62 protein-coding genes, 5 tRNA genes and 1 pseudogene (2 of these 68 only partly in view) are annotated in these 55,846 nt (G+C 61.6%); 57 read left to right on the top strand and 11 right to left on the bottom strand.

Annotated features, from left to right (window positions below; genetic code table 11):
* Together B1526_RS03490 and B1526_RS09210 are read left to right on the top strand one after the other, a co-directional pair.
* Window positions 1-596, top strand: the final stretch of a protein-coding gene (locus tag B1526_RS03490; protein ID WP_095614726.1) for a helicase. Its footprint begins 3,031 nt before the window's first position; the window shows 596 of its 3,627 coding nt (coding positions 3,032-3,627); the start codon falls outside the window, past its left edge; the stop codon is at window positions 594-596.
* Window positions 597-724: 128 nt separating this feature from the next.
* Window positions 725-874, top strand: coding sequence for a BAG family molecular chaperone regulator 5 (locus tag B1526_RS09210; protein ID WP_201260121.1), 150 nt, complete (start codon window positions 725-727; stop codon window positions 872-874).
* A 3-nt stretch (window positions 875-877) separates the two neighbouring features.
* On the opposite strand, the gene B1526_RS03480 is transcribed toward B1526_RS09210, so the two are convergent.
* The 3 genes from B1526_RS03480 to B1526_RS03470 form a co-directional block, all read right to left on the bottom strand.
* Window positions 878-1,609 carry an SAF domain-containing protein gene (locus B1526_RS03480; protein ID WP_095614669.1) on the bottom strand — a complete coding sequence of 244 codons (732 nt, stop codon included), beginning with the start codon at window positions 1,607-1,609 and terminating at the stop codon, window positions 878-880.
* 200 nt (window positions 1,610-1,809) lie between these two features.
* The gene (locus B1526_RS03475) at window positions 1,810-1,995 is read right to left on the bottom strand and encodes an FmdB family zinc ribbon protein (protein ID WP_026644654.1); all 186 of its coding nucleotides are present in this window, start codon (window positions 1,993-1,995) and stop codon (window positions 1,810-1,812) included.
* Window positions 1,996-2,242: 247 nt separating this feature from the next.
* Window positions 2,243-2,878 carry a 5-formyltetrahydrofolate cyclo-ligase gene (locus tag B1526_RS03470; protein WP_157908688.1) on the bottom strand — a complete coding sequence of 212 codons (636 nt, stop codon included), beginning with the start codon at window positions 2,876-2,878 and terminating at the stop codon, window positions 2,243-2,245.
* A 102-nt stretch (window positions 2,879-2,980) separates the two neighbouring features.
* Between B1526_RS03470 and B1526_RS03465 the strand changes: the two genes are divergently transcribed.
* The 11 genes from B1526_RS03465 to dapC all read left to right on the top strand — a co-directional run bounded on the left by B1526_RS03465 (window position 2,981) and on the right by dapC (window position 11,468).
* The gene (locus B1526_RS03465) at window positions 2,981-3,664 is read left to right on the top strand and encodes a GNAT family N-acetyltransferase (RefSeq protein WP_095614667.1); all 684 of its coding nucleotides are present in this window, start codon (window positions 2,981-2,983) and stop codon (window positions 3,662-3,664) included.
* Between the two features lie 111 nt (window positions 3,665-3,775).
* Complete coding sequence (locus tag B1526_RS03460) at window positions 3,776-4,936, top strand: hypothetical protein (RefSeq protein WP_235607005.1); 1,161 nt, start codon at window positions 3,776-3,778, stop codon at window positions 4,934-4,936.
* Window positions 4,937-5,197: 261 nt separating this feature from the next.
* The gene (gene groES / locus B1526_RS03455; protein ID WP_095614665.1) at window positions 5,198-5,491 is read left to right on the top strand and encodes a co-chaperone GroES; all 294 of its coding nucleotides are present in this window, start codon (window positions 5,198-5,200) and stop codon (window positions 5,489-5,491) included.
* 507 nt (window positions 5,492-5,998) lie between these two features.
* Window positions 5,999-6,080, top strand: a tRNA-Tyr gene (locus B1526_RS03450).
* Window position 6,081: 1 nt separating this feature from the next.
* Window positions 6,082-6,153: transfer RNA gene (locus tag B1526_RS03445), tRNA-Thr, on the top strand.
* A gap of 4 nt (window positions 6,154-6,157) precedes the next feature.
* Window positions 6,158-6,231, top strand: a tRNA-Met gene (locus B1526_RS03440).
* A gap of 54 nt (window positions 6,232-6,285) precedes the next feature.
* Window positions 6,286-6,456, top strand: a complete 171-nt coding sequence (rpmG, locus tag B1526_RS03435) for a 50S ribosomal protein L33 (protein ID WP_022858912.1) — start codon at window positions 6,286-6,288, stop codon at window positions 6,454-6,456.
* Between the two features lie 121 nt (window positions 6,457-6,577).
* Entirely contained in the window at window positions 6,578-7,828 is a 1,251-nt protein-coding gene (locus B1526_RS03430; protein ID WP_095614664.1) for an FAD-binding protein, read from the top strand.
* Between the two features lie 255 nt (window positions 7,829-8,083).
* The gene (locus B1526_RS03425) at window positions 8,084-9,676 is read left to right on the top strand and encodes an amino acid permease (RefSeq protein ID WP_095614663.1); all 1,593 of its coding nucleotides are present in this window, start codon (window positions 8,084-8,086) and stop codon (window positions 9,674-9,676) included.
* A 79-nt stretch (window positions 9,677-9,755) separates the two neighbouring features.
* Complete coding sequence (gene fdxA, locus B1526_RS03420; RefSeq protein ID WP_095614662.1) at window positions 9,756-10,079, top strand: ferredoxin; 324 nt, start codon at window positions 9,756-9,758, stop codon at window positions 10,077-10,079.
* A gap of 225 nt (window positions 10,080-10,304) precedes the next feature.
* A complete protein-coding gene (gene dapC / locus B1526_RS03415; RefSeq protein WP_095614661.1) occupies window positions 10,305-11,468 on the top strand; it encodes a succinyldiaminopimelate transaminase in 1,164 nt (387 codons plus the stop codon).
* A 9-nt stretch (window positions 11,469-11,477) separates the two neighbouring features.
* Here dapC and dinB read toward each other — a convergent pair whose 3' ends face one another.
* Window positions 11,478-12,752, bottom strand: coding sequence for a DNA polymerase IV (gene dinB / locus B1526_RS03410; protein WP_095614660.1), 1,275 nt, complete (start codon window positions 12,750-12,752; stop codon window positions 11,478-11,480).
* Window positions 12,753-13,380: 628 nt separating this feature from the next.
* On the opposite strand from dinB, the gene B1526_RS03405 reads away from it, so the two are divergent.
* From B1526_RS03405 to rpsI, 9 genes are all read left to right on the top strand, one after another.
* Window positions 13,381-13,470, top strand: a tRNA-Ser gene (locus B1526_RS03405).
* 937 nt (window positions 13,471-14,407) lie between these two features.
* Window positions 14,408-15,421, top strand: a complete 1,014-nt coding sequence (locus B1526_RS03400) for a D-2-hydroxyacid dehydrogenase family protein (protein WP_095614659.1) — start codon at window positions 14,408-14,410, stop codon at window positions 15,419-15,421.
* A complete protein-coding gene (locus tag B1526_RS03395) occupies window positions 15,418-16,062 on the top strand; it encodes an IMPACT family protein (RefSeq protein ID WP_095614658.1) in 645 nt (214 codons plus the stop codon). The genes B1526_RS03400 and B1526_RS03395 overlap by 4 nt, the downstream gene beginning before the upstream one ends.
* A gap of 178 nt (window positions 16,063-16,240) precedes the next feature.
* Window positions 16,241-16,909 (top strand): AbrB family transcriptional regulator, encoded by a 669-nt coding sequence (locus tag B1526_RS03390; RefSeq protein WP_407640989.1) that lies wholly within the window; start codon window positions 16,241-16,243, stop codon window positions 16,907-16,909.
* Window positions 16,910-17,002: 93 nt separating this feature from the next.
* Window positions 17,003-19,171 (top strand): 4-alpha-glucanotransferase, encoded by a 2,169-nt coding sequence (malQ, locus tag B1526_RS03385; protein WP_095614656.1) that lies wholly within the window; start codon window positions 17,003-17,005, stop codon window positions 19,169-19,171.
* Between the two features lie 763 nt (window positions 19,172-19,934).
* Window positions 19,935-21,368, top strand: coding sequence for a Sau3AI family type II restriction endonuclease (locus B1526_RS03375; protein WP_095614654.1), 1,434 nt, complete (start codon window positions 19,935-19,937; stop codon window positions 21,366-21,368).
* A gap of 196 nt (window positions 21,369-21,564) precedes the next feature.
* A complete protein-coding gene (gene dcm, locus B1526_RS03370; protein ID WP_095614653.1) occupies window positions 21,565-22,827 on the top strand; it encodes a DNA (cytosine-5-)-methyltransferase in 1,263 nt (420 codons plus the stop codon).
* Window positions 22,828-23,098: 271 nt separating this feature from the next.
* Window positions 23,099-23,548 (top strand): 50S ribosomal protein L13, encoded by a 450-nt coding sequence (rplM, locus tag B1526_RS03365; protein WP_095614652.1) that lies wholly within the window; start codon window positions 23,099-23,101, stop codon window positions 23,546-23,548.
* Window positions 23,549-23,568: 20 nt separating this feature from the next.
* On the top strand, window positions 23,569-24,063 hold the full coding sequence (gene rpsI, locus B1526_RS03360) for a 30S ribosomal protein S9 (protein WP_024540977.1): 495 nt from the start codon (window positions 23,569-23,571) through the stop codon (window positions 24,061-24,063).
* 399 nt (window positions 24,064-24,462) lie between these two features.
* On the opposite strand, the gene B1526_RS03350 is transcribed toward rpsI, so the two are convergent.
* Both B1526_RS03350 and B1526_RS03345 read right to left on the bottom strand, forming a co-directional pair.
* Window positions 24,463-24,750 carry a hypothetical protein gene (locus B1526_RS03350; RefSeq protein ID WP_051198366.1) on the bottom strand — a complete coding sequence of 96 codons (288 nt, stop codon included), beginning with the start codon at window positions 24,748-24,750 and terminating at the stop codon, window positions 24,463-24,465.
* Entirely contained in the window at window positions 24,747-25,421 is a 675-nt protein-coding gene (locus tag B1526_RS03345) for a hypothetical protein (protein ID WP_051198364.1), read from the bottom strand. The genes B1526_RS03350 and B1526_RS03345 overlap by 4 nt, the downstream gene beginning before the upstream one ends.
* 546 nt (window positions 25,422-25,967) lie before the next feature.
* Between B1526_RS03345 and B1526_RS03340 the strand changes: the two genes are divergently transcribed.
* Entirely contained in the window at window positions 25,968-27,077 is a 1,110-nt protein-coding gene (locus B1526_RS03340) for an amidase domain-containing protein (RefSeq protein WP_157775095.1), read from the top strand.
* Window positions 27,078-27,212: 135 nt separating this feature from the next.
* On the top strand, window positions 27,213-27,704 hold the full coding sequence (locus tag B1526_RS08965; RefSeq protein ID WP_133064567.1) for a hypothetical protein: 492 nt from the start codon (window positions 27,213-27,215) through the stop codon (window positions 27,702-27,704).
* A gap of 10 nt (window positions 27,705-27,714) precedes the next feature.
* On the opposite strand, the pseudogene glgX reads toward B1526_RS08965, so the two are convergent.
* Window positions 27,715-30,383: pseudogene (gene glgX, locus B1526_RS03335) on the bottom strand (glycogen debranching protein GlgX).
* A 77-nt stretch (window positions 30,384-30,460) separates the two neighbouring features.
* A complete protein-coding gene (locus B1526_RS03330) occupies window positions 30,461-31,573 on the bottom strand; it encodes an ROK family transcriptional regulator (protein ID WP_095614650.1) in 1,113 nt (370 codons plus the stop codon).
* A 492-nt stretch (window positions 31,574-32,065) separates the two neighbouring features.
* Here B1526_RS03330 and adhE point away from each other — a divergent pair, with 492 nt between their 5' ends.
* Window positions 32,066-34,795 carry a bifunctional acetaldehyde-CoA/alcohol dehydrogenase gene (gene adhE, locus B1526_RS03325; RefSeq protein WP_095614724.1) on the top strand — a complete coding sequence of 910 codons (2,730 nt, stop codon included), beginning with the start codon at window positions 32,066-32,068 and terminating at the stop codon, window positions 34,793-34,795.
* A 167-nt stretch (window positions 34,796-34,962) separates the two neighbouring features.
* Here the strand turns inward: adhE and B1526_RS03320 are convergent, their stop codons facing one another.
* Window positions 34,963-35,811, bottom strand: a complete 849-nt coding sequence (locus B1526_RS03320) for a YwiC-like family protein (protein ID WP_095614649.1) — start codon at window positions 35,809-35,811, stop codon at window positions 34,963-34,965.
* A 312-nt stretch (window positions 35,812-36,123) separates the two neighbouring features.
* On the opposite strand from B1526_RS03320, the gene rpsJ reads away from it, so the two are divergent.
* The 30 genes from rpsJ to B1526_RS03170 all read left to right on the top strand — a co-directional run bounded on the left by rpsJ (window position 36,124) and on the right by B1526_RS03170 (window position 52,613).
* Window positions 36,124-36,432 (top strand): 30S ribosomal protein S10, encoded by a 309-nt coding sequence (gene rpsJ, locus B1526_RS03315; RefSeq protein WP_004268570.1) that lies wholly within the window; start codon window positions 36,124-36,126, stop codon window positions 36,430-36,432.
* A 17-nt stretch (window positions 36,433-36,449) separates the two neighbouring features.
* Window positions 36,450-37,097 carry a 50S ribosomal protein L3 gene (rplC, locus tag B1526_RS03310; protein WP_095614648.1) on the top strand — a complete coding sequence of 216 codons (648 nt, stop codon included), beginning with the start codon at window positions 36,450-36,452 and terminating at the stop codon, window positions 37,095-37,097.
* 6 nt (window positions 37,098-37,103) lie between these two features.
* Window positions 37,104-37,763, top strand: a complete 660-nt coding sequence (rplD, locus tag B1526_RS03305; RefSeq protein WP_095614647.1) for a 50S ribosomal protein L4 — start codon at window positions 37,104-37,106, stop codon at window positions 37,761-37,763.
* A gap of 5 nt (window positions 37,764-37,768) precedes the next feature.
* On the top strand, window positions 37,769-38,065 hold the full coding sequence (rplW, locus tag B1526_RS03300) for a 50S ribosomal protein L23 (RefSeq protein WP_095614646.1): 297 nt from the start codon (window positions 37,769-37,771) through the stop codon (window positions 38,063-38,065).
* Window positions 38,066-38,101: 36 nt separating this feature from the next.
* Entirely contained in the window at window positions 38,102-38,932 is an 831-nt protein-coding gene (gene rplB, locus B1526_RS03295) for a 50S ribosomal protein L2 (RefSeq protein WP_095614645.1), read from the top strand.
* A gap of 15 nt (window positions 38,933-38,947) precedes the next feature.
* Window positions 38,948-39,226, top strand: coding sequence for a 30S ribosomal protein S19 (gene rpsS / locus B1526_RS03290; RefSeq protein WP_022858217.1), 279 nt, complete (start codon window positions 38,948-38,950; stop codon window positions 39,224-39,226).
* A 20-nt stretch (window positions 39,227-39,246) separates the two neighbouring features.
* Window positions 39,247-39,606 (top strand): 50S ribosomal protein L22, encoded by a 360-nt coding sequence (gene rplV / locus B1526_RS03285; RefSeq protein ID WP_095614644.1) that lies wholly within the window; start codon window positions 39,247-39,249, stop codon window positions 39,604-39,606.
* A gap of 2 nt (window positions 39,607-39,608) precedes the next feature.
* Window positions 39,609-40,445 carry a 30S ribosomal protein S3 gene (gene rpsC, locus B1526_RS03280; RefSeq protein ID WP_095614643.1) on the top strand — a complete coding sequence of 279 codons (837 nt, stop codon included), beginning with the start codon at window positions 39,609-39,611 and terminating at the stop codon, window positions 40,443-40,445.
* Between the two features lie 7 nt (window positions 40,446-40,452).
* Complete coding sequence (gene rplP / locus B1526_RS03275; RefSeq protein ID WP_004268585.1) at window positions 40,453-40,872, top strand: 50S ribosomal protein L16; 420 nt, start codon at window positions 40,453-40,455, stop codon at window positions 40,870-40,872.
* The gene (rpmC, locus tag B1526_RS03270) at window positions 40,872-41,129 is read left to right on the top strand and encodes a 50S ribosomal protein L29 (protein WP_095614642.1); all 258 of its coding nucleotides are present in this window, start codon (window positions 40,872-40,874) and stop codon (window positions 41,127-41,129) included. The genes rplP and rpmC overlap by 1 nt, the downstream gene beginning before the upstream one ends.
* Window positions 41,129-41,389 (top strand): 30S ribosomal protein S17, encoded by a 261-nt coding sequence (rpsQ, locus tag B1526_RS03265; protein WP_095614641.1) that lies wholly within the window; start codon window positions 41,129-41,131, stop codon window positions 41,387-41,389. The genes rpmC and rpsQ overlap by 1 nt, the downstream gene beginning before the upstream one ends.
* 93 nt (window positions 41,390-41,482) lie before the next feature.
* Entirely contained in the window at window positions 41,483-41,851 is a 369-nt protein-coding gene (gene rplN / locus B1526_RS03260) for a 50S ribosomal protein L14 (RefSeq protein WP_095614640.1), read from the top strand.
* Window positions 41,852-41,853: 2 nt separating this feature from the next.
* Window positions 41,854-42,189, top strand: coding sequence for a 50S ribosomal protein L24 (gene rplX, locus B1526_RS03255; protein WP_024540965.1), 336 nt, complete (start codon window positions 41,854-41,856; stop codon window positions 42,187-42,189).
* On the top strand, window positions 42,186-42,770 hold the full coding sequence (rplE, locus tag B1526_RS03250; protein WP_095614639.1) for a 50S ribosomal protein L5: 585 nt from the start codon (window positions 42,186-42,188) through the stop codon (window positions 42,768-42,770). Before rplX ends, rplE begins: the two co-directional genes overlap by 4 nt.
* Window position 42,771: 1 nt before the next feature.
* Complete coding sequence (locus B1526_RS03245; RefSeq protein ID WP_004268593.1) at window positions 42,772-42,957, top strand: type Z 30S ribosomal protein S14; 186 nt, start codon at window positions 42,772-42,774, stop codon at window positions 42,955-42,957.
* 85 nt (window positions 42,958-43,042) lie between these two features.
* Window positions 43,043-43,441 (top strand): 30S ribosomal protein S8, encoded by a 399-nt coding sequence (gene rpsH, locus B1526_RS03240; RefSeq protein WP_095614638.1) that lies wholly within the window; start codon window positions 43,043-43,045, stop codon window positions 43,439-43,441.
* Window positions 43,442-43,458: 17 nt separating this feature from the next.
* Window positions 43,459-43,998 (top strand): 50S ribosomal protein L6, encoded by a 540-nt coding sequence (gene rplF, locus B1526_RS03235; RefSeq protein ID WP_095614637.1) that lies wholly within the window; start codon window positions 43,459-43,461, stop codon window positions 43,996-43,998.
* Between the two features lies 1 nt (window position 43,999).
* Complete coding sequence (gene rplR / locus B1526_RS03230) at window positions 44,000-44,371, top strand: 50S ribosomal protein L18 (RefSeq protein WP_095614636.1); 372 nt, start codon at window positions 44,000-44,002, stop codon at window positions 44,369-44,371.
* Window positions 44,368-45,087, top strand: a complete 720-nt coding sequence (gene rpsE, locus B1526_RS03225) for a 30S ribosomal protein S5 (protein ID WP_095614635.1) — start codon at window positions 44,368-44,370, stop codon at window positions 45,085-45,087. The genes rplR and rpsE overlap by 4 nt, the downstream gene beginning before the upstream one ends.
* A complete protein-coding gene (gene rpmD / locus B1526_RS03220) occupies window positions 45,087-45,269 on the top strand; it encodes a 50S ribosomal protein L30 (RefSeq protein ID WP_024540959.1) in 183 nt (60 codons plus the stop codon). Before rpsE ends, rpmD begins: the two co-directional genes overlap by 1 nt.
* Before the next feature lie 2 nt (window positions 45,270-45,271).
* Entirely contained in the window at window positions 45,272-45,727 is a 456-nt protein-coding gene (gene rplO / locus B1526_RS03215; RefSeq protein WP_095614723.1) for a 50S ribosomal protein L15, read from the top strand.
* A gap of 453 nt (window positions 45,728-46,180) precedes the next feature.
* Window positions 46,181-47,512 (top strand): preprotein translocase subunit SecY, encoded by a 1,332-nt coding sequence (gene secY, locus B1526_RS03210; RefSeq protein WP_095614634.1) that lies wholly within the window; start codon window positions 46,181-46,183, stop codon window positions 47,510-47,512.
* Between the two features lie 138 nt (window positions 47,513-47,650).
* A complete protein-coding gene (locus B1526_RS03205; RefSeq protein WP_095614633.1) occupies window positions 47,651-48,229 on the top strand; it encodes an adenylate kinase in 579 nt (192 codons plus the stop codon).
* A 265-nt stretch (window positions 48,230-48,494) separates the two neighbouring features.
* Entirely contained in the window at window positions 48,495-48,713 is a 219-nt protein-coding gene (gene infA, locus B1526_RS03200) for a translation initiation factor IF-1 (RefSeq protein ID WP_004268611.1), read from the top strand.
* Window positions 48,714-48,738: 25 nt separating this feature from the next.
* Window positions 48,739-48,852: a 50S ribosomal protein L36 gene (gene rpmJ, locus B1526_RS03195; RefSeq protein ID WP_003814578.1), complete on the top strand. Its 114-nt coding sequence runs from the start codon at window positions 48,739-48,741 to the stop codon at window positions 48,850-48,852.
* Window positions 48,853-48,982: 130 nt separating this feature from the next.
* Entirely contained in the window at window positions 48,983-49,360 is a 378-nt protein-coding gene (gene rpsM, locus B1526_RS03190; protein ID WP_024540955.1) for a 30S ribosomal protein S13, read from the top strand.
* An 84-nt stretch (window positions 49,361-49,444) separates the two neighbouring features.
* A complete protein-coding gene (gene rpsK, locus B1526_RS03185) occupies window positions 49,445-49,843 on the top strand; it encodes a 30S ribosomal protein S11 (protein ID WP_024540954.1) in 399 nt (132 codons plus the stop codon).
* Between the two features lie 76 nt (window positions 49,844-49,919).
* A complete protein-coding gene (locus tag B1526_RS03180) occupies window positions 49,920-50,915 on the top strand; it encodes a DNA-directed RNA polymerase subunit alpha (RefSeq protein WP_095614632.1) in 996 nt (331 codons plus the stop codon).
* Between the two features lie 90 nt (window positions 50,916-51,005).
* Window positions 51,006-51,485 (top strand): 50S ribosomal protein L17, encoded by a 480-nt coding sequence (gene rplQ, locus B1526_RS03175; RefSeq protein WP_095614631.1) that lies wholly within the window; start codon window positions 51,006-51,008, stop codon window positions 51,483-51,485.
* A gap of 273 nt (window positions 51,486-51,758) precedes the next feature.
* Complete coding sequence (locus B1526_RS03170; protein WP_407640988.1) at window positions 51,759-52,613, top strand: tRNA pseudouridine synthase A; 855 nt, start codon at window positions 51,759-51,761, stop codon at window positions 52,611-52,613.
* A gap of 143 nt (window positions 52,614-52,756) precedes the next feature.
* Here B1526_RS03170 and B1526_RS03165 read toward each other — a convergent pair.
* A tRNA-Ser gene (locus B1526_RS03165) sits at window positions 52,757-52,845 on the bottom strand.
* A 188-nt stretch (window positions 52,846-53,033) separates the two neighbouring features.
* Window positions 53,034-53,933 (bottom strand): hypothetical protein, encoded by a 900-nt coding sequence (locus B1526_RS03160; RefSeq protein WP_095614630.1) that lies wholly within the window; start codon window positions 53,931-53,933, stop codon window positions 53,034-53,036.
* A 73-nt stretch (window positions 53,934-54,006) separates the two neighbouring features.
* Between B1526_RS03160 and nusA the strand changes: the two genes are divergently transcribed.
* Together nusA and infB are read left to right on the top strand one after the other, a co-directional pair.
* Window positions 54,007-55,089, top strand: coding sequence for a transcription termination factor NusA (gene nusA / locus B1526_RS03155; protein WP_095614629.1), 1,083 nt, complete (start codon window positions 54,007-54,009; stop codon window positions 55,087-55,089).
* 207 nt (window positions 55,090-55,296) lie between these two features.
* A protein-coding gene (gene infB / locus B1526_RS03150) for a translation initiation factor IF-2 (protein WP_095614628.1) crosses the window boundary here: on the top strand, window positions 55,297-55,846 show its start. Its footprint extends 2,252 nt past the window's final position; the window shows 550 of its 2,802 coding nt (coding positions 1-550); it begins with the start codon at window positions 55,297-55,299; its stop codon lies off the right edge, out of view.

Here is a 55,846-nt window from a genome sequence, read left to right as displayed (position 1 = left end):
TCCTTTCGATGAGCTATGCGAAGACGTCCCATGGCAGGCTCCTCCAACAGTTCGGCGCGCTCGAAAACGACGGTGGCAAAGGGATGCTGCTCGACGCGCTCGCGCTCGCCGACCACAATATCGACATCATCAGCGCGTTCGGCGCCGATGACCTTGAGGACGACCGCCTGCACCACGCGGGTCCGAAGATGCTCAAGACGCTGTTGCTGTGGGCGCAGCGGCTTGGCAACGAGATACCGGTCGAGGCGGCCGGGAAAGCCGACGCGGACAACGTCCTGCTCACCGACCTCGCCGCGCGTATCCGTGACCGTGGACTCAACGTCGCGATCGACTACGGGTTCGACGACGGCAGGAGGCTGCCGATGGTCGTCGGGCTCAAGGACAAGCCGTACACGCTCGCCGTGTTCACCGACGACGCCCAATTCATGGGCATCCAGTCGACACGTGAACGCCACCGCATCCTCGAACAGGACACGGAAGGGCTCGGCTGGTCGGTCATGACGATCTGGAGCGTCGCCGCGTTCGTCAACCCGGACAAGGAAGTCGACCGCGTCGTCGCACAGATCAACGACCTGTATAAGGAGGCGCGGCGGTGAGCGCCGACGATACGCCGGCGATCCGCGTGATCGACGGTTCGGAGGGCAACGGGAACGACGCTTCCGGCGCACAGCCGCACGGCTATAGCGCCGAACGACGCACACCGCGCCGCCACCGCCGTGTCGTCATGCAAGGCACCGAACGCTTCGATGCCGCCGGCGTCAAACTCGAGCCGGGTGACATGCGCACACGCGAGGAGCGCGCAGCCGATGACGACCTCCGCATCCTCGGCGAGCTGCCCCCGCATTGGGGCGTCTTCGAGGAGCACGGCAAGTAGCCATCACCCTCCTTCGCCTTCTTTGGCGCCGTCTGCGGTGGCAGGGGCGGCGCGGATGGCGAGGATGGGGCCTGTTTCCTGCGCCTGCAGCGTGCGCATCGCATCGGCCGCGGGCATCGCGACGGGTGTCAGACTGCCTCCTGTCGCCGCGTCGTCACGCGGGGTGCCCATGACGATCGCGTCGGCGCTCACCATACATAGGCCTTCACCGACCACTTCGCCGTTCCCATCGCCGGTTTCAGGCGGCGAGCATCCTGTCGCCGCCGTCAACGCGATATGTGTGCCTGGTGCGAACGGTTTGTTGAGCTCCCCGATGCGCACATCGATGACGGTATGGCCAGTGGCTACGGCGGGTGTCGCTGTGAGCATCGTCGGCAGCAGCACATCCCCTTTGCGGATGTCGATGAGCGCGTAGGAGGCGGCGTTCGTCCCATCGTCGAGATGGTCGACGGCGCGTTCGAGCGCGTCGCTCACCGGGACCGCCGCCGGTATGAAATCGGACGTGACGACCGCGTCACCCGCATGGATCTCGCGTGATGCAGTGAGCACGTCGCGCGTCGCCGTCGCCGTGACGACGCATTCGAGCGTGCAGAGAACGGCGAGCGCCGCGCAGCAAGCCGCGAGGACCTTGCGCGCACGCCTATCGAGGCGACGCGTCCGCAGGCCGTGCGCATGCGCCTGCCGGGGCGGTCGTCCGTGTTCGGACGTGGATCGTGAATCGAATATATGCAACATGGACAGCATCATCGGCGATAGGTGGCGTGCATGTCCAGCGCGGAAGGGGTATGTGTACGGAAGGGTGTGTCGTCGGCCATTTGTGGATGACACACCGCAGACCGATGTGGATTGTGGATAATGCGCGCGCGGCATGCACGTGTGCATCCACACCACTGTGGATGCACGATCACATCATCCGCCCAACGTCGGCGCTCAGTTCACTTCGAGCCTTTGTCGGTGCGGTAGAATCCGCTTCCTTTGAACGTGATCGGCACGGCCGAGTAGACCTTGTGCACGGTCGGTTCCCCGCATTTGGGGCAGACCGTGATCGGCTTGTCGTCGAACGACTGGTGTTCGGTGAAGTCGTAGCCGCAGTGCTTGCAACGGTAATGGTAGACGGGCATGATGCTCCTTCCTCTATGTCTGTATGCGCGTGCGCGCGCGAATGCTCGTATCCTCATCCAGAGACTACTCACATGTGTGCATGAGCGCATCGACGAATCCACATCGGGTCGGTACTCATTGTGGAAATCATGGATGGTTGTGGAAACATCGGACGCTATCCACAATGTTGTGGATAACACAACGTCAATACGAACAAAAACAAACCGCCAACGTGTCACACAACATACCGGATACCCATGTTCGTCATCAGATGAACGTGACTCCGTGCTCCGTGAGCACCGCGTCGACGGGAACATCGTGCGGCGATTGCGGTAGCGGATCCCCGATGAATTCGGACGACCAGCACATCGCGATGCGCGGCGCGGACGGGGCCGCGTGCATGAGCGCCTCATCATACCAACCGGCGCCGCGCCCAAGCCGGCCACCACGACTGTCGACGGCGAGCGCAGGCAGCACGATGGCGTCGGCGTCGGCGAGCGCCTGCGCCGGAAGCGTTTCGGCGTCGGGCTCATCCGGTCGCATCGCATGGCCGGAGCGCGCGGTGTCCTCATGGTGCAACGCGTCGACTTCCTCGACCGACGTAAGCGACGACCATCCGATGTCCCTGCCGGTGCCGAGACGCGGCACGAGCAGACGGCAACCGCGGCGTACCGCCTCACTGAGGACCGGCAGTGTGCTGATTTCGGTTCCCATCGAGACGTGGCATGCGATCGTGGGTGGCTGCGTTCGCGCGCGGAGGAACAACGGGAGCGCGAAAAACGCGTCCGCGCACAGTTCGCCGGCGTCGATGCGTTCCATCGTCGTCGTATATTGCCGGTTTTTCATGATGCTGTGGCGCAGTGCGCGTTTGCGCTCGTCGATCGTCTGTCTCGCATTCGTCATGGGCTTTGTTCTACCATGTGCCGGTTTCCGATGCGGTGCGTTACGCCATGAAGTGACCATCGGCGTCGTCCCCGTGGCGCGGCGGCGTGCAAGAATGATGGGGTGACGTTGTTCCAAGCTTTCCGCGACGCGATGCAATACGATCCGGCGAACGCGTTCGTGACGCCTGTCGCGCTCCTCGCCCCGGCCGATGCACCCGCGCTCACGTTGCGTACGATGACGGCCGCCGACGAGGCCGAATGGGACGAGGTGCGCGCGCGCAACGCGTCGTGGCTCGATCCGTGGGAGTCGAACGACCCGATGCGCCGCCGTCTTGTCACGTTCCCCCAATGGATCCGCATGCAGCGCCGCGATGAGCGTGCGGGGGCCGCGATCGTGTTCGTCATCATGTTCGAGGGGCGCATCGTCGGACAGATCTCACTCGGTGCGGTCATGCTCGGCGCGATGCGCTGCGGCATCGTCGGGTATTGGATCGCCCACGATTACGCCGGCAGAGGATTCACGCCGCTTGCCGTCGCGATGCTCGCGGACTGGGCGCTCCACGATCCGGACGGTCCGAACCTGCATCGCATCGAAATCGACATCCTCCCCGAAAACGAACGTTCGCGCCGCGTTGTGCAGAAAGTAAGCGCGAAATATGAGGGAGTCCGTAGAAAATATATGTTCATCAATGGTAAATGGCGCGACCACGAATCGTACAGTCTGCTCGCAGAGGACGCACCGGATGGCTTTGCGCGGCGTTTTCTTGACGACACGCCCGGCGAGCGCGTTTCGTCATTGTCCTAATTTCTCTTATTCTTAAGAACTATGGGTTACGAATCACTGAGCACACTTGTGATCTTGGTGATGGTCGGAATCATCATGGCGGTATGGCTGCCTCGCAGGACGGTCGACGGCATGAGAAAGGTGATGAAGCATCGGTCGGACCGATACTCCGCTTCGCTGCATCTTGTCGATGAGCGCAGCGGCACGACGTTCAACGACGTCGATTCGCCGAAGACGAAAGGGGCGATAATGCCAGCGACGCAGAAGGAACAGGGCGCGTACCGCGAATACCGTGAGTATGTGGCCCATGTACGCACACTTCGTCGTGCCGCGGCGCGCCGCCGCAAAATGATCGCAGGCGCGCTCCTCACCGCGTCCGTCGTCATCCTCGTCCTCGCGTTCGTCCTCCACTTCAGCCCGTGGTACACGCTCATCCCGGCAGGTCTGCTCGCGCTCGTATGCGTGCTCGGCATCCGCGCGTCGAAGCAGGCGCGCGCATGGGAGACGAAGGCCGCCGCGAAGGAACAGGAACTCAAACGCAAGCAGCGCATGCGTCCGCAGCGCGTCGCACGACGGAGCGTCGACGATGCCGCCGCCGACGCGCAGTCCGCGCAGCCGCAACGTCCGAGCGAGGCCGCCGCGCGCGAGGAGACACGCACCGACGTCATGGAACAGCGTGAGATACGCCGCGCATTGCATCAGGCGCGCGTCGAACAGGCGCAAGCGCTCGCGCGCCGCGAACAGGCGCAGCGTGACGCGCAGTCGACGCATGCCGAAGCCACCGTGGAGCGCACCGACGTCGAGGCGGCGGTCGCGGACACCGACCGTTCCGAACACGCGCAGCTCGTTGTACGTGATGAAATGAACGTCTATCCGCTCGACGAAACGAACGAACTGTCCGAGATCTCTCCGTCGTCCGCCGTCGACGCGTTCGATATGGCGGTCAACCAGGACCTCATCTCGTTCTCGCTCGGTACGCCGCGCAACGGTGTCGAACATCCGCACAACGCCCCCGAGAGCCTCGAAATCAAATCGACGAAGCAGGTCGCGAAAGCCGAACCGAAACCGATGGGCGCCGCAGACGATGCGCGCGACGCGGCGGAAGCGCGCGATATGGCCGCCGGCGACGTGAACGTCGCGGACGATACGTCATCCACGGGCGCGACCGCGCACGTCAACGATTCCGTCGCGTTCCACGAGAGCGAACGGACGGCGTCGGTCGAAGCACCCGACGAGACGAGCGATTCGCTCGGATCGAACCTCGAATCGATCCTCGCGCGCCGCGGCAGCTGAACCTCGCATGGACTTCGCATAAAGGGACGTTGATGGAAAACACCGACCGATGGTTCGTTCGGTGTTTTCCATATATGCCAACGGTTTCTCTGACAGCTTTAGCACTCGAGTTGGCAGAGTGCTACCCGTCGCGGTAGGATAGGCAACTAGCGCGACGGAACGGGTGCGGCAAGTGAATCGTCAGCCGCCTGACGTATTCGTTCCCGAGCGAGACCAAACATGTTTGTTCGCATGCAGCAATGCAGAAAGAGGAGGTACGTCGTGTCGTTCCCACTCATTCCAATGGAAGACAAGATCATCGTCAAGCAGGCCGAGGCCGAGACGCAGACCGCTTCGGGCCTGTTCATCCCGGACAACGCCAAGGAGAAGCCGCAGCAGGGCGAAGTCCTCGCCGTCGGACCTGGCCGTCGTGACGACAAGGGCGAGCGCATCCCGATGGATGTCAAGGTCGGCGACAAGATCCTGTACTCGAAGTACGGCGGCACCGAAGTGCACTACCAGGGTGAGGATTACCTCATCGTGGCCGCGCGCGACGTGCTCGCGGTGCTTGCCTGATATCACGGCGACACCCACGCGCCCTGTGCGCGCACGTGCATATCGTGTGTCGTGGAGAAAGCCCCGCACTGCCGTTCCGGCGTGCGGGGCTTTCGCGTGCCAAAATGCGCCCTGTGCCGCAGTGCGGCACGCTGATACCGCTCACCGTACCGCACTGCGGCACAAATAGTGCGGAGTAATATCGTGCGGAACGATGGAGGGGAATACGCGGGGGCGATTCCTGTTGATGCGTATGTGCGGCCAAACGCCGCATGCGAGAATGGCCCAACACCATAGGGCACGCCGAACGGACAGGCCGTCACGGAGCACGGGGATGTACAACGTGCGGGCGGTGGCACAGCACGCGCGCAGTGCACACGTCGTCACAGGGCGCGGAACGCACCTGTTTCAAGCCTTCCGCAACGCATATATCCAGGCAGGGCAATGCGACACGCCGAAACTTGCAGAAAGTTCCCCTCCCGTGGCATACTAGCCAAGTTGCCGGTTGAACCTTCAACCGATAACGATGGCGGATTTCCCAAGCGGTCAAAGGGACCTGACTGTAAATCAGGCGCTTCGTGCTTCAGTGGTTCGAATCCACTATCCGCCACGCCTCGATAGCTCAGTGGTAGAGCACTTCCTTGGTAAGGAAGAGGTCGTGAGTCCGATTCTCACTCGAGGCTCTCTGGCGGGATAGCTCAGCTGGCTAGAGCGTACGACTCATAATCGTAAGGTCAAGAGTTCGAGTCTCTTTCTCGCTACTATACGGGGCCGGGAAACCGGCCCCACCTATTCGACAACAAGAGGTGAACTAGATGGCAAGCAAGAGCGCAGACATCCGTCCGGGCATCACGCTGGCATGCACCGAGTGCAAAGAGCGTAACTACATCACGACGAAGAACCGTCGCAACACGCCCGACCGTCTCGAACTGAAGAAGTTCTGCCCGCGTTGCGGCAAGCAGACGCTGCACCGCGAGACCCGCTGATTCGAGCGGAACCGATCTTTCGACGAAAACCCGGCCACACATTGGCCGGGTTTTCGTCATCGTGCGCTATGTGCGCAGCTGAACCCGCGCGAGCGTGCACGTGGTTTGTTAGTGTGGGGATATGACTACTTTCGCAGAGCTCACCACCATCGGTGTAGGTGGCAATATCGATCATTTCATGGAACCCACGACACGTGCGAGCATCATCGAGGAGATCGAACACGCGGACGCGCACGGCATCCCTGTATGTGTCATCGGAGGGGGCTCGAACCTGCTCGCCGCGGACGGCGACTTCCATGGCATCGTCGTGCGTGACGCGCGCCGCCTCATCACCGTGCCCGACGAAGCCGATCCGGTCGAGGACGGCGACAACACCGTGCACGTGACCGCCGAAGCCGGCTGCAATTGGGACGACCTCGTCGCGTTCTGCGTCGAACGCGGCCTCGAAGGCATAGAAGGACTCTCCGGGATCCCGGGGAACGTCGGCGCGAGCGTCGTGCAGAACATCGGCGCGTACGGCCAGGAGGTCGCGACGAGTGTCGAATCGGTCGAAGTGTGGGACCGCGAGGACCGGCGGACGAAGACATTGTCGAACGTCGAAATGCAGTTCGGATACCGCTCGAGCCTGCTCAAGACAAGCATGTACAAGGCGCCGGGGGTGCCGAACGAGGAGTATTATCCGTCGCCGCGCTACATTGTGCTGTCCGTGACGTTCGCGCTCACGCACACGAAGACGGGCACCGTCAACTATCCGCAGCTCGCGGCCGCGCTCCACGCGAACCTCAGGGACCGTATCCCGATCGGCCGTCTGCGTGACGCGGTGCTCGACGTGCGTGCGTCGAAGGCGATGCTCGAGGACGCGACGCGCTACCGTCTGCCGGTCATGGCCGACGAGAAACGTCCCGAACAGGTCGAACGTGCGATCCGCGCGCAGCAGCGTTTCGTCACCCACCATGACGCGCCCGCGGACGTCGTCAACGAGCATATGGAAGCGACCGTCGGCGAGAACGAGGACTACGATCGCCACAGCTGCGGCAGTTTCTTCATGAACCCGATCGTGAGTGAACAGATCGCGAACACGTTGCCCGACGATTCACCGAAGTATCCGGCGACGCTTCCCGACGGTTCGACGGGTGTCAAGCTTTCGGCCGCGTGGCTCATCGACCACGCCGGATTCCACAAAGGCTACCGTGTGCGCGAGGACGCGCCGGCCGCGCTGTCGAGCAGGCATACGCTCGCGCTCACGAACCGCGGTGGCGCGACGTGCGCCGACATCCTCGAACTCGCGTCCGCGATCCGCGACGGCGTACGCCGACAATTCAATGTGACGCTCGTCCCAGAACCTGTCATCATCAACGCACAACTGTCGTGACCGACGACGTTCGCGGATGGCGACTGCGTTCGCGACGACGTCACGATCGACGATGTCTCCCACGCGCATGTGCACAATGGATGTGCACATGCGCGTATGCGTTTTCGAAGAATCTCGCTCATGGTGAACGTCGCACAGGGTGCGACTTACACTGAGCTGCGTATCTGGCTACCATCGCCTGCACAACAGGTCACGCCAAAAGCTCATGAACGCCAGCTGCACATAGGAGAGACGAAACATGAACAAGGTGGCATCGTGCAGATATTCAGAACGAAGTCAGTCGAACAGACGATAGCGGAAACGAACGAGACGGGGCATTCGCTCAAACGCAGCCTCGGATGGTGGGACCTCGCGGTCATGGGCGTCGCGGTCGCCGTCGGCGCGGGCATCTTCTCCGTGGGCGCGCAGGCGGCGGCGTTCCACGCGGGACCGGCGGTCATCATCAGCTTCATCATCGCGGGCGTCGTGTGCGGCGCGGCCGTCATGTGCTATGCGGAGTTCGCGTCGATCATGCCCGTCGCGGGATCGGCGTACACGTTCACGTACGCGACGATCGGCGAGATCATGGCGTGGATCATCGGATGGGACCTCATCCTCGAAATGCTCATGGCAGGCTCCGTCATCTCGAAATACTGGGGCGTCTACCTCAACGACTTCATGCGGCTCATGGGGTTGCACTGGAACACGAACCTCACGTTCGGTTCGTTCCACCTCGACCTCGCACCGATCATCATCGTCGGATTCTTCACGGTCCTGCTTGTCTTCGGCACGAAAATCGGCGCGCGCGTCGACGGTGCGATGACGATCCTCAAGATCGCGATCGTCGTGTTCGTCGTCGTCGTCGGCTTCTTCTATGTGAAAGCCGCGAACTACACACCATTCGTACCTCCGAGCGAACCCGCGAGCCATGTGCAGCACGGCGAACTCGGCGGCAGCATGGCACAGCCGTTGTGGCAGTGGATGACGCATATGAAGCCGACGATCTACGGATGGTCGGGTGTGCTTTCGGGCGCCGCGCTCGTGTTCTTCGCGTTCATCGGCTTCGACGTCGTCGCGACCGCGTCCGAGGAGACGAAGAACCCGAAGCGCAACGTGCCGCTCGGCATCGGCGTCGGCATGCTCCTCGTCATTGTCATGTACGTGCTCGTCGCGATCGTGACGACCGGCATGGTCTCCTACAAGCAGCTCGCGTCCGTCGACAGCCCGTCGCTCGCGACCGCGTTCGAACTCGTCGGCGCCGACTGGGCCGCGAAGATCATCAGTTTCGCGATCGTGCTCGGTCTCGCGACCGTCGTCATGGTGCTGCTGCTCGGCCTGACGCGCGTCGTGTTCGCGATGAGCCGCGACGGCCTGCTGCCACGCGCGATCTCCCGCACCGGCAAACACGGCACGCCCGCGACATTGCAGATCGTCGTCGGCGTCGTCGTCGCGCTCGTCGCCGCATGCTTCAACATCGATGTGCTGTCCGACATGGTCAACATCGGCACACTGTCCGCGTTCACGCTCGTCGCGCTCGCGATCCCGATCATGCGCAAGAAGCGCCCCGACCTGCCGCGCACCTTCCGCATCCCCGGCAACCCGTGGGTGCCGATCCTCGTCGCGCTCGCGAACTTCTGGCTCATGCTCAACCTCACGGTCCTCACGTGGATCCGCTTCCTCGTGTGGCTCGTCGTCGGTTTCGTCATCTATTTCACGTACAGCTACGGCCACGCGCGCCTTGGCACAGGCGAACTTGACGCCGAACTCGAACGGTTCGACAAAGAACAGCGCATCGAACAGGTCGAGCTCACCGCGAAACAAACCGCCGCAGCGCAAGCGAAGGCGGCGCGCGCACGGCACGACAAGTGACGCCGCGCGACGCGCGCGATGCACTTTGCGCAGCCGTGTGCGCGCGGTAGTCTGGAACGGATTCATAAGGAGGACACCGATGGCCTATGTGATTGCCCAACCTTGCGTGGACGTCAAGGACAAGGCGTGCGTGGACGAATGCCCCGTTGACTGCATCTACGAAGGCAAGCGTTCGCTGTACATCAATCCGAACGAATGCGTCGACTGCGGCGCATGCGAACCGGTCTGCCCGACCGAGGCGATCTTCTACGAGGACGATCTGCCGGAGGAGTGGGAGTGGTACAAGGACGCCGCGATTGAGTTCTTCGCCGAAGTCGGCGACCTCGGCGGTGCGCAGGCCGCCGGCCCGATCGGGAAGGATCCGCAGCGCGTCGCCGAACTGCCGCCGCAGAACGCCGACTGAGTTCGTACCGCGCGCATTGTTCGTATGATTCGCGACGTCTGCGAACTTCGCGCACACAGCCGATGGCCCGCGCGTCCCAACGGGGACGCGCGGGCCATCGGCTGTGTGCGCGCATGTGCGGATACGTCCACGTCGCATCGTCAATGTCGGGAACGATAATCGTCAGCAGTACGTCAGCACAAACGGCACAATTCAACGCCGCACAACACCCAAAAGGAGCGTGGGATGGGATTCCATGATTTCTCGTCACCGTATGACTGGTCGCGCATCGCGCAGTACAAGGAACGCGCGCGCGAAGTCGCGGACGGCATGATCGATTTGTCGATTGGTTCCCCGGTCGACGACGTGCCCGACGCCGTACGCGCCGCGCTCGCGGACGCGTCAGGCGCCGCGAACGCGTACGGGTATCCGGCGACCGTCGGCACCGCGGAACTGCGCGCCGCGATTCACGAATGGTTCCGCGAATGCCGCGATGTCGAACTTTCGAACATAGGCGCCGACGTCGTGCCGACGGTCGGTTCGAAGGAAGCGGTCGCGATGATGGCGTCGCTGCTGCATCTGGGGGAGGGAGACGTCGTCGTGCAGCCGCGCGTGTCCTATCCGACGTACGAAATCGGTACGCAGGTCGCGGGCGCGCGTGTATATAAGGTCGACGATGTCGCCGATGTCGCGTCGTGGAAGGATGTGCCCGGCGTCAAGGCGGTGTGGGTGAACTCTCCGAACAATCCGACGGGTGCGACGCTCGACGCCGCGCAATTGCGCGCGATCGTCGACGCGGCGCGCGCGGTCGGCGCCGTTGTGCTGTCCGACGAATGCTACGCGATGATGACGTGGGACGACGATGCGGACGGTGAGGATGATGCGGAAGGTCTCGTCGGTTCGCCGTGCGCGTTGCGCGCCGACGTGTGCGGAGGCGACGCGCGCGGTGTGCTCGTATTGTATTCGCTCAGCAAACAGTCGAACATGGCGGGGTACAGGACCGCACTCATCGCGGGCGACGACGCAATCGTGCACGATATGACGAACATGCGCAAACAACTCGGCCTCATCGTGCCGGGCCCCGTGCAGGCGGCGATGACGGCGGGGCTGCGCGCGACCGACGAAGTACGCCTCCAGCACAACCGCTACGCCGCGCGGCTGCGTGCACTCGTCGAAGGGCTGCGCGCGTACGGATACGACGCGGCGATGCCGCAGGGCGCGCTCTATGTGTGGGTGCGGGCGAAGTCCGGCGACTGCTGGCAGGACATGGAGGACCTCGCGTCGCTCGGCATCATCGCAAGCCCTGGTGAATTCTACGGCGATGGCGCGTATCTGCGGTTCTCAGTGACCGTGAGCGACGAGGACATCGCGGCCGCCGTCGCGCGGCTGCGCGTGGGCGGCGCGCGGTAGGCGTCGCACTCATATGCCGAGGCGCGCGCTGTCCGCACCGAAACGGCTGCGGATCGCGTCGAGCGTTTCCTCCGCGCCGCGCAGCCGCGTCTGCGTCGACGACGTGTGACCGTCGACGCCGCTCTCCGCGAGCATATCGTCGATCGTCGGTTGCACAACCGTCTTCGTGCGCTCGGCAAGCGAACTCACCGACATCCCGGCGAGGCGTATCGCGCGCGGCAGCCGCGTCGGCGCGGCGTCCGCGGCGATGCCGAGCATCGCGCGCAGCAACCTGAACGTGACCGGCAGCAGTGCGCTCGCGGCGTCGGTCGGCTGTTCGATCGTCAACGATTTCGTCGTGACACTCAAATCAGGGAACCGCAGTTTCACGGTGACCGTGCGCGCGACGAAGCCTTTGCGGCGCAATGTCGACGCGACATCGTCGCAGCAGCGTCGCAGCAGTGCGCACACTTCCGCCGCGTCCGTCACATCGTGTTCGAACGTGTGTTCCGCACCGATCGACTTCTCCGGCGTGTGTGTGACGATCTCACGGGAATCGAGGCCGCGCGCCGCATCGTGAAGACGTTGCGCGGTCGCGCGCGAATTCGTCATCGTTTCGAGGAGCGGAAGGTCGATCTGCGCGAGCGCACGCACCGAATCGACACCGTGTTCGTTGAGGCGGCGTTCGAGCGACGGGCCGATCCCGGGAATGCCACGCAACGGCATCATCTGCACGAATTCGGCCTGGCGCGCGACGGGGATGAGGAGCAGGCCGTCGGGTTTCGCGTTCGTCGACGCCATTTTCGCGACGAGCTTGTTCGACGCGACGCCGACGGAACATGTGATGTGGTAGCGTGCGCGTACTTGTTCGCGCAGCCATGCGCCGATGCGCGTCGGCGACCGCCATTCGAGGAGCGCACCCGCGACGTCCATATAGCATTCGTCGACCGAGACCTGCTCGATGCGGTCCGTCACCTGACTGAAGATGCCGCCGAAGATCTCGCGCGAGACGCGGCTGTAGTAGTGGTGGTCGACGGGCAGGAAGACGCCGTTCGGGCACAGTTGGTGCGCGCGCGACGCCGGCATCGCGGAATTGATGCCGTATGTGCGCGCCTCGTAGTTCGCCGCCGAGACGACCGCGCGGTTGCCGGTGCCGACGATGACGGGACGGTTCGCGAGTTCGGGGTGGCGCGCGATTTCGAGCGACGCGAAGAACGCGTCCATGTCGATGTGCAGCACCGTGCAGCCACGCTCGTCGTGGCCCCAGTCGCGTTTCGCCGCGGCGATGCGTGGTGCTGTACTCATATGCAGCATTGTACATGGTTGAGAACATTTGTTCGAATAGGTGGAGTGTAGTTGCAGACGGGGTGCGCGGTGCGTGGCTGCGGTGCGGGATTCTGTGTCCGGTTCTGTAGCCCACATCTGCGAACCCGCCCGCTCCCGGTGCCGTTTCCGTCCCGTTTGGTTGGCGCGTCCTGCGTTTCGGCCCGCTGTGTCCGGTTCCGTAGTCCGTGTCTGCGAATCCGCTCGCATCCGGTGCCGTTTCCGTCCCGTTTGGTTGGCGCGTCCTGCGTTTCGGGACACAGCGTCCCGTTCCGTAGTCCGTGTCTGCAAACCCGCCCGCAAACCCGCCTATGTCCGGTCCCGTTCCGTAGGCCGGACCTACGACCTGGGACGCAAACAGTGCCGTTTCCGTCCCGTTTTGCAGTCCGACCCTGCGAATTGGGACGCCGATGATGGCGCTTTCGAGTGGATACGCAGATGGCATCTGCGATTTGGGACGCCGTGTGTGGCCTGGGTTTGATCCGGCCGCCGACATTGGCGCATATGCCCGTTGTAGGGTGCGCACGGTGACACGCAACAGGAGTGGGATTTGTGTTGGTCTGGGTGAGCTGCTATGCTTACATGCTGTTGCGCTTTTGAAGTGCAACGTGGAGTCATGCCTGAGTGGCCGAAAGGGGCACCCTGCTAAGGTGTTAGTCGCGTTAGCGGCTCGAGGGTTCGAATCCCTCTGACTCCGCCAACAAAGGTCGGAACTGCACTCCAGTTCCGACCTTTTGCTATCCGATTCCGCACTCCGGTACGCTGACGAGTGCCTTAGCGTACCGTGCTGCGGGTTTTCACGCGCGGTGGTATGGTGACACGCGTCGTAGAGTACCGGAGTGCGGTGGTTGTTGCGCAGTTTTGCACCGGGGTACGCTGACGCGCGTAGTAGCGTGATGGGGTGCAATGTAGGCGAAGCCGCGGTACGCCTTTGTCCACAGCCTCGATTCGCCACTGTAGTACGCTTTGCAAACTATTGCAAATATGAAACTGTTTCATGGACACCGATATGAGACGCCGCGGGCGGAGCGGTAGATGGCGTCTGCAAATTGGGACACAAAATCGGATGTATGCGTCCGGTTCCGTCGGTGGGATCTGCAGGGTGGGGCGCAAAACCGGGTATTGCCGTCCGTTTTGGTAGGGGGTGGCTGCTGTGTGGGACGCTGCGGGGTGGGATTGCGGGTGGTGTCTGCGGATTGGGATGCAAAATGGGCTGTTTCCGTCCCGTTTGGTAGATGACGCCTACTGATGGGGACGCTGCGGGTGGTTTGGTTGGTGGCGTCTGTGGATTGGGATGCGGGGAGGGGCTGCGGCGGGTGGTTTGGTAGATGACGCCTACTGATTGGGGCGCTGCGGGTGGGGTTGCAGGTGGCGCCTGCGGATTGGGACGCAAAACGGGCTGTTTCCGTCCCGTTTGGCAGATAACACCTACGGATTAGGACGCTGCGGGTGGGGTTGCGGGTGGCGTCTGCGGATTGGGATGCGGGGAGGGGCTGCAGCGGGTGGTTGGGCAGATAACGCCTACGGATTGGGACGCCGCCCCCCACACACATTGGGACGCCGCCCACATTGGCGCCCCCACATCCCCCGCACTCCGCACACCCACCGGAAACATACGCGGCGCTACAGTAGAACGCATGAACCAGATCTACGAAACCCAGGCCGACCGCACCGATCTGCCGCTCGTCGCGATTCCGTGCGTGTTCGAGGACATGGTCGCCCCGCTCAAGGATGCGCTCGCGCTCCTCGACGGCATCGCGCGCGTGCGCATGTTCGAGGATTACACGCTCGACGCGAACACGTTCGTCGAACGCGCGCAAGGCGCCGACGCCGTCATCGTCATCGGCGTGCACATCTCGGACGACATGCTGCGCGCGCTCGCGAACACGGTGCGCTGCATGGCGTTCGGTGGTACGGGCGTCGCGAGCTACATCGATTTCGACCTCGCGCGCGAGCTCAACGTCCGCGTCTGCAACGTACGCCACTACGGTGACGCGGCCGTCGCCGAGTTCACGTTCGCGCTCATCCTCGAACTCGCGCGCCGCGTCGGCGACCTCGACCGCGAACTGCGCGCAGGCGACTGGAATGGTGTGAGCAGTGTCGAACTCGCCGGCAAGACGCTCGCGATCGTCGGTTTCGGCGGCATCGGGCAGACGGTCGCGCGCATCGCGCAGGGCTTCGGCATGCATGTGACCGCGTGGAATTCGGGGCGCGGCCCGCGCGAACGGTACACCGAGCACAACGTCACGCCGATCGCGGACATGAAGGAGCTGTTCGCGAGCGCGGACGTCGTCTCGATCCATATGCCGCTCGTCGGCGGCACGCGTGGCATGATCGGTTCCGCGGAGCTCGACGCGTTGCGCCCGGGCACGATGTTCGTCAACACGGCGCGCGCGGAGATCATCGCCCCGGGCGCGCTTGTCAAGCGTCTTGAACGCGGCGACATCCCCGCGGGACTCGATGTCTACTACCAGGAGCCGCTTCCCACGGACAGTCCGCTCCTCGACATCCCCGGACTTGTCCTCACGCCGCACGTCGCGTGGCGTTCCGATGGTGCGAACCGCAACCTCACGCGGCAGTGCGTCGAGGATATCGCCGCGTATTTCGAAGGTGGGAAGAAGAACGTCGTCGTCGATCCGGATGAAGCATGACGCGCACGGTCCTTGATACCGCGGACGCGCCCGCGCATGACGCGTTCGTCGAGAAGAAATCCGAGTTCATAGGCGACGCGTGCCATATTGACGATCTCGACGCGGCGCTCGCGTTCGTCGAGCATATACGCGAACTCCATCCGAAATCACGTCATGTCGCCTACGCCGCGATCGTCACCGACAATACCGGCCGCGTCATGGAACGGATGAGTGATGATGGCGAACCGTCGGGCACTGCGGGCAAACCGATCCTCGATGTGCTGCGCGCGAACGACCTGACGGACTGTGTCGTCGCCGTCACACGGTATTTCGGCGGCATTCTGCTCGGTTCGGGAGGGCTCATCCGCGCGTATTCGACGGGTGCGTCGATCGCGGTGAAGGCGGCGCGCAAGGCGCGCATCGTGCAGTGCCGTCAGTATCGTGTCCGTCTCGAATACGCGCAGCTTGGCACGTTCCAGCAGCTGCTCGCGGTGTGTGACGGCGCGCAGACGGACGCCGCGTTCACCGACCACGTCGAGGTCACGTGCGCGGTGCCGATGGAGTTGGAGGAGCGGTTCCTCAACCGTGTGCGTGAGTCGTTCAACGCGGCCGTCGTACCACAGGAACTTGGGCTCTCCGCGCGACCGATCGAGGAACATTGATCGTGGAACGGTGATGTCTGTGTGCGTCCGCATCGTGACACGCGCAGATACGCGCGCATCCGCGCGCCGTGTGCGCGGATGCGGCGTGTGCGCTGAGCGCAGCCGTTGTTAGAGTGGACGGACGCACGATGACGCGGATTTCGGATGGATGGAAGGTGGAACGATGACGGACGATACGATGACGGACGATACGACTGTCGACGAAGCGAACGTGGACGATACGGCAACATCCGACGACACCACCGCGCACGACGCGCGTCCGGAGCCGCTCACGGTCACGTACGAGCGGCTGCGGCATTCGACGGATGCCGCGGAACTGCACGAGTTCGCACGCCGTCCGCTGCCCGACCGCAGCGAGCAGGCGGCGTTCTCGCGCGCGACGGCGTTGCTTGAGGCGGTCGCCGGCAATCCACATACGCCCGAGGAGGACCGTGTGTTCCTCGCGAGCACGATGCCGTTCCCGAACGTCCTCGTCAAACTGTCCGAGGACGCGTCGGCGGCGGTGCGCAAGGCGGTCGCCGCGAACACCGACGACAAGAACTGGCTTGTCGGGCGCCTGACGAAGGACGACGTCTCCGAAGTGCGCGACGTCGCGTTGCATAACAAGCGCACGTCGTGGAAGATGCGTCTTGAGGGCGCGCAGGATCCGAATATGGACAGCGACACGCTTGATTTTCTCTCAAGGCTCGGCACAGAACTCGAACCTGATGCAAACGTTGTATTGTCGTCGATGGTACGGCGAGCTGTAGCGCTTAATCCCAACACATCACAGGAAACTGTCGAACGATTGGCTGACGATCCGAGTGCGGAGGTCGTGCATGCGGCGCGTCGTCGCCTGTCTCAGTGAGGGGAACGATTCCGCGTATTTGTGTGGCAAATCTGTGGTGAATCGTGTGCATCCGGTGTTTTGACAACGTTTGTTGCCTTACACTAAGGAGTTATGGCACAGCAGATGGAAGAAAGCCCCGAACGCCTCGCACGCCCGCTCGTGCGTCTGGCGTCCATGATGGGCGTTGCAACTAGTTATACCGGATTGTCGCGCGATTTCCATGAGATCTCCGATGAGACGCTCATCGCGGTCCTCGGGGCGCTCGGCATCGACGCCACGTCGGACGCGGCGATCGACAAGGCGATCGCCGACATCACACGTGAGCAGAACCTGCGCCTCGTCGACCCGACCGTGCTGCACACGGTCGGCGAGGAAACGCACGTGACACTGCGCACCGGCATCACCGAGCCCGCGCAGATCACCCTCATCCTCGAAAACGGCGAACGGTTCGAAGGCGAACTCAAGCTCAACCCGATGCCCGAGGCGAAGGTCCATGAGATCGACGGCAAGTTCGTCGCCGAATCCGACCTGATCATCCCGGCCGAAATCCCGGTCGGCTACCACACGCTGCACGTCGAAAGCGGCGACCACACCGAGAACGCGACGCTCATCAGCGCGCCGAAGCGCATTGAGATGCTCGACCCGATGAAGGACGGCTCGCTGTGGGGTTGGATGGCCCAGCTGTATTCGATCCGTTCCGCGGATTCGTGGGGCGTCGGCGATTTCTCCGACCTGCGCACGCTGCTCACCGACGGCAAGCGCTACACGGACGCCGACTTCCTGCTCGTCAACCCGCTGCACGCCGCCGAACCGGTCGTGCCGCTCACACCATCCCCGTACCTGCCGGTCTCGCGCCGCTTCGTCAACTTCACCTACATCCGTCCGGAGGACATTCCGGAGTTCAACATGCTCGAAGGTGAAGCGAAGGGCCGCATCAAGGCCGCGCATGAGAAGGTCGAAGGCCTCAACGCGAAAGCCGACCTCATCAACCGCGACGCGATGTGGCTTGAGAAGAAGCCGGCGCTGCGCGAGATCTTCGACGCGGGCCTCGGCCAGGAACGCCAGCGCGAGTTCGACGAGTACAAGGCGCGCTGCGGCGAGGACCTTGAGGCCTACGCCACGTGGTGCCTGTGCTACGAGCTGTGGGGCGCGCCGGAAGACAAGCCGGACAACTGGATCCGCACGATGACGAAGGAATCCCCGGAGGTCATCGACCTGCGCGAGAAACACGCCGATGAGCTCGAGTTCTACCGTTGGCTCGAATGGACCGCGACGCAGCAGCTGCACCTCGCCCAGGAGGCGGCGCGCACGGCGGGCATGAAGATCGGCATCATGTCCGACATGGCCGTGGGCGTGCACCCGCTCGGTTCCGAAGTGTGGTGGAACCCGGAGCGCTTCGCCAAGGGCGCCACCGTGGGCGCGCCGCCGGACATGTTCAACCAGCAGGGCCAGAACTGGAGCCAGCCTCCGCTCAGTCCGCTCGCGCTCAAGAACACCGGCTACCTCTCCTACCGCGAGATGGTGCGCGGCATGTTCGACTGCGCGGGCGCCGTGCGCATCGACCACATCCTGGGCCTGTTCCGCCTGTGGTGGATCCCTGAGGGCCACACGGCGGTCGACGGCACCTACGTCTACTACGACCACAACGTGATGCTCGGCATCCTCGCAATCGAAGCGAGCCGCGTCGGCGGCATCGTCGTGGGCGAGGATCTGGGTGTTGTGCCGGATTACGTGCAGAAGTCGCTTTCCGACCACGGCATCCTCGGCTGTGCCGTGGAATGGTTCGAGCAGATGGACGGCGTGTTCACACCGCCGAAGCACTGGCGCCCGTATGCGCTCGCGTCCGTCAACACGCACGACCTGCCGCCGGCGGCCGGCTACCTCGAATACGAGCACGTGAAGATCCGCGAACGCCTCGGCCTGCTCGAAGAGGGCTCGGAGGCGTTCGAGGCGAGCGCCCGCGCCGAGCACAACGCGATGCTGCAGATGCTCGTGGATCAGGGTTACCTGGACGCTTCACTGCTTGAGGACGAAGCGGCGCACGAGACCGAGATCATCGAAGCGCTGTACCGCGGCCTCAAGGGCTCGCCGTGCAAGCTGCTCGCTGCGTCGATTGTGGACGCCGTTGGCGAGAAGCGCGCGCAGAACCAGCCGGGCACCGACAACGAGTATCCGAACTGGCGCATCCCGCTCGCCGACGCGAACGGCGACGCGGTCATGCTCGAAGACCTCTACCGTGGCGATCTGCTGCAGAGCATCACGAAGATCATGAACGCCTGATCCGCGGTATCCTTCGACTATGCAAGGCCCGGCGCACACGATGTGCGCCGGGCTTTGCTATGTCGGATCCGCACGTTGTGCTCAGCGCAGCCGCACGACCGTCCGTGTCACACGTACGTCATCATCGGGGTTTTCCTGCCACGATTCCCGAATCTCTTGAACTGACGGCAACGTGCACTCCGCATCCGGTGAACTGACGATGATGGACAGGCGCTCGCTGAACATCAGATTCACCGATATCGTGACGGTGTCTTGTCGGTGTGCACAATGATGCCCTGCGTCCGTTCGAGTGGTGATTCGACTGTCGGTGGAACGATGGTGTCGTCGACTTATCGATGCCTGTGATGGTCCCTTGAAGGGGATACTTCTTCACAGGCGCGTCACGGAACGGTCGGAAGGTTTCATTGCTGCTCAGCTCGCGACATCTGAGTACCGGAAAATCACCATACGCATTGAATTCGGCGGCAGCCTCCTGCATATTGGATATCTCCAGGCGATGCTCATCGGTCTCCAACAGCAGACATCCATAAGTGAGTGTGTCGAAAAGGAAACTCGTACATTCAAAAGAGATGAACGTATTATCGATTAATCATTTTAATAGATTTTGAGTTTTCGTGTTGATGGAGATGCTCACCATAACGTTTCCTCTGGATGGATGGGCAGGCATGGGGTTTGTGTCTTGTGTGCGTCCCACATACACTTGGACATTAGCAACAAAGCAGGTATGGAGGGTGCGCGTGACGAGCGCTGATGGGAGGAAGCCATGAAAAAGGTTGTGCGTGGTGAAACCTACGACGACAGCAATGTGGAGAGGATACTGCTGTATGCCAAGACGATTGAGGGGCAGACGTTGCGTGAGGTTCTGGGCATTCCGGATGATGTGAAGCCGAAAGGATACACGGAGCCGAAAACCGCTGGAAAACAGGGGAACAAAGGCACGATGGGAGACAATGTCGAGAAATACTTCTTCGATATCGAGAACAACAATAATCAGGCACCAGATTTCAGCATGACAGAGCTGGAGCTGAAGACCACCGGTCTTATTCGAAATAAAAAGGGTGATATTCGAGCAAAAGAACGATTGGCCATCACCAATATCAACTACATGACGATTCTTAATGAGACGTTCGAAGACAGTCATATGCGGGACAAAACGAGACGTGTGCTGCTGATGGCGTATGACTACAGGGATGACACGGACAACATCTTCGATATGAAATTCGAGCTTGTGGCTTTGTGGGGCATTCCAGAGGAAGATCTTCCGCAGGTTCGGGAAGACTGGGAGAAGGTCATTGCGAAGATTCGCGATGGCAAGGCGCATGAAATCAGCAGCCGAGACACGCTGTACCTGGAGGCGGCAACCACCGGCAGTGGACACGGTGTGATGGTTCAGCAGCCGAATTCACCGGTGCCGGCCAAGCCGAGGAGATGGGCTTTGAAAAGCTCCTATATGACGAACGTGGTGAATGGACTGCTCGCCAAGAAGAAGGTTGAGAAGATTCAGCGCGATGAGGATGAGCGCGACCTTACGCTTGAAGAGCTAATCCGCTCCCGCTTCAAGGATTACATCGGGCTGACCGCCCCAGAGATACTTCGTAAGCTGAACAGCGCCTGCAGCTCTGCGGCGAAGCAGGCGCATGCCACGTCCACGATGGCATTGCTCAAGGCGGCATTCGGGATTGACCGCGATGCTTCCATCGCGGAGTTCGAAAAGGCCGGCTTGCGTAAAAGCACCATACGCACACTTCGTGTTGAGAAGAGTGGACGTATCAAGGAATCCGTGTCGTTCCCAGCGTTCAAATGGTCGGACATCGCCGAGACTCCTTGGGAGGAGAGCGATTTGCGCAAGACCTTGCTCAGTCCTTTCCTCTTCGTCGTGTATCGGGACAACGGTGACGGCGAATACCGCTTGGACGACGTCGTGCTGTGGACCTGCCCGGATGATGCGTTCGCTGAAGCGGAGAAAGTGTACGAAGATACGCGCCGTAAAGTGCGTCGTGGCGTCTACGATCAGTTCGCACCCATAACGGGCTTGGACGGTACCGGATCGATTTTCCATGTACGCCCCCACGCGCGCAACGGCGCTGACACGTATCCCACACCGCAAGGTGGGGAGGAGATGAAACGGTCGTTCTGGATTACGAACCATTACATCGTGAATGACATTCTGGCACGGAATGCGCAAAGCAACAGCTGACATACAAAGGAACGATTGTGGGCCTGAAGCACACGCTTCAGGCCCACAATCGTTTTAGTGCCAAATCAACACGCTGGGATACAGTAGGATGCTTGATTTTGTCACGCGGTCGCGTATGATGGATCCGAACGAATGTTCGGATCCATCATACGCGACCGCGGCAGTCCACGCCGAAAATGCCTAAGGAGTCTCAGATATGACGATACGCATTGCGGAGTTGTTCGCTGGAGTAGGCGGATTCCGTCTGGGACTTGAGGGCTATGACGATAATCGCTACCCCCAATTCCATCGCGAACCGGCTGGTCCCTTTAAGACAGTCTGGGCCAATCAGTGGGAGCCTATGGGACAGGAATCGAAACAGTTCGCATGGCGCTGCTATGAGGACCGGTTCGGGGCGGGTTCATGCGTCAATGAGGATATCGCCAAGGTTCTCGATCAGGTCGAGGAGGGAACCATCGCGATTCCTGAGTTCGACATGCTTGTCGGTGGTTTTCCCTGCCAAGACTATTCGGTGGCGAAACCGCTCGCGCTCGCATCCGGGATTGACGGCAAGAAAGGCGTTCTGTGGTGGAGCATCAACCGTCTTCTGGAAATGCGTCATCCGAAGTATGTGCTGTTGGAGAATGTCGACCGTCTGCTCAAATCGCCTGCGTCGCAACGCGGTCGCGACTTCGCTATCATCCTTTCGTGCCTGTACCGTCTGGGATATTCGGTGGAATGGCATGTGATCAACGCGGCGGAATATGGCATGCCACAACGTCGCAGGCGCGTGTACATCTTCGCCGAATTCGAGGCGCCTGAATGGGACCTGAATGACCGGTTGATGCATTCAGGCGTGATTGCCCGTGCTTTCCCAATCGTTGAGAGCGACAAGCATATCGAATACAGCTTCACGATTTCCGATGACCCCTATGAGGTCACCAAGCATTTCGGCGTCGGGGATTCCGTGTCGAAATTCCAGAATGCCGGCGTGATGCAGCATGGCCATGTGTTGACCCGACGCGTGGACGCTGTATACGACGGACCACGGAAAACGTTGGGGGAGGTTCTGGTTCCTGCTGAACAGGTGCCGGAAGCCTTCTGGATCGATGATGCCAAATTGCCGTCGTGGCAGTATCTCAAGGGCGGAAAGCGCGAGGAACGTGTCTCCCGTACGGGTTATGCGTACACATACTCGGAAGGTCCCGTCGCTTTTCCGGATTCACTCGATCAGCCAAGCCGCACGATTCTGACCGGTGAAGGCGGTAGTGGCGCGTCCCGCACAAAGCACGTGGTGGAGCAGAACGGTCGCCTTCGCCGTCTGGTCCCTGATGAATTGGATGCGTTGCAGGAATTCCCGGTTGGCTGGACGGGCGATGGTTTGATGAGCGATGGGCATCGTGCGTTCTGCATGGGCAATGCGCTCGTGACGGGAATACCTCATCGGATAGGCCGGGTCCTCGCCGACGATCTCGCATAGCCTGATCTTTCCTTCGGCTTTTCTGGTACCTCACGACACGCCGTCGAAATCGACGATTTCGTCATCGCGACGCGCGGTGTGTTAGGCGCACCCTCGTTGTCAAGACAGTCGATATACTAGTAGATTGTTGTGTTTCCCTACGGGGTCCTTCAAAGCGCTTTCCCACTCGCCATAAGGACTTTCAGGGAGCCCACGGTAATGAGACCGAACGGAAACGCCCTAACCAAGCGCTCCGGGAAGTCCGGAACACAATACAAAGAAAAGGTATATCGTGAAAACTTTCACACCGAAGCCAGCTGATCTGACTCACGACTGGTACATCATCGACGCCAAAGACGTCGTGCTTGGCCGTCTTTCCGTCGCCGCGGCGAACCTGCTGCGCGGCAAGAACAAGCCGACCTTCGCTCCTCACGCCGATTCCGGCAACTTCGTCATCATCATCAACGCCGACAAGATCGCGCTGACCGGTGACAAGATGGACAAGGAACTCTACTCCCACTCCGGTCGTCCCGGAGGCCTGCGTCGCGACAGCTATGCCGAGCTGCTCAAGAACAAGCCGGAGCGCATCATCATGCACGCCGTCAAGGGCATGCTGCCGAAGAACAAGCTCGCCAAGGTCCAGCTGACCCGTCTGCGCGTCTTCGCTGGCGAAGAGCATCCGTACGCCGGCCAGAAGCCCCAGGTCTTCGAGATCGAACAGGTCTCGCAGCAGGCAAAGTGAACCGTTAGGAGATAGATATCATGGCTGAGAACACCAACAACTCCCCGGTTCAGGAAACCGAGGCTGAGAACACCGTCGCATTCACCACGGAAACGAACTCCGGCGCCGGCACCGGCACCTCCGCGATCGCCCCGGGCTATGGCACCGGCCGTCGCAAGGAAGCGGTCGCCCGTGTGCGTCTCGTTCCGGGCACCGGCAAGTGGACGATCAACGGCCGCACGCTCGAGGAGTACTTCCCGTCGAAGCTCCAGCAGCGTGAAGTCAATTCGCCGATCGTGCTGCTCAAGCTTGAGAACAAGTTCGACGTCATCGTCCTCGTGGACGGTGGCGGCACGACCGGCCAGGCCGGTGCGATCCGCCTCGGCGTCGCCCGCGCGCTCAACGCGATCGACCGTGACGCGAACCGTCCGGCCCTCAAGAAGGCCGGCTTCCTGACGCGCGACGCGCGCGTCGTCGAGCGCAAGAAGGCGGGTCTGCACAAGGCTCGTCGTGCGCCGCAGTTCTCGAAGCGTTAATTTGCGCGTTCCATTGCTCGCAATCCTGCAGGCCATCCGCATAGCGGGTGGCCTGCTTGCTGTATATGCGGGGTACCGATTTGCGAAGCGGCGGTGGTTGTTGCTGGACGAGTCAGAGAACCTCTACAATACAAGTGGCACAGAGAGCATGCAGCGCCATTGGAGGATAGTTCTACAACTGCAGGCGTATGCAATCAACAGTGCGGAATCGTGCACCGAGAACTATATGGAACGCGTCGAAACATCTGGCGGTAATGATTTCTAGCATGGCACATGGAGCTTACCGGCGCATCATCATTTAGCTACAGTATTGAGAATAATCGTGAGTATATAGAGTATCAACTCTTTCAGTCTATAAATAATAAAAGAGTTAAACGCCAAAATGTGTGTCCTCTTTGATTAGTTGTTGTCCTGCCACGGTGTGTTCTTGTGGAGGTCGTTCCGTTCGATGCCTGTGCCGTATCGCTGCGGCATGCCGGTCTGGTCGTGCAAGGTCCGGGGATCGTTCTGCCATGCGTTCTCGTACCACTGGTCGAGCTGTTCGTCGGTGACGGCATGCTTGACGAGCCATTCGCGGCTTTCGGGGCAGATGGTGTGCCGGTGGCGCCACCGGCACACGGCCCTGATCCGACGTTCCGGACTCAGGCCTCCGTGCCGGCGCGGCATGGCGCGGATCAGTGAGTTCATGCTTTCGATGCGGTTGTTGGTCGTGGGGATGTCCCCGATCCTGGGAAGGTGAGCATCTGGTCCTTGACGACGAGCCTGCGCGGCATGCGCCTGGCTTTGGCGAGACGCTCATGTGCGTCGTGTTCGCGCCCGTCGGCGTTGCGGCGGTGTTCGTCGATGGACGTGTTGCATGCGGCCTCCCATCTCGGCCGGTTCCTGCCCCACTCGTCGACCGTTTCCCGGTCGTGCGCCTTCGATGGTGCGATCGCCGGATTCCGCAGCTGCTTGGACGGCTCGTAGCGGGGATGCCTGCCGGCCGGTCGGGTGATGTTCATGCAGATGTGGAACAGGCGGCGCTGCACGGGCGTCTCGGGCCATGTCTCGTGCAGTGCCTTGAGCGGTCCGCCGCCTCCGTCGCACACGACCGTGTCGGGCGGCGCCGGACGCGGCAGGAGGCGTTTCCATGCGGCGGACGTCTCGCTGCGCGCGACATGCCGTCCCGCCACGTGCGAGGTCTCGTCGACGGCGATGGGCGCGACCGCGTCGCGACCCGGATGGATGCCGTCGAGGTGCGGCGCGGCATGCACGACGCCGTCTCTGGGTACGGGCGGTATCAGGCTCCACATCGGCTCGCACTTGCGTTGCGGCGTACGCGCCGGCAGATGATGCGTCTCGAGTGCGTCCTTGGACATGAGCCGGTCCAGCGCGGTGCACGGGTCCTTGGCCTTCGTTGTCCGGGTTCGCGCTTGTACTCGCGCCGCAGCCCGCGCACCGGTACCTGATCTTGCCGCCGGAGGTCCTGCCGTTCTTCTTCATCGTCCTTCCGCGGGACGAACATTTCGGTCGTTGCATGGCACCAGTCGACCAACGCGATCATGAACCGACGCGGACACCAAGCGGGAGAACAGCTCCGGAATCATTTCGGACACACGAAACGGCCGGGCGCCATAATGACCGGACACATCATGAACACCCCGACACGCCAATCGGCAAAAGGCATCAGCTCAGATTAAAGACACATCTTTTGGCGTATAACCCTAATAAAAGTATATCGTATGAAAGATATTGCTATATATTGATTCAAGGGACACAGTTATGTTCTTATCTCAGTATATGGAATATGAATAATCTATAGTAGATATATCCTATAGTATAATCATGCTATCGTATAAAACAAGGGAAGGGGTATAATGCCAAGTAGAAAGGCTTTCAGATTCTGTCTTGCCGTAGGTGTAATTATGTTCACTATCTATACTCCGGCTGAGGCCTTCGCTGATACTGAAGAAAAAATAGAACAAACCGTCAACCTATACACCAGTCAGATACAGAGCACCTATTCGTTTAGTCGGTCAAGGCTTCGGTCAGAGTCTTCGACGCAACAAAAACTCGCTGAAGAAAATGGTTATAATAAGTTTGCGACACCTGATACAATGACAATTGATAGTGCGGAAGTTAAGGCAAATATATTAAAAGCCGAAGATCATGATGGCGAGTACTCTGTCGTGGCTGACATCACTACGATTCTACATCAAAGGCCAAACAAAAACGTTACTATTACTATTGGTGACGAAGAGCGTGATGTGTTAGATAGTTCTGCAACTGATATGCACAGGCTCACACTCGCAAAAGATGTAAATGTTCAAACAGGTTATCGGATTATTTCAGATGAAATCATTGGAGCTGCGGACTCACAGGTAGATATTAAAATGGTTTCACACAATGCTCCTTTTATCCTACAGACTGAGGAGAGCGCGGCACCTTCTGCGGCAATGGAGTCAAAGGCAGGGTTTGATTATCTCACAGCTGTGACGTACGCTGAAAAATGGACAGAAAATGGTAGCAATTGTACGAATCCTGAATATCCAAGTGATCCTGCTGGACCATTTTGTACTGGTGCTCAATGCACGTATTTTGTCTCTCAAGTTTTGCATGTAGGAGGCTTACCTGCAACCGATATAGACATACATAATTACAAAAGTGATGACCGATGGGGATTTAAGAAGCAGCCTCATAATTATTTCACTTCCTTTACGTGGGGTGCCGCTGATAATAATTATCGTTATATGAAGAATTATTCAAATATTTTTGATGTGGAGAACAACTATCACCGTCTTGGTGCAGGTTCGTTAATATATGCCGACTGGCAGGAAGAAGGGAAGAATGACGGGCATATCGATCATGCAATGGTTGTTGTGGGCAGTAAAGTCATAAGAGATGATAATGGGAGGGTGGTAGACGCATACCCTATTATTTGCCAGAAATCAGTGAATAGGCATGATTGGGATTTTCAAAATACTCTTAAAGATGCTCCTGGTGCAAAATGGTATGGTTTGCAGTTGAGATATTAAGAATAATTTAGAAACGAAGTAATGTTGCGGTATATTTAATATGTCAAATAGTAGTATATGTGTTTGATGTGTGTTGCAAACTCCTTCATGATGAACATAAACATTTGACGTATTTTTATATAACAGGAGTGTGTGTTGAGCGAGCATCATGTAGAGAAGACAGATGAGGATACCCCTCGGATTTGCACAACTCGAAGCACCTTGATCTCGAAAATGGTTGTAGTGATATTGGGTTACTGTTGTGCATGGATTATATTGCTCGGCATTTCCTGCATTGAATATAGTCTATTATCTCATGATGCACAAAAAATGGATCAGGTTGGTCATTGCGTCAACTATGTCAAGGATCTGATTGCCGAACAGCCGCAAGAAGTTCAAGAGAAACTGAGACGCCTTGATGCACCGGAGCCTTTCAATATAGATCAATACTATGATGAACAGAAATCTGAAGCCTTATCACCCTTTATAGGAAACCAAATCGCTGGGATAATCAGATCCTATACAATGTCCAGAGAACTCAAGCAACGACAAGTCGATGCCATCAAATGGTCGACTGAAGCGCTCGGCATCATAGTCGATGGCCCCCAGAACCATGTTCCGATGTATCCTGAGATTTTCACTCAGTGAAGCATCGCCATTATTCGTTGCCGAAAGGGTTTTGCTGCATGAGGATGCTGATGCTCAGCGCGGGGAAGGTCCAGATGTGGGTTCCGACGCCGTTGGCGTCCGCCTGAGCGCCGTGGCGGCCGGCATCGACGTGGCCGATCGGCGACGACGGCGTCGCCGAATCGGCCACGTTCTTGCGAATCGCGTGCCCGATCCTCGGCAGTCCGAGCGTCGTCGGATCTGCGTCCCCGCGGCTGGTCGCGCGCATCACCCAGTTCGAGGCGCTTATGCGCGCCGATTTCGGTACATATTGACCCGATCTGGCCGCGCCGCTCACCACGGTGGCTCCGTCCCGCTCGGCGGCGTTGCGTTGCGCATGCTCCATCATCTGCGTGAAGGTCTCGTCGGCGTCGCATTGCCGGCGCATCGCGCGGTCGACCCAGAACGACTTCTCGAGCGGGACTGTGAACCGTTCCTCATGCATGCCCGGGCACGGCCGCTCGCCGGTCGTCTCCGCCGACGACCACAGCACGTCCCAATGCGCATCCGGGGGCATGTGGAAGTGCAGCGGCTTGTCATCGCCGTTCACGACGATCGCGACGTCGAGCTCGTCCTTCGACAGCAGACGCATCGTGAACGCGCGGATCGACTTGTCGAACCAATCACGCTCCATCGGTGTCGTGCCGTCCGGCAGCAGCCATTGGATGCGGCTCGACGGCTTGAGGAGCCCAAGCTGGCTGAGACGTGTGAAGAAGTCCTCATGGTTGTAGATGTCGAGCGACTTGCGCACCGCGATGAGCCGTGAGATCGACTCCATCCGCATGTATTCGGGCGTCTTCGTCCTCGGTAGGATCCAATCCCAGTTGAGCCACGTGATGTCGTTGTCCTGGCAGTACGCGTTGTTGTTGCCGCCCTGCGAATTGTTGAATTCGTCGCCCGCGAGCATCATCGGGGTGCCGAGCGAGAGCATCATCGTGCCGAGCATGTTCATGCGCGCGCGTTCGCGCAACAGGTTCACGTGTGCGTCGTCGGTCGGTCCTTCGACGCCGAAGTTCGCACAATAGTTGACGTTCGCGCCATCGTTGTTGTGTTCGCCGTTCGCGTCGTTGTGTTTGTTCGCGTACTGCGTGAGGTCGGCGAGTGTGAACCCGTCGTGTGCGGTCACGAAATTGACCGACGACGTCGCGCCGCGTCCGGGATCGGTCGCGAACAGGTCCGCCGAACCACACAGACGTGTCGCCATCTCCTGCATGCCGACGCCGTCGCGCGTGCCGTCGCTGACATCGCACACCCAGAACCTGCGCGTCGCGTCGCGGAAGCGGTCGTTCCACTCGGCGAACGGGGAGAGGAACTGCCCGGTCCGCCATCCTTGGTTCCCGAGGTCCCACGGTTCCATGATCAGTTTGAGGTTGCCGAGCAGCGGTTCCGAGCGCAGCGCGTAGAGGAACGGATGGTATGGGTGAACGATCCGTTGAGCCGCGCAAGGCTTACGCCAAGGTCGAAACGGAATCCGTCGATGCCGATGCGCTTCGCCCAGTAACTGAGTGAGTCGACGGCAAACGTGATGTTGTGGGTGTTGGTGAAATCGATTGTGTTCCCACATCCGGTCGTATCCTCGAGTTCGCCCGCATGTTGCTGCTGCTGACGGTAGAACGTGAGGTTGTCGAGGCCGCGCCAACAGACGGAGGGACCTTCGTTGCCGCCTTCGCACGTGTGGTTGAAGACGACGTCCATGATCACTTCGAAACCCGCGCTGTGCAATGCGCGCACCATGTCGATGACCTCGTGGCGCACCGCGCGCGCACCGCGGCGCTGCGCGTCCGCGGTCGCGTACGACGGTTCCGGGGAGAAGAAGTTGAGCGTCGAATACCCCCAGTAATTCGTGCGTCCGCGCTCCTGCAGGAACACCTCCGACTGTTTCGCCATGATCGGCAGCAGTTCGATCGATGTGACACCAAGACCCTGCAGATACGCGAGTGTCGTCGGATGCGCGAGTCCCGCGTAGGTGCCGCGCAGTTCCTTCGGCAGCCACGGCGCGTTCGCCGTGAACCCTTTGACGTGCAGTTCGTAGATGACGGTGCGGCTCCACGGCACGTGCGGATGGGAGGGGTCGGCGTCGTGCTTCGTCGTGTCACGGTCGTCGATTGCGACCGAGATAGGCACTTTGCCAAGCGAATCGAGCGTGTTCATCGACCCCCACGCGGAGCCTTTGATGAGGCCGTCCGTGAGCGTGCATTCGTAGGCGAACGCGGCAGGGTCGAGCGTCATCGCGCCTTCGACGCCTTTCGCGTACGGGTCGAGGAGGAACTTGTACGGGTTGAACCGCAGGCCGTGGTGCGGGTCCCACGCGCCGTCCGCGCGGTATCCGTAATGCATGCCGTCCCATGCTTTGTCGAGGTGCAGGTACCACAGGCCGTAGTGTGGGCCGTCCATACGGAACAACGTCTCGCGCACGCCGAGCGATTTGAGCACACGTGTGCATATCGGGAACCGGCGCACCTGTTCGATGAACGGGATCGACGTCTCCTCGTTGATGCGGACGGCCTCGTTGTAGAAGCGGCTCGGCTCGTCGATCGGTTCGAGGACGCAGAACCACAGTTGTTCCGCGGTCTCCGAGCGCGCGACGACGTCGGCGCCGCCGTCGTCGGTGAAGAACATGCCTGGGCGTGTGGCGTAACGATGAAGTTCCGGTAACTGCATGGGCACCATTGTATGCGGTTCGCTGTGGATGACAACGGTTGTTGCATGAACGGTGGATATCGGTGCATATAACGGAGTCAACGTATGAGTGACAACGCGCGCAGATGGTCGCGAACGATTGCGAACGCGGCGCCGTCCGCGTCCTGATACATGTCGCATAGGCCGCGCGTGATCGTCGGTCGGGGGGAGGCGGCGTGCGCGTTCGTGGGCGGCGTCGGTCGTGCGGCGGCGGGATGGCCGGCGACGAGGCGGTCGAGCTGCGCGATCTCCGTATTGTCGAGGAATCCGGCGATCGGTCCGCACAGGACGATGTCGGCCGCGAACACGGCACGGATGTTGACGATCGCATGCGCCATCGAGCACAGCCAATCGCGCATACGTTCGCGGTGGTGCAGCTCGCCCTGCTCGAGCACGCCGAAGAAACCGGGCAGGCTTTCGCCCTCCTCGGTCAGGTTCGCGGACGAACAGTACACGTTGAGGCAGCCGTTCGCGCCGCATTCGCATTCCGGCCCGGACGGGTCGAGCGGCATGTGCTCGAGCGCGCCGGTATGCGCCTCGCCGCCTTGCAGCACGGCGCTGCCGATGTGGTTACCGAGGAACAGGCACACGGCGTCCGTCAGATGCGCGCGCACGCGCAGTTCGGCGAGCGCGTATGCACAGTAACGTTCGGTCGGCGTGACGGGGAGCGTGACGCGTGCGGCGATCGCGTCGTAGTCGAGGCTGCTCGCCGCGTTGATGTGCGCGGGCACCGCGAGGCCGATGCCGAGCGGCGGCACCCCGTCGGCGTCGAGCTGCGCGGCGAATGCGTCGATGATGTGCGCGGCGCGCCCGTAGAACGAAACGTCGGCGTGCGCGGCGATCGTCGTGTGCTGTTCGCGGATCGTCGCACCGTCAAGGCCGAGCGCGATGCATACGATTTCGGTCGAACGGATCGTGACACCGATCGCACAACGGCGGCGGCTGTTGAACGTGTAGGTGACCGCACGGCGGCCGCCCGTCGATTGCCCGAAGCCGGAGGCCGTGATGAGTCCCGCCTCCTCGAGAACATGCAGACGGGCGTTGAGCGTCGGCGCGCTGATGCCGAGTTCGTCGGCGATGCGGCGTTTCGCGCACGGTTCGCGCGTGTACAGCAGCGCGAGGATCTCGCGCGCGCCATCGGGCAACAGCGGGAGGGGGTCGAGTGTGGTCATCGGGGCTCCTTCGCTCACAGAGGACAATGGGTCGTTCGACGATGGGTTTTTCGGTGGGGTGGAAACGGCATGTCGTCAACAAAAACGACCACTTCTAAAAAAACATTTTACAGAAGATTTTCGAAACGGATGACATGTGTAAAGAGATTTTGTAAAAGTTGGCGTCGACGGCTGTCTTCGGTGTTGTTCGCGCGCGGGGAAAATCGAACAAAATGTGTCATTTGAGCGGAAATCAACGCGAATGATGTCAATATCGACAATGAAACGAACAAATAAGGCACAGAACAGAACAAAGAAATGGCGACACGGCACACGGGGGCAAAGTCGCGCGCCATTCGATACATTGGGTACAGCACCACGTTGCGGTGGCGGCGACGCCCGCGCAACGCGGGAAGGAACGCGTTGGGACCAACGCACGAAAGCAGATTCTATTAGGAGGATCGCATGGCAGAAGCACGCAAGGACGATGCGCAGAAGGCCCCTGCACAGGACGTGAAGGAAGCCGAGAAGCACGCACCGGCCGCGACGCCTGTTGTGGACAAGGAAGCGGCCGCACAGGCCGAAGTCGACGCGCTCGTCACGAAAGCGAAGCAGGCGCTCGACGAATTCGAGAAGCTTGACCAGGAGACGGTCGACCGCATCGTCGCGAAGGCGTCCGTCTCCGCGCTCAACAAGCACCTCGTGCTCGCCAAGATGGCGGTCGATGAAACGGGACGCGGTCTCGTCGAGGACAAGGCGACGAAGAACATCTTCGCGTGCGAGCATGTCACGAACTACATGGCCGGGCAGAAGACGGTCGGCATCATCCGTGAGGACGACGTCCTCGGCATCGACGAAGTCGCCGAACCCGTCGGCGTCGTCGCGGGCGTGACCCCGGTCACGAACCCGACGTCGACGGCGATCTTCAAGTCGCTCATCTCGCTCAAGACGCGTTGCCCGATCGTGTTCGGCTTCCATCCGGGCGCGCAGAAGAGCTCCGTCGAGGCGGCGCGCATCGTGCGCGACGCGGCGATCGAGGCGGGCGCCCCCGAGAACTGCATCCAGTGGATCGAGCATCCGTCGATCGAGGCGACCGGCGCGCTCATGAAGCACCCCGGCATCGCGACGATCCTCGCGACCGGCGGCCCGGGCATGGTCAAGGCCGCGTACTCCTCCGGCAAGCCGGCGCTCGGCGTCGGCGCCGGCAACGCCCCGGCCTACGTCGACGCCAACGTCGACGTCCAGCGCGTCGCGAACGACCTGATCCTGTCCAAGCACTTCGACTACGGCATGATCTGCGCGACCGAGCAGGCGATCATCGCGCACAAGGACATCTACGATCCGCTCGTCAAGGAACTCAAGCGCCGCAAGGCGTACTTCGTCAACGACGAGGAGAAGGCGAAGCTCGAACAGTACATGTTCGGCTGCACCGCGTACTCGGGGCAGACGCCGAAGCTCAACTCGGTCGTCCCGGGCAAGTCGCCGCAGTACATCGCGCACGAAGCGGGATTCGAGATCCCCGAGGACGCGACGATCATCGCGGCCGAATGCGCCGAAGTCGGCGAGAACGAACCGCTCACGATGGAGAAGCTCGCCCCCGTGCACGCCGTGCTCAAGTTCGAGGACAAAGAACAGGGCTTCGAGATGTGCGAGGAGATGCTCAAGCACGGCGCCGGCCACACGGCGGCGATCCACACGAACAACGACGACCTTGTGCGTGAATACGGCCTGCGCATGCACGCATGCCGCATCATCTGGAACCAGCCGAGCTCGCTCGGCGGCATTGGCGACATCTACAACTCGATCGCGCCGTCGCTCACGCTCGGATGCGGCTCCTACGGGGGCAACTCGGTTTCCGGCAACGTCCAGGCCATCAATCTGCTCAACATCAAGCGCATCGCTCGGAGGAACAACAACATGCAGTGGTTCAAGATCCCGGCAAAGACCTACTTCGAGCCGAACGCGATCAAGTACCTGCGTGACATGTACGGCATCGAGCGCGCCGTCATCGTGTGCGACAAGGTCATGGAACAGCTCGGCATCGTCGACAAGGTCATCGACCAGCTGCGCGCGCGTTCGAACCGCGTGACGTTCCGCATCGTCGACTACGTCGAGCCGGAGCCGAGCGTCGAGACCGTCGAGCGCGGCGCCGCGATGATGCGCGACGAATTCGAACCGGACACGATCATCGCGGTCGGCGGCGGCTCGCCGATGGACGCGGCGAAGATCATGTGGCTCCTCTACGAGCACCCGGAAATCGCGTTCTCCGACGTGCGCGAGAAGTTCTTCGACATCCGCAAGCGCGCGTTCAAGATCCCGCCGCTCGGCAAGAAGGCGAAGCTCGTGTGCATCCCGACGTCGTCGGGCACCGGCTCCGAAGTCACGCCGTTCGCCGTCATCACCGACCACAAGACCGGCTACAAGTACCCGATCACCGACTACGCGCTCACGCCGTCCGTCGCGATCGTCGACCCGGTGCTCGCACGCACGCAGCCGCGCCGCCTCGCCTCGGACGCCGGCTTCGACGCGCTCACGCACTCGATGGAGGCGTACGTCTCCGTCTACGCGAACGACTTCACCGACGGCATGGCGCTCCACGCGGCCAAGCTCATCTGGGACAACCTCGCCGAGTCCGTCAACAGCGAACCGGGCGTCGCGAAGACGAAGGCACAGGAGAAGATGCACAACGCCGCGACGATGGCCGGCATGGCGTTCGGCTCCGCGTTCCTCGGCATGTGCCACGCGATGGCGCACACGATTGGCGCGCTGTGCCACATCGCGCACGGACGCACGAACTCGATCCTGCTGCCGTACGTCATCCGCTACAACGGACAGGTCCCCCAGGAGCCGACGTCGTGGCCGAAGTACAACAAGTACATCGCCCCCGAACGCTATCAGGAGATCGCGAAGAACCTCGGCATCGACCCGGGCAAGACCGCTGCGGAAGGCGTCGAGAACCTCGCGAAGGCCGTCGAGGACTACCGCGACAACAAGCTCGGCATGAACAAGAGCTTCCAGGACTGCGGTGTCGACGAAGACTACTTCTGGTCGATCCTCGAACAGATCGGCATGCGCGCGTACGAGGACCAGTGCGCCCCCGCGAACCCGCGCATCCCGCAGATCCAGGACATGATGGACATCGCGATCGCCGCGTACTACGGCGTCTCCCAGGAAGAAGGACACAAGATCCGCGTCGAACGTGAAGGCGTCGACGCGACCGAGGAAGCGTCGCAGCGCATCTGACGTCCCTGTTCCATATGCATACTGACGACGGGTGTGGCCGGGCAGCAAAGCCCGGCCACGCCCGTCGTCGTATATATTCCATATGAATACCCACCCCGGTATGCTGACGGTCCGCTCAGCGCACCGTTGTGCGGAATGTGGTGTGCGCGGGTATGGGACGGGTATGCTCAGGCGCCTACGGGGATCAGGATGAGCATGAGGAGGCTCGCGATCGTCTCCGTGATGCCGACGACTTTCGCGGGGACCTTCCTGCGTCGTGCGATGAGCGGCAGCGCGACCGCGCGCGCGAGCAGCAGCAGCGCGAGCACCATGTACGCCCAGTCGTCGAGGTAACCAACCGCGACGAGGAGCGCATGGTACGTCCAGCTCGCGTGCAGATAGACGCGGCTGCCGCGTTCACGGATCATCGTCTTGACGAAGAGGACCGACCCGAACAACGCGAGCGCGAAGCCGGCCGCGATTTCGATGCCGAGTCCGGTGAACATCGCCGCATCGTGCGCATTGGGGAAGTGGGTGGGGAAGTGGTCGGTCGCCGATGCCGACGTCGCCGCGTATTTCGAACCGAAGGGGACAATGACGATTGCCATCGTCGACGCCGCGAGCACCGCGCACAGGTTCGCCCATAGACTGCGCTCACGGCGCAGCCATGATGACAGCAGCGACAGTGCGCATAGGACGACGTAGAGCGGTGCCCATATCAGGATTCCAGGATGGAGGATGACGAAGGGGACACCGGCCGCGGCGAGCGCGGCGGCGTAGACGAGCGTCGGGAGGGCATACCGTGCGCGCATATGCGATTTGCACAGCCGTGCCGCCGTGAACTGCACACAATAACACAGGGCCCACAGTGCGACGAGCCACGTCGACGTCCATGTGGGACCGCTCGCGACCCATGCGGCGAGTGACGGGAACAGGACGATCGCCCATGCGCCCGGCTCGGTCGAGACCCAATCGCGGGCCGAACGTGTCCTGTGCGCGCGCGTCGGCGTTGCGGTGCGTGTATCTTGTGTCGGCATGGTCACCAAGCGTAGGGAAGAGCGCGTCGGCGCGCCAGAGGAACGGGTGAAAATTCAGCGTCGAAGAAACGACACGCCCGGATTGAATCATGTAGGGGGGTGGTGCTTGAATATAACAGTTGCCTGAAAAGGGCTCGCAAAATTGGAATCAAAAAAGCGAGCGTGGCGCAGGCCATCCCTTATGGGACGGGCCATGTGGCCGCGCACTGATGTGGATCAGCCGGGAGACGTGCGTCTTCTGGGTGCTCCCCGCCGGTGCCCCGAGCAGGTTAGTGTCAACAATCAACGAATCGCTAGAAAGGGCGGAAGGCAATGGCGGGACAGAAAATCCGCATCAGGCTTAAGTCCTATGACCATGAGGTCATCGACCAATCGGCGAAGAAAATCGTCGAAACGGTGACGAACGCGGGTGCAACTGTGGTTGGCCCGGTTCCGCTCCCGACGGAGAAGAACGTGTACTGCGTCATCCGTTCTCCGCATAAGTACAAGGATTCCCGCGAGCATTTCGAGATGCGCACTCACAAGCGTCTCATCGATATTGTGGATCCCACCCCGAAGGCTGTGGACTCCCTCATGCATATTGATCTGCCTGCGGACGTCAACATCGAGATCAAGCTGTAAAGGGAGGAGGGACCGCTATGTCGAACAACAATCGCACCGCGCTGCTGGGCAAGAAGCTCGGTATGTCGCAGGTTTGGGACGAAAACGGATTCTTCGTCCCCGTCACGCTCGTGGACGTCTCCACGAACGTCGTGACCGCAGTCAAGAACGAAGAGACCGACGGCTACAAGGCCGTCCAGCTCGGCTATGGCCAGATCGACCCGCGCAAGGTCACGAAGCCGCTCGCCGGCCACTTCGCGAAGGCCGGCGTCACGCCGCGCCGTCACCTCGCTGAGGTCCGCACCGACAACGTCGAGGACTTCCAGCCGGGTCAGGAACTCACCGCCGAACTCTTCCCGGAAGGCGCGCAGGTCGACGTGACCGGCACGACGAAGGGCAAGGGCTTCGCCGGCACGATCAAGCGCTGGGGCTTCAAGTCCTACCGCCGTACGCACGGTTCCCACAAGAACGAACGCCGTCCGGGTTCGGTCGGCGCATGCGCGACTCCGAGCCGTATTCTCAAGGGCAAGCGCATGGCTGGCCGCATGGGCCACGCCACGAACACCGTCCTCAACCTCACCGTGGTCTCCTCGGACGTTGAGAACGGCGTCATCGCCATCAAGGGCGCCATCCCGGGCCCGAAGGGTGGCATCGTGCTCGTCCGTTCTGCAGTGAAGGGAGCCTGATAGATCATGGCAAACGTTACTCTGAACGTCACCGACAACAAGGGCCAGGCAGCTGGCTCGGTCGACGCGCCCGCTGATTTCTTCGGCTTCACCGCCGAAGAGGTCGAGCAGCACGTCCCGCTCATCCACCAGGTCGTCGTCGCGCAGCTCGCCGCCGCGCGTCAGGGCACGCACGCGGTCAAGAACCGCGCGAAGGTGTCCGGTGGCGGCCGCAAGCCGTGGAAGCAGAAGGGCACCGGCCGCGCCCGCCAGGGTTCGATCCGCGCTCCGCAGTGGTACCACGGCGGCGTCGTCCACGGACCGGTTCCGCGTGACTACAGCCAGCGCACCCCGAAGAAGATGAAGGCGGCCGCACTCAAGTACGTGCTGTCCGACCGTGCGAACAACGGTCGCGTCGCCGTCGTCGACTTCGGCATCACCGAGCCGTCGACGAAGGCCGCGCTTGCCGCACTCACGCCGATCGTCGCCGACAACTTCACGACCGTGGTGCTTTCTCGTGACAACATCAACGAGTGGCTCTCCGTGCGCAATATTCCTACTGTTCACCCGATCTTCGCCGATCAGCTCAACACGTACGACGTCGTCACGGCCCAGTACGTGGTGTTCTCGAAGGAAGGCTACGACGCGTTCCTCGAGGCGAAGAAGCCGGCAGAAAAGGAGGCCTGATTTTCATGGTCGCAGTTCACAAGCCAGCCCACGACATCATCCTCAAGCCCGTCGTCTCTGAGAAGAGCTACGCCCTGTCCGATATGGGTCAGTACACCTTCGTGGTCGCCCCGGACGCGAACAAGGTGCAGATCAAGCAGGCCATCGAGGAGATCTTCAAAGTCAAGGTGACGAACGTCAACACCCTCAACCGTGCAGGCAAGCGCACGCGCACCCGCACCGGCTACGGCCGCCGCGCCAATGAGAAGCGCGCGATCGTGACCGTCGCCGAGGGCCAGTCGATCGACATCTTCGGTAACTGAAGGTTAGCCGACAAAAGTTAAAGGAAGAACTAGATTATGGCTATCCGCGTTTATAAGCCGACCACTCCTGGCCGTCGCAACGCGTCCGTGTCGGATTTCTCCGACCTCACGCGCCGCACGCCTGAGAAGTCGCTCGTACGCAAGAACAGCAAAACTGGCGGCCGCAACTCGTACGGCCGCATGACCTCCCGCCATCGTGGCGGCGGCCACAAGCGCCAGTACCGTCTCATCGACTTCAAGCGTTGGGACAAGGACGGCGTGCCGGCGACGGTCGCCGAGATCGAATACGATCCGAACCGTTCCGCCCGCATCGCGCTGCTGCACTACGCCGACGGCGAGAAGCGCTACATCATCGCCCCGGAGGGCGTCAAGCAGGGCGATCGCATCGAGACCGGTGCGAAGGCCGACATCAAGCCGGGCAACAACCTCCCGCTGCGCAACATCCCGACCGGTACCATCGTGCACGCGATCGAACTCCGCCCGCTCGGCGGCGCGAAGATCGCCCGTTCCGCCGGTGCCGCCGTCCAGCTTGTCGCGAAGGATGGCGCCTATGCCCAGCTGCGTATGCCGTCGGGCGAAATCCGCAACGTGGATGCCCGCTGCCGCGCGACGATCGGTGAGGTCGGCAACTCCGACCACGCCAACATCCAGCTCGGCAAGGCAGGCCGCGCGCGTTGGATGGGCAAGCGCCCGATCACGCGTGGTGAGTCCATGAACCCGGTCGACCACCCGCATGGTGGCCGCACCCGTGGCGGCAAGCCGCCGGTCTCCCCGTGGGGCAAGGGTGAGGTTCGTACTCGCCGTCCGAAGAAGGCTTCGAACAAGATGATCGTTCGTCGTCGTCCTAATGGCAAGAACCGCAAGTAAGGGAGTGTCGAACAGATGACTCGTAGCATCAAGAAGGGCCCCTTCGTCGACGCCCACCTGCAGAAGAAAGTCGACGAGCAGAATGAGAAGGGCACGCACAACGTCATCAAGACGTGGTCGCGCCGTTCGATGATCACCCCTGATTTCATCGGACACACCTTCGCAGTTCACGATGGCCGCAAGCACGTCCCGGTGTTCGTCACCGAAGCGATGGTCGGTCACAAGCTCGGTGAGTTCGCCCCGACGCGCACCTTCAAGGGCCACGTCAAGGACGACAAGAAGTCGCGCCGCTGAAAGTAGGAGAGTAAAGACACATGGAAGCTAAAGCAATCGCCCGTCACGTCCGCGTGACGCCGCGCAAGGCTCGCCGCATGGTCAACCTCATCCGAGGCAAGAAGGCGACCGAAGCAATCACCATCCTCAAGTTCGCGCCGCAGGACGCGAGCACCCCGGTGCTCAAGGTCCTCGAAAGCGCAATCGCCAACGCTCGCGTGAAGGCCGACAAGGCCGGCGAGCCGTTCCGCGAGAACGACCTGTACATCAAGGAGACCTATGTGGATGAGGGCGTGACGCTCAAGCGTTTCCGCGCTCGTGCACAGGGCCGTGCCGCTCGTATCAACAAGCGTACGAGCCACATCACGGTCGTCGTCGCCACCAAGGAAGGAGCCCGCTAAAGATGGGTCAGAAGATTAATCCCTTTGGCTATCGCCTGGGCATTACTGAGGACCATCGTTCGAAGTGGTTCTCCGATTCCAACAAGGCCGGCGAACGCTACCGCGACTTCGTGCTCGAAGACGACGCCATCCGCAAGGAGATGACGAAGGACCTCGAGCGTGCAGGCGTGTCCCGCATCATCATCGAGCGCACCCGTGACCGCGTGCGTGTGGACATCCACACCGCCCGCCCGGGCATCGTGATCGGCCGCCGTGGCGCCGAAGCCGAGCGCGTCCGCGCGAAGCTCGAGAAGCTCACCGGCAAGCAGGTCCAGCTCAACATCTTCGAAGTGAAGAACCCGGCCCTCGACGCCCAGCTCGTCGCGCAGGGCATCGCCGAGCAGCTGACGAACCGCGTGACCTTCCGCCGCGCGATGCGCAAGGCCCAGCAGGACGCGATGCGCGCCGGCGCGAAGGGTATCCGAATCAAGCTCTCGGGCCGTCTCGGCGGTGCCGAAATGAGCCGTTCGGAGTTCTACCGCGAAGGTCGCGTGCCGCTCCAGACGCTCCGCGCCCTCATCGATTACGGCTTCTTCGAGGCCAAGACCACCTATGGCCGCATCGGCGTCAAGGTGTGGATCTACAAGGGCGACATGACTGAGCGTGAGTTCGAAGAGCAGCAGGCACAGCAGGGCAACAACCGTGGCGGCCGCCGCGGCGATCGCCGCCCGCGCCGTGGTCAGCGCAATGGTCAGCGTGGCAACCAGCAGAACCAGGTGAAGACCGGCGCCGATCAGCCGATCGAGGCCCCGGTCTCCCAGGACGCCACCGCTGCACCGGCATCGGAAACTAAGGAGTGAGCTGAAGATGCTTATCCCAAAGAGGACCAAATACCGTAAGCAGCACCGTCCGGACCGCCATGGCATGTCCAAGGGCGGCAACGAGATCAACTTCGGTGATTTCGCCATCCAGGCGCTGGCTCCGGCCTACGTCACGAACCGCCAGATCGAGGCGGCCCGTATCGCGATGACCCGTTACATCAAGCGTGGCGGCAAGGTGTGGATCACGATCTTCCCGGATCGTCCGCTCACCAAGCACCCGCTCGGCGCCCGAATGGGTTCCGGTAAGGGCACCCCGGAATTCTGGATCGCCAACGTCCACCCCGGACGCGTCATGTTCGAGATCGGCGGCGTGTCCGAGGATGTCGCTCGTGAGGCCCTGCGCCGCGCGATCGACAAGCTCCCCATGAAGTGCCGTGTGATTGCTCGTGAAGGCGGTGACATCTGATGGCAGTCGGATCCGAAGAATACACCATTAAGAATCTCAACGAGAAGACCAACGCGGAGATTGAGGGCTTCCTCAAGAAGTCCAAGGAAGAGCTGTTCAACCTGCGCTTCCAGCACGCGACCGGTCAGCTTGAGAACACCGCTCGCCTCAAGGCGGTCAAGCACGACATCGCGAGGATGTACACCGTCCTGCGCGAACGCGAGCTTGGCATCAGCCAGGCTCCCGAGGCAACCGAAACGAAAGCTGAGGAGAAGTAATGGCTGAAGAGCGTAACTCCCGCAAGGTTCGTCGCGGTTACGTCGTGTCCGATAAGATGGACAAGACCATTTCCGTGGAACTCGAACTCCGTACGACCCACCCGCTGTATGGCAAGGTCGTCCGTTCAACCCGCACGGTCAAGGCCCATGACGAAAACAATGAAGCTCACGTTGGCGACCTCGTGAGTATCATGGAGACTCGTCCACTGAGTAAGACCAAGCGTTGGCGTCTCGATAGCATCATCGAGCGCGCTAAGTAATAAGTTCGGCAAGGCTCGCTGCATCACCCGGTCCATCCTGACTGTAGGATGGACCGGGTGATCAGGGAGAACCAGCTCGGCTAAGGAGAATCAATGATTCAACAGGAAACGCGGCTTCATGTCGCCGACAACACGGGTGCGAAGGAACTCCTCTGCATCCGAGTGCTCGGCGGATCGAAGCGACGCTATGCTGGAATCGGCGACGTCATCGTCGCCTCCGTTAAGGATGCAATCCCTAACGGTTCCGTCAAGAAGGGCGACGTCGTCAAGGCCGTCGTCGTCCGTACCGTCAAGGAGCACCGTCGTGCAGACGGCTCCTACATCAAATTCGACGAGAACGCCGCCGTCGTGCTCGGCTCCGGCCGTGAACCGAAGGGCACTCGTATCTTCGGACCGGTCGGCCGTGAACTGCGCGACAAGCGCTTCATGCGCATCGTGTCCCTCGCCTCGGAGGTGATCTGAGAATGGTAGCCAAGATTAAGAGCGGCGACCTCGTCAAGGTCATCCGCGGCAAGGATCGCGGCAAGGAAGGCACCGTCAAGCGTGTCCTCAAGGACGACCGTCTGATCGTCGAAGGCGTGCAGATCGTCAAGAAGCACGTCCGTGCGACGCAGCAGGGCCAGCAGGCCGGCATCGTCGAGGTCGAGGCCCCGATTCATCGCTCGAACGTGATGGTCATCGACCCGGAGACGAAGCAGCCGACGCGCGTTGGCGTCATCGTCAAGGAAGAAGCACGTGACGGCAAGGTCAAGACCGTGCGCGTCCGCGTTGCGAAGAAGTCAGGAAAGGAGCTGGCATGAGCGAAGTGGTTGAAGAGATCACCGTCGAAGCGCCTGAGACTCCGCGCCTGAAGCAGGAGTACAAGGACGTCATCGTCCCTGCACTCGAGAAGGAATTCAAGCACGATAACCCGATGCAGATCCCACGCATCGAGAAGGTCGTCGTCTCGATGGGTGTCGGTGCCGCCGCGCGCGATTCCAAGCTCATCGAAGGCGCCGTGCGTGACCTCACCGCGATCACCGGCCAGAAGCCGAAGATCACGAAGGCCAAGAAGTCCGTAGCGCAGTTCCATCTGCGTGAAGGTCAGGCCATCGGCGCGTACGTCACGCTGCGTGGCGACCGCATGTGGGAGTTCCTCGACCGCCTGCTCACGCTGGCTCTGCCGCGCATCCGCGATTTCCGCGGCATCAACGGCCACCAGTTCGACGGCCAGGGCAACTACAACTTCGGCCTGACCGAGCAGTCGATGTTCCATGAGATCGATCCCGATTCGATCGACCACCAGCGTGGCATGGACATCACCGTTGTGACGAGCACGAAGAGCGACGAACAGGCCTATGCGCTCCTCAAGGCGCTCGGCTTCCCGTTCAAGGAGAACTGAAATGGCAAAAACGTGTCTTAAGGTCAAGGCGCTGCGCAAGCCGAAGTTCAAGGTGCGTGCGTACACCCGTTGCATGGTCTGCGGCCGTCCTCACTCGGTCTACCGCAAGTTCGGCCTGTGCCGCATCTGCCTTCGCGAGAAGGCCCACCGTGGCGAGCTGCCAGGCGTTACGAAGTCCAGTTGGTAAATATCGACGCTGAAGGTCCGCGGCCCGAGGGATCCCATGATTCCGACGGCGGCGGAAACCACGGCGAGAAAGGGCGTTAGCCCAAATGACAATGACAGATCCGATCGCAGACATGCTTACGCGTCTGCGTAATGCGAGCGCGGCAAAGCACGAGACCGTGGATATGCCGTACTCGAAGTTCAAGAAGAACATCGCCGAGATCCTCAAGCGTGAAGGCTACATCGAGGACTTCACCGCGAAGGAAGCACGCGTCGGCCAGACGCTCGAGCTCACGCTCAAGTACGGCCCGAACGGCGAGCGTTCCATCCAGGGCATCAAGCGCATCTCGAAGCCGGGCCTTCGCCGCTACGCGAAGTCCGACGCGCTGCCGATGCCGCTCGGTGGCCTCGGCATCGCCATCATCTCGACGAGCTCGGGACTGATGACGCAGAAGGAATGCCTCGACAGGGGCATCGGTGGCGAGATCGTCGCCTACGTGTGGTGAGAAAGGAGAGCTGAACAATGGCATCACATATTGGTAAGCTCCCGATCTCGATTCCGGCGGGCGATGAAATCACGATCAACGGTCAGGAGTTCTCGGTCAAGGGACCGAAGGGCACCGACTCCTACACCATTCCTGAAGGCATTACCGCGAAGGTCGAAGGCAACGAGCTCATCGTGACCGCGAACGACGACCTGCGTCCGACGCGTGCGAAGCACGGCCTCGCCCGCTCGATCATGGCCTCCATGGTCAAGGGTGTGCACGACGGCTACACGAAGAGCCTCGACATCGTCGGCACCGGTTACCGCGCTCAGATGAAGGGCAAGGGCATCGAGTTCTCGCTCGGTTACTCCCACACCATCACCGTCGAGCCGCCGGAAGGCATCGAGTTCGAACTGCCGAACCCGAATCAGGTAATCGTCAAGGGCACCGACAAGCAGGCCGTTGGCCAGGTTGCCGCGAACATCCGCAAGCTTCGTGCGCCGGAACCCTACAAGGGCAAGGGCATCAAGTATTCGGACGAGCGCATCCGTCGCAAGGCTGGAAAGGCTGGTAAGTGATATGAGCGTCAAGATCTACGGCAAAGGCAAGAAGGTCGCGCTGAAGCGTCGCCATGCTCGTATCCGCAAGCGCATCAACGGCACCGCCGAGCTTCCGCGCCTGGTGGTCACCCGTTCGAACCGCCACATGGTCGCCCAGATCGTCGACGACACGATCGGCAAGACGATCGTCAGCGAATCCACGCTCATGAGCGATTTCGCCGATTTCAAGGGCACGAAGACCGAAGCGGCCAAGCAGGTCGGTCTCCTGATCGCCAAGAAGGCCCAGGACGCCGGCATCACCGCGGTCGTCTTCGACCGTGGCGGCAACATGTACCATGGTCGCGTCGCAGCTGTTGCTGATGGCGCCCGCGAGGGAGGTCTTGCACTGTGAGCGACAACGAAAAGGAAACCCAAGTGGCTGAAGAGACTCAGAACACTCAGGCAACCGCCGAGTCCAACAACGACGACCGCAAGGGCCGTCGCGGACAGCGTGGCGAAGGCCGTCGTGGCGAGCGCCGCAACCGCCGTGAGGAGAACCGCGGCGACGAGATGCTCGACCGCGTCGTGACGATCAACCGCGTGTCCAAGACCCATAAGGGCGGCCGTACGTTCAGCTTCGCCGCGCTCGTCGTCGTCGGTGACGGCAACGGCACCGTCGGCGTCGGCTACGGCAAGTCCCGTGAGGTCCCGGCGGCGATCGCCAAGGGCCAGCTGGACGCCAAGAAGCATCTGTTCAACGTCCCGCGCGTCCGCGGCACCGTGACCCACCCGGTCACCGGCCGTGACCACGCCGGCGTCGTCATGCTTCGCCCGGCGGCCCCCGGTACCGGTGTTATCGCCGGCTCCGCGGTGCGCGCCGTCATGGAATGCGCAGGCATCACCGACGTCCTGACGAAGTCGATGGGTTCGTCGACCGCGGTCAACGTGGTCCGTGCGACCGTCGACGCCCTCAAGCAGCTCGAAGAGCCCGAGGAGATCGCGGCCCGCCGTGGACTGTCCGTGCAGGAAGTCGCGCCGGATGCGCTGCTCCGCTCTCGTGCGGCCGGCATCGCGGAAGCCCGCAAGGCCCGCGAAGAAGCCCAGGCCGCTGCAAAGGATGGTGAGTGATGGCTAATCTCAAGATCACGCTCGTGCATGGCGTGTGCGGTGCGAACCCGAAGCAGCGCGCGACCGTGCAGACGCTGGCCCTTCGCAAGATCGGCCAGAGCGTCGTCCGTGAAGACAATTCGACGACGCGCGGCCTCATCAACGTCGTGCGTCATCTCGTCAAGGTCGAGGAGGCTGAGTGATCATGGCTGAAGAGAACAACATTCTGCAGATGCATGACCTCCGTCCGGCACCGGGCGCCAAGAAGGACCGCATTCGCGTCGGCCGTGGCGAAGGCTCGAAGGGCAAGACCTCGGGCCGTGGCGACAAGGGCACGAAGAAGCGTTACCAGGTTCGTCCTGGCTTCGAAGGTGGCCAGCTGCCGCTCTACATGCGCCTGCCGAAGCTCCGTGGCTTCCGCAGCCCGTTCAAGACCGAGTACCAGGTCGTCAACATCAGCACCCTCGCGGAACTCTTCCCGCAGGGTGGCGACGTCACCGTGGCCGATCTCGTGGCCAAGGGCGCCGTCCGCGCCAACCGTCCGGTCAAGGTCCTCGGCGAGGGCGAGACGACGGTGGCCTTCACCATCAAGGGTGTCAAGGCTTCCGCTTCCGCCAAGTCGAAGATCGAAGCCGCCGGTGGCTCGATCAGCGAAGACTGATTCCGGATGGCCGGACACAACCGTTCCGGCCTGATTCCGGTTCATGATATGGTCCCCTCACGCAACGCGAGAGGGGACCATATCATTACCCGCACTTTTGCGGCGACGGCACCGCCCGTCATCGACACACACCGACGATGGATCCATATGCGCGCTTGATGCGCCGACGATGCCGTCGTTTGATGCATACGCCGTCCACGTGTACGATGGACGACACCCACCCATCCCCGCATACCAAGTGCCGCGAGTCACTGCGGCGACCGTCATCGGAGACACAAAACGTTGCCAACGTTTTCTGTATACGAAATGTGCGGAAATTCTATAGATTTTGGTAGCAGTGCTGCAAGCGGTAGATACGGTGGGCTAGACTCTTCCTCTAGAGTGTGTTTTTTGACCGTGTGCGGACGCGTTCGTACTGGACCGAGTTCGTACTAGACATGGAGGGAACTCAAGGTGAGGACATTAATCCAGGCCTTCCGAACCAAGGAGTTGAGGAAGAAGATCTTCTTCGTCCTTGGCATGATCATCATCTACCGCATCGGCGCGTTCATCCCGGCCCCGGGCGTCAGCGAACAGGCCGTGCGCAACTGCACGGTCGGCAGCGGCTCCGAGAACTTCATCGGACTCGTCAACCTGTTCTCCGGCGGCGCGATGCTCCAGCTTTCGATCTTCGCGCTCGGTGTCATGCCATACATCACCGCGTCGATCGTCATCCAGCTGCTGCGCGTCGTCATCCCGCGCTTCGAAACGCTCCACAAGGAAGGCCAGTCGGGTGAGGCGAAGCTCACGCAGTACACGCGTTACCTGACGATCGGCCTCGCGATCCTGCAGTCGACGACGATCGTCGTGACCGCGAAATCGGGTGCGCTCTTCAACTACCAGTGCCCGGGCATCATCCCGGACGGCTCGATCTGGACGCTCGTCGTCATGGTCCTCGTCATGACGGGTGGCACCGGCCTCATCATGTGGATGGCCGAGCTCATCACCGAGAAGGGCATCGGCCAGGGCATGTCGATCCTCATCTTCCTGTCCATCTGCTCCGGCTTCCTGCCGCAGCTGTGGCAGATCGGCTACGGCACGAACGGCACCGACGGCAATTGGGGCAAGTTCGCGATCGTCACCGGCGTCCTCCTCGTCATCATGGTGTTCGTCAACTACGTCGAGCTTTCGCAGCGCCGCATCCCGGTGCAGTACACGCGCCGCATGATCGGCCGCAAGATGTACGGTGGGTCGTCGACGTACCTGCCGCTCAAGATCAACATGAGCGGCGTCATCCCGCCGATCTTCGCCTCGTCGATCCTCGCGATCCCGACACTCATCGCGCAGTTCGGCAAGTCCGATTCGAGCTGGGTCCAGTGGATCAACACGAACCTCGCGAATTCGACGACGCTGTGGTACATCCTGCTGTACGCGCTCATGATCGTGTTCTTCACGTTCTTCTACACCGAGATCACGTTCAACCCGGACGAGACCGCGGACAACATGAAGCAGTACGGCGGCTTCATCCCGGGCATCCGCGCGGGCAACGCGACGTCGCGCTACCTCAAGTACGTCATCAACCGACTCAACACCGTCGGCGCCGTCTACCTGCTCTTCGTCGCGCTCCTGCCGACCGTGCTCATCATGGCGCTCAACCTCAACACGCAGCTGCCGTTCGGCGGTACGACGATCCTGATCATCGCGGGCGTCGGCCTCGACACGCTGCGCCAGGCGAAGGCCCAGACCGAGCAGTACCAGTACGCCGGATTCCTGTTCGAGAACAACGAACACATCGAAGGCAAGTGATGCCGTCCGCCGGTCCCATCCGGTGACGGCACCGCAAGGAGCCACCGTGGCCGCGCCACGGTGGCTCCGTTCATACGCGCGTTCGGGTACGCTTGTCGTGGACAATCGACACGAACGACCACAAGAAAGGACCACACCATGCGTCTTCTCATCATGGGACCCCAGGGCGTCGGCAAGGGCACGCAGGCCGCACTGCTCGCGGCCCACTACGACATCCCGGCGATCTCGACAGGTGACATCTTCCGCTACAACATCAAGAACAAGACGCCGCTCGGCCTTGAGGCGCTCTCCTACACCGACAAGGGCGAACTCGTGCCGGACGAGCTGACGAACACGATCGTCAAGGACCGCCTCGCGATGGACGACACCGTGAACGGCTGGATCCTCGACGGTTATCCGCGCAACGCGGCGCAGGTCGACGCGCTCGACGCGATGCTCGCCGAACTCGGCCAGACGCTCGACGCCGTCGTCGCCCTCGAAGCCGGACGCGACGTCCTCCTTGAGCGCATGGCGAAGCGCGCGAAGGAGCAGGGACGTTCCGACGACACGCCTGAGGTCATCGCGAAGCGCCTTGAGACGTACGAGAAGGAGACGGCACCGCTCCTCGACATCTACAAGGAACGCGGACTGCTCATCACCGTCGACGGCGTCGGCGAAGTCGAAGCGATCTCGCAGTCGATCATCGAGAAGCTCGACGCGAACGTCAAGGCGAACTGAGCCGGCAGCGCTCCTATATGGACCGACGTGTGCACGTAAGCGCGATGCGCGCGTGCACACGTCGTCGTGTATCCGTATCCAGACATCCGCATCCGCATATCCTGTGTTGGGAATAGGTGGGAATAGAGGGGGAGCGGGAAGCATCGATGGAATCGGCATATAATACGACACGCCATGTTTGTATATCTTGAGATTTCGTGTATTCTTGCAATTTGGTGTGTCTTCGGGCACAGCAGTAAGTCGATCATCGAATGGAATCGAGATTATGGCAAAAGACGGTGTGATTGAAGTCGAAGGACGAGTCGTCGAGGCATTGCCGAACGCGATGTTCCGCGTCGAGCTCGAGAACAAGCATATCGTGCTCGCGACGATCTCCGGAAAAATGCGCAAGAACTACATCCGTATCCTGCCGCAGGACCGCGTCGTGCTCGAAATGAGCCCATACGATCTCAATCGTGGTCGAATTACGTACCGATACAAGTAAGGTACAACCACAGTAAGGAACAACCATGAAGGTTAGCCCAAGTGTGAAGAGGATCTGCGAGAACTGCCGCGTGATCCGTCGTCACGGCCGCGTCATGGTGATCTGCACCAACCCGCGTCACAAGCAGCGTCAGGGCTGAGCAGATCTAGCGGCACAACAATCCAGACACTGAGCCACAGTCCGCAAGGACTGAACCCCGGGAACGCAGGCCCGGGCCGGGAAACCGGGAGACTCGGTGCAAGACCTGCGTTGAAACAGAAGGAATCGCAATGGCACGTCTTGCCGGAGTCGACATCCCCAATGACAAGCGCATCGAGATCGCGCTGACCTACATCTTCGGTGTGGGCCGCACTCGTGCGAAGGAAACCCTTGCCGCGACCGGTATCAACCCGGATACGCGCGTCAAGGATCTGACGGATGAGCAGCTCATCACGCTGCGTGATTACCTCGAGTCCAACTACAAGATCGAAGGCGATCTGCGTCGTGAAATCGACGCCGATATCCGTCGTAAGATTCAGATCAACTGCTACCAGGGCATGCGTCACCGTAAGGGACTCCCGGTCCGCGGACAGCGTACCAAGACCAATGCGCGTACCCGTAAGGGACCGAAGCGCACGGTCGCCGGAAAGAAGAAGGCCACCAAGTAATAGGTGAGCCCCAGGCCGCGGCCACGGCTTCCACCATCGCCGCGCCAACAAAACCAAGAGTTCGTTACAAGGAAACGAGGGTCAATGGCAGCTCAAAAGCAGGCTGCGCGCAAGACTCGTCGCCGCGATCGCAAGTCGATCCCGGTCGGTCAGGCGCACATCAAGTCAACGTTCAACAACACCATCATCTCGATCACCGATCCGTCCGGCGCGGTTGTGTCCTGGGCGTCGGGTGGCGACGTCGGTTTCAAGGGCTCCCGCAAGTCCACGCCGTACGCCGCCGGCATGGCAGCCGAATCCGCGGCCCGCAAGGCCATGGAGCACGGTGTCAAGAAGGTCGATGTCTTCGTCAAGGGCCCGGGTTCCGGTCGTGAGACCGCGATCCGTTCCCTGCAGTCCGCTGGCCTCGAAGTCGGTTCGATCACCGACGCGACGCCTGTGGCATTCAACGGCGTGCGTCCTCCGAAGCGTCGCCACGTCTGAGCACTAGACAATACCATCCATAGAGCCGCTTGAGGCCGATGAGTGCACCATCGGCCAAAGCTGAAAGGATAACACAGTGCTTATCGCACAGCGTCCGACACTTACCGAGGAATCGCTCAACCCTCAGCGTTCCCGTTTCATCATCGAGCCACTCGAGCCGGGCTTCGGCTACACGCTTGGCAACTCGCTTCGCCGTACCCTCTTGAGCTCGATTCCGGGAGCGGCAGTCACGTCGGTGCGTATTTCCGGTGCCCTGCATGAGTTCACGACTCTGCCGGGAGTTGAGGAAGACGTCACTGAGATCCTGCTCAACATCAAAGGCATCGTGCTCACGAGCGAATATGACGAGCCCGTTGTCATGTATCTGCGCAAGAGCGGCAAGGGTGAGGCCACCGCTGGGGACATCACCCCTCCGGCCGGCGTCACGATCGCCAATCCGGAGATGCACATCGCGACCCTCGCCGACGATGGCGAACTCGAAATGGAGTTCACCGTCGAGCGTGGCCGCGGATACGTCCCCGCGCAGATGAACAAGCAGGATGGCGATGAGATCGGCCGCATCCCGGTCGATTCCATCTATTCCCCAGTGCTCAAGGTGAGCTACAAGGTCGAGGCGACGCGCGTCGAACAACGCACCGATTTCGACCGGCTCATTCTGGATGTGGAGACCAAGCCGGCCATTTCCCCGCGTGATGCCGTCGCATCAGCGGGCTCGACGCTCGTCGAGCTCTTCGGCCTGTGCCGTGAGCTCAACACCCAGGCCGAGGGCGTTGAGGTCGGACCTGCTCCCGTCGTGGAGGAGGACGATCCGGAGATGACCGTCCCGATCGAGAACCTCAACCTCACGCAGCGCAGCTACAACTGCCTCAAGCGTGAAGGCATCCACACGGTCGGCGAACTGGTCAACCACACGGAGCAGGATCTGCTCGACATCCGTAATTTCGGTCAGAAGTCCATCGACGAAGTCAAGGAAAAACTGCAGTCCCTCGGACTGTCGCTCAAGACGTCGCCGCTCGGCTTCGACACCAACAACCTCGAGAGCGCCACGTTCTTCTCACCGGAAGACGAGTGAGCGGCCGCTCTTGACACAACACCGCTTCGCCGGGTTCGGATGTTCGGGCAGATGCCCACCTGAGCCCGGCGGGGCAATCAAGGAGAAACCATGCCTACACCTAAGAAGGGCCCACGTCTGGCTTCCAGCCCGGCACACGAGCGCCTCATGCTCGCGAACATGGCCACAAGCCTGTTCGAGCACGGCCGTATCACGACGACGCTGCCGAAGGCCAAGCGTCTTCGCCCGCTCGCGGAACGCCTCATCACGTTCGCGAAGCGCGGCGACCTCCACTCGCGCCGTCGCGTGATGCGCGTCATCCGTAACAAGTCCGTCGTGCACAAGCTGTTCACCGAGATCGCCGAACAGATGGAACAGCGCGAAGGCGGTTACACGCGTATCGTCAAGATCGCCCCACGCAGGGGCGACGCCGCTCCGGCCGCAATCATCGAGCTCGTCACCGAACCGGTGAGCCCGAAGAAGGCCGTCGTCAAGGAAGCAGAGGCCGCGACGAAGGTCGCAGCGAACGAAGAGGCTCCGGTTGAGGCTCCGGCCGAGACCGAGACGAACGAGGCCGAGAACGCCGAGTGAGTCCGGTCGTATGACCTCCAAGGGTCAGCACCCCAAGGTGCTGGCCCTTTTTTCGTTCATGTCCGCATGCGCCGCGCCCGACGGTGCGCTCGCGTTTGCTAAGCTCGTCATGTGACGCGCTTACGAATCGATCTGGCATACAACGGCTCCGGATTCCACGGATGGGCCGTGCAACCCAAGGGCAGGACGGTGCAGGGGACGATCGAGAACGCAATCAATCGGATACTTGGCGCGCATCGCGGCACATGTGGGGATGGCACATCCGATGATGGCATATCCGAAGACAGCACGGTGTACCGTCTCACCGTCGCCGGACGCACCGATGCGGGCGTGCACGCGTCGCATCAGGTATGCCATCTCGACGTTCCCGACGACGCGCTCGCGCGGTGCGTCGGACATATGAGACTCGGTCCGGTGTCCGCGTTCGCGACGCGGCTGTCGCGGATGATGCCCGACGACATCGCCATCCACGACGTGAGCGTCGCACCCGACGGGTTCGACGCGCGCTTCTCCGCGCTCGAACGTACGTATGTGTACCGTGTGTGCGACGCGCGCACACCGTGGGATCCGCGGCTCAAGGACTTCGTATGGCGCACCGACCGCGAACTCGACGTCGCGCGCATGAACGAAGCCGCCGCGCTCACGTTGGGATTGCATGATTTTGGTTCGTTCGCGATCGCGAATCCGGGAGGGACGACGATACGCGACGTCAAACGCGCGCATTGGCGGCGTGTGCCGACGCGTCCGCTGTTCGCAGAGGGTGCGGATGCCGCCACTGCGCGCGCCGCGGCTGCTGAAGGTGCGGACGGTTCGGGTGCGGACGTTGCCGCGGGGGAGTGGTATGCGACGCCGGCCGTCGAATCGGGGCTGTTGTGCTTCACGATCGTCGCCGATGCGTTCGCGCGCAATATGGTGCGTTCGCTTGTAGGGGCGTGCGTACAGGTGGGCATCGGCAAACGCGATATCGACTGGTTCGCGCGCAAGATGTCGGTGCCGTTGCGCGAAGGTTCGACGGGGCCGATCGCGCCCCAAGGGCTCACGCTCGAACACATCGCGTACCCTGCCGACGACGAGCTCGCCGCACGCGCCGAGCGGATCCGCGCGCGCCGCACGCTGCCGGAGGCGTAGCCGCGTCGGCGCCGCCGTTGTGTCCCGATTCGTAGCCGCCGTCTACGTTCCCACCCGCAATCGGGGCTGTTTCCGTCCCGTTTGGCAGCTATGGTCTGCGGAGAACAGCAAAAAGGGTTTCCAGCCGAAGCCGGAAACCCTAGTGGCGGATGAGGCGAGATTCGAACTCGCGGAGGGGGTTGCCCTCACACGCTTTCGAGGCGTGCTCCTTAGACCGCTCGGACACTCATCCATTCGTCGCAATCAAGCAACTTGTTCATTATGCCACACCCTCACGCCACGTCAAATCATCGGCATGTCGTCGTCCATACGACGGTACGCTGGCTGCTTCGTAAGCGTACCGTCCTGCGGTGCATTGTGCAGGAATGGATGCGCGATGGGGGGAGTGCCGAAGAGGATGCGCCTGCTGAAGGGTACGTCTCAGCTGAAGAGGGCGGCGTCGGTCGAGGGGTAGCCGAGCGCGAACGCCGTGTATGCGTGTGTCGCGATGAGCATCGACAGTTGCAGAAGTGCGGCGTCCATCTGCGCGCGTTCCTCGTCGTTCCTCGTCGCGTCGTCGATGTGTGCGCTCTCGTCGAATGCCGTGAGCTCGTCTCGGACGCAATCGATTTCGAGGACGGCGACGGTGTTCGCGCGCAATCCGGTCGCCGGATCGATCGCGGTTGCGCTGTCCTTCGTCAGTTCCTCGGTCGCGTACACTTTGCGCCGCAGGTCCTTCGCGCCGTTCGAGAGATACATGAGGCGTGACGCGGTCTCTTTGTGGTCGTTGCTCATCGCGAGGAGGTCGCCGTCCGCGGTGAGCGCCGCGGTGCGCGCGTCGTCGGCTACGCCATCGGTGAACCGTCCCGCGAGCACTTCCGTCGCGAATCCCGCGCGGTCCTCGGCGAGCGCGATCCGTGCGAGTGTGTCGCCGCCTATGGTGAGTGTGTCGACGTCGTCGAGACGTGTCACGGTGAGCGGTTCGTAACCGATGCCGAGTGAGCGTGCGAGATTGCGCGCGTCATATTGTGCCTGTGCGCTGCGCAGTGTGCCTTCGGCGAAGTGCGTGGGGCATTGGATCGCGACGTCGAGCCATGCATGCGACGCTTCGTCGGACGCCGTGTACCGGACGAGCGTTGGTGTGCCGTCGGCGTCCGCGCGCGCCGATATGGCCTTCGCCCTCGTGTTGAGTGTGGCGCAGACGTCGGCGCTGTGTTCGGATTCGGCCCGACCTTCGACACGCGGTGTCGTACATGCCGTCGGAAGGACTGCGAGCATGAGTGCGAGCGCCGCAGTTGCGAGGCGTGTGGGGTGGTGGAGGAATGCCGAAGGTGTCTGCATGGGACACTACGATAATGATGGACTGTGACCATAGGGCATAGCGCTCGTACATAACTTCATAGGAGGTCTGCATATGGAACTGGACCTGAACGGAATTCATCAGCTCGCACGCGAGCAGGACATCGATGCCGAAACCGTTGACGAGGCGCTCTCCGAGGCACTGCGTCTTGCCTATCTTAAGACTCCGCACGCCGCCAAGCACGCCCGGGTCGAACTCGATCCGCGTGCGGGCAGCTTCACGATCTGGGCCCGTGACGAAATCGCCCAGGAACCCACCGAAGACGATCCGCATCCGGCGCCGAAGCTCGGCGACGAATACGACGATACGCCGAAGGACTTCGGCCGTCTCGCCGCATCGACGGCGCGTCAGGTGATCTCCCAGCTGTTCCGCAAGGCGGAGGACGACAAGGTCTTCGGCGCCTTCTCGGGGCAGAAGGGCAAGCTCATCACCGGCGTCGTCCAGCAGGATGTGAAGGACACCGAGAACGTGCATGTCGCCGTCGGCGATGTCGAGGCGATTCTGCCACGCCGTGAGCAGGTGCCGGGTGAACGCCACCGCCACGGTGAGCGCATCCGCGTCTACGTCGTCAATGTGTCGCGTGGCCTCAAGGGGCCGGAGATCATCGTGTCGCGTTCGCATCCCGAACTTGTGCGCAAGCTGTTCGAACGCGAGGTCCCGGAACTCGTCTCGGGCGCCGTCTCGATCATGGCGATCGCACGTGAGGCCGGCGCCCGCACGAAGGTCGCCGTTCGCGCGAACACGCGTGGCGTCAACCCGAAGGGCGCGCTCATCGGCCCCAGCGGCTCGCGTGTGCGCGCCGTCATGGAGAACCTCGGTTCGGAGAAGATCGACATCGTCGACTGGTCGAGCGATCCGGCGAAGTTCATCGCTGCCGCGCTTTCGCCGGCGAACGTCTCGGGCGTGCATGTCGTGAGCGAGAAGAACATGACGGCGATCGCGTTCATCCCCGAGGACCAGCTGTCGCTCGCGATTGGCAAGGAAGGGCAGAACGCGCGCCTTGCCGCGAAGCTCACCGGATGGAAGATCGGCATCGAATCCGAGGAGGCGTACGCGAAGCGCAAGGCCGAGCAGCTCGTCCGCGAACAGGGCGAGCAGGCGAAGGACGCCGACGGCACGGAAACCGCGCAGGACTGAGCCGTTCGTCGCCCGCTTACTCCCGTCTGCCGTATCCAACGGCGGGAGTAAGCTGGGCACGAAAACTGTACATCGCGCGCGACGCGCGGTGCCCAGGTCAAGAACGAGGGTGAACAACCATGGTTGCACGATGAGAAACCGAAAGCTCGCCGTGAGAAGATAACAGCTGCGCTTGCATACGCGCGGCTGAGGAATAGGAGAAATTGAGTGCCGAAAGCACGCGTATATGAGCTCGCCAAGGAACTTGGCGTAGACAGCAAGACCGTCCTTGAGAAGCTCAAGGACATGGGCGAATTCGTCAAATCCGCCTCATCGACCGTGGAGGCGCCGGTCGTGCGCCGTCTCAAGGCCGCATTCCCGAAGGCGGGGGACACCTCCCAGGACGCCACCGCGAAGAAGCCGGCAGCGCCGAAGCCGGGCGCGAAGAGGCATGCCGCGCCGAAGCCGGGCGCCAAGCCGGCGCCTGCGGCGACGCCCGCGTCCGCCGAGGCCGCGAAGCCGGCCGCGCCGAAGCCTGCTGGCCCGCGCACGAACGCGAAGCCGGGCGCACGCAACGGCGGCCGCAGGAACGAGGAACGTGAGACGCGTGAGTCGCGTAACCCGCGTTCGGCGCAGCCGCGCGTGAACGCGAAGCCGGGACAGGGCGCCGCGAAGCCGTCCGCACCAACGCCGGGTCCGCGCACGCCGCGCCCGGGCCAGCAGGGGGGCGCGAAGGGCAACGCCGGCGCGCAGCAGCATACGCCGCGTCCGGGCAACA

It is taken from the genome of Bifidobacterium criceti (genome assembly GCF_002286935.1).
GTDB classification, from domain to species: Bacteria; Actinomycetota; Actinomycetes; order Actinomycetales; family Bifidobacteriaceae; genus Bifidobacterium; species Bifidobacterium criceti.
This window is presented reverse-complemented; position numbering and strand designations above follow the sequence as displayed.

Excerpts from the sequence above, each read along its gene's own strand:
- B1526_RS03350 (WP_051198366.1), bottom strand. The coding sequence starts at position 24,750 with ATGAACTCACTGATCCGCGCCATGCCGCGCCGGCACGGAGGCCTGAGT.
- rpmD (WP_024540959.1), top strand. The coding sequence starts at position 45,087 with ATGGCTAATCTCAAGATCACGCTCGTGCATGGCGTGTGCGGTGCGAAC.
- B1526_RS03460 (WP_235607005.1), top strand. The coding sequence starts at position 3,776 with ATGAGAAAGGTGATGAAGCATCGGTCGGACCGATACTCCGCTTCGCTG.
- rplR (WP_095614636.1), top strand. The coding sequence starts at position 44,000 with ATGAGCGTCAAGATCTACGGCAAAGGCAAGAAGGTCGCGCTGAAGCGT.
- rplB (WP_095614645.1), top strand. The coding sequence starts at position 38,102 with ATGGCTATCCGCGTTTATAAGCCGACCACTCCTGGCCGTCGCAACGCG.
- rplV (WP_095614644.1), top strand. The coding sequence starts at position 39,247 with ATGGAAGCTAAAGCAATCGCCCGTCACGTCCGCGTGACGCCGCGCAAG.
- B1526_RS09210 (WP_201260121.1), top strand. The coding sequence starts at position 725 with ATGCAAGGCACCGAACGCTTCGATGCCGCCGGCGTCAAACTCGAGCCG.
- B1526_RS03470 (WP_157908688.1), bottom strand. The coding sequence starts at position 2,878 with ATGACGAATGCGAGACAGACGATCGACGAGCGCAAACGCGCACTGCGC.
- rplW (WP_095614646.1), top strand. The coding sequence starts at position 37,769 with ATGGTCGCAGTTCACAAGCCAGCCCACGACATCATCCTCAAGCCCGTC.
- fdxA (WP_095614662.1), top strand. The coding sequence starts at position 9,756 with ATGGCCTATGTGATTGCCCAACCTTGCGTGGACGTCAAGGACAAGGCG.
- rpsQ (WP_095614641.1), top strand. The coding sequence starts at position 41,129 with ATGGCTGAAGAGCGTAACTCCCGCAAGGTTCGTCGCGGTTACGTCGTG.
- rpsH (WP_095614638.1), top strand. The coding sequence starts at position 43,043 with ATGACAATGACAGATCCGATCGCAGACATGCTTACGCGTCTGCGTAAT.
- rpsK (WP_024540954.1), top strand. The coding sequence starts at position 49,445 with ATGGCAGCTCAAAAGCAGGCTGCGCGCAAGACTCGTCGCCGCGATCGC.
- B1526_RS03245 (WP_004268593.1), top strand. The coding sequence starts at position 42,772 with ATGGCAAAAACGTGTCTTAAGGTCAAGGCGCTGCGCAAGCCGAAGTTC.
- B1526_RS03375 (WP_095614654.1), top strand. The coding sequence starts at position 19,935 with ATGAAAAAGGTTGTGCGTGGTGAAACCTACGACGACAGCAATGTGGAG.
- rpsI (WP_024540977.1), top strand. The coding sequence starts at position 23,569 with ATGGCTGAGAACACCAACAACTCCCCGGTTCAGGAAACCGAGGCTGAG.
- B1526_RS03345 (WP_051198364.1), bottom strand. The coding sequence starts at position 25,421 with ATGTCCAAGGACGCACTCGAGACGCATCATCTGCCGGCGCGTACGCCG.
- B1526_RS03205 (WP_095614633.1), top strand. The coding sequence starts at position 47,651 with ATGCGTCTTCTCATCATGGGACCCCAGGGCGTCGGCAAGGGCACGCAG.
- B1526_RS03400 (WP_095614659.1), top strand. The coding sequence starts at position 14,408 with ATGAACCAGATCTACGAAACCCAGGCCGACCGCACCGATCTGCCGCTC.
- rpmC (WP_095614642.1), top strand. The coding sequence starts at position 40,872 with ATGGCAGTCGGATCCGAAGAATACACCATTAAGAATCTCAACGAGAAG.
- rpsM (WP_024540955.1), top strand. The coding sequence starts at position 48,983 with ATGGCACGTCTTGCCGGAGTCGACATCCCCAATGACAAGCGCATCGAG.
- B1526_RS03480 (WP_095614669.1), bottom strand. The coding sequence starts at position 1,609 with ATGTTGCATATATTCGATTCACGATCCACGTCCGAACACGGACGACCG.
- infA (WP_004268611.1), top strand. The coding sequence starts at position 48,495 with ATGGCAAAAGACGGTGTGATTGAAGTCGAAGGACGAGTCGTCGAGGCA.
- rpmG (WP_022858912.1), top strand. The coding sequence starts at position 6,286 with ATGGCAAGCAAGAGCGCAGACATCCGTCCGGGCATCACGCTGGCATGC.
- B1526_RS03390 (WP_407640989.1), top strand. The coding sequence starts at position 16,241 with ATGACGGACGATACGACTGTCGACGAAGCGAACGTGGACGATACGGCA.
- B1526_RS03430 (WP_095614664.1), top strand. The coding sequence starts at position 6,578 with ATGACTACTTTCGCAGAGCTCACCACCATCGGTGTAGGTGGCAATATC.
- rplE (WP_095614639.1), top strand. The coding sequence starts at position 42,186 with ATGAGCGAAGTGGTTGAAGAGATCACCGTCGAAGCGCCTGAGACTCCG.
- dcm (WP_095614653.1), top strand. The coding sequence starts at position 21,565 with ATGACGATACGCATTGCGGAGTTGTTCGCTGGAGTAGGCGGATTCCGT.
- dinB (WP_095614660.1), bottom strand. The coding sequence starts at position 12,752 with ATGAGTACAGCACCACGCATCGCCGCGGCGAAACGCGACTGGGGCCAC.
- rplN (WP_095614640.1), top strand. The coding sequence starts at position 41,483 with ATGATTCAACAGGAAACGCGGCTTCATGTCGCCGACAACACGGGTGCG.
- malQ (WP_095614656.1), top strand. The coding sequence starts at position 17,003 with ATGGCACAGCAGATGGAAGAAAGCCCCGAACGCCTCGCACGCCCGCTC.
- rplD (WP_095614647.1), top strand. The coding sequence starts at position 37,104 with ATGGCAAACGTTACTCTGAACGTCACCGACAACAAGGGCCAGGCAGCT.
- rplC (WP_095614648.1), top strand. The coding sequence starts at position 36,450 with ATGTCGAACAACAATCGCACCGCGCTGCTGGGCAAGAAGCTCGGTATG.
- rplP (WP_004268585.1), top strand. The coding sequence starts at position 40,453 with ATGCTTATCCCAAAGAGGACCAAATACCGTAAGCAGCACCGTCCGGAC.
- B1526_RS03395 (WP_095614658.1), top strand. The coding sequence starts at position 15,418 with ATGACGCGCACGGTCCTTGATACCGCGGACGCGCCCGCGCATGACGCG.
- B1526_RS03340 (WP_157775095.1), top strand. The coding sequence starts at position 25,968 with ATGTTCACTATCTATACTCCGGCTGAGGCCTTCGCTGATACTGAAGAA.
- B1526_RS03475 (WP_026644654.1), bottom strand. The coding sequence starts at position 1,995 with ATGCCCGTCTACCATTACCGTTGCAAGCACTGCGGCTACGACTTCACC.
- B1526_RS03330 (WP_095614650.1), bottom strand. The coding sequence starts at position 31,573 with ATGACCACACTCGACCCCCTCCCGCTGTTGCCCGATGGCGCGCGCGAG.
- rplX (WP_024540965.1), top strand. The coding sequence starts at position 41,854 with ATGGTAGCCAAGATTAAGAGCGGCGACCTCGTCAAGGTCATCCGCGGC.
- B1526_RS03320 (WP_095614649.1), bottom strand. The coding sequence starts at position 35,811 with ATGCCGACACAAGATACACGCACCGCAACGCCGACGCGCGCGCACAGG.
- rpsS (WP_022858217.1), top strand. The coding sequence starts at position 38,948 with ATGACTCGTAGCATCAAGAAGGGCCCCTTCGTCGACGCCCACCTGCAG.
- rpsC (WP_095614643.1), top strand. The coding sequence starts at position 39,609 with ATGGGTCAGAAGATTAATCCCTTTGGCTATCGCCTGGGCATTACTGAG.
- nusA (WP_095614629.1), top strand. The coding sequence starts at position 54,007 with ATGGAACTGGACCTGAACGGAATTCATCAGCTCGCACGCGAGCAGGAC.
- rplQ (WP_095614631.1), top strand. The coding sequence starts at position 51,006 with ATGCCTACACCTAAGAAGGGCCCACGTCTGGCTTCCAGCCCGGCACAC.
- rplO (WP_095614723.1), top strand. The coding sequence starts at position 45,272 with ATGGCTGAAGAGAACAACATTCTGCAGATGCATGACCTCCGTCCGGCA.
- dapC (WP_095614661.1), top strand. The coding sequence starts at position 10,305 with ATGGGATTCCATGATTTCTCGTCACCGTATGACTGGTCGCGCATCGCG.
- rplF (WP_095614637.1), top strand. The coding sequence starts at position 43,459 with ATGGCATCACATATTGGTAAGCTCCCGATCTCGATTCCGGCGGGCGAT.
- rpsJ (WP_004268570.1), top strand. The coding sequence starts at position 36,124 with ATGGCGGGACAGAAAATCCGCATCAGGCTTAAGTCCTATGACCATGAG.
- B1526_RS03160 (WP_095614630.1), bottom strand. The coding sequence starts at position 53,933 with ATGCAGACACCTTCGGCATTCCTCCACCACCCCACACGCCTCGCAACT.
- rpmJ (WP_003814578.1), top strand. The coding sequence starts at position 48,739 with ATGAAGGTTAGCCCAAGTGTGAAGAGGATCTGCGAGAACTGCCGCGTG.